The organism is Nocardioides sp., assembly GCF_964229035.1.
In the GTDB taxonomy this organism is placed as follows: domain Bacteria; phylum Actinomycetota; class Actinomycetes; order Propionibacteriales; family Nocardioidaceae; genus Nocardioides.
This window is the reverse complement of record NZ_CAXRAZ010000015.1, coordinates 1-55,129: the sequence shown is the minus strand read 5'-3', so window position 1 is coordinate 55,129 and position 55,129 is coordinate 1. Positions and strand designations below refer to the sequence as shown.

At 73.5% G+C, this 55,129-nt stretch carries 56 protein-coding genes, 2 tRNA genes and 2 pseudogenes (1 of these 60 cut by a window edge); 35 read left to right on the top strand and 25 right to left on the bottom strand.

Features of this window, described 5'->3' with window-relative positions; all coding sequences use genetic code 11:
* From ACERUN_RS05495 to ACERUN_RS05430, 14 genes are all read left to right on the top strand, one after another.
* On the top strand, positions 1–1,210 hold the 3' portion of the coding sequence (locus ACERUN_RS05495; RefSeq protein WP_370288806.1) for a cytochrome P450. It extends 71 nt beyond the left edge of the window; 1,210 of the gene's 1,281 nt are visible here — the last part of the coding sequence; its start codon lies off the left edge, out of view; its stop codon occupies positions 1,208–1,210.
* Positions 1,210–1,998, top strand: coding sequence for an SDR family oxidoreductase (locus ACERUN_RS05490; RefSeq protein ID WP_370288805.1), 789 nt, complete (start codon positions 1,210–1,212; stop codon positions 1,996–1,998). The genes ACERUN_RS05495 and ACERUN_RS05490 overlap by 1 nt, the downstream gene beginning before the upstream one ends.
* Positions 1,995–3,416: a cytochrome P450 gene (locus ACERUN_RS05485; protein WP_370288804.1), complete on the top strand. Its 1,422-nt coding sequence runs from the start codon at positions 1,995–1,997 to the stop codon at positions 3,414–3,416. The genes ACERUN_RS05490 and ACERUN_RS05485 overlap by 4 nt, the downstream gene beginning before the upstream one ends.
* On the top strand, positions 3,413–3,616 hold the full coding sequence (locus tag ACERUN_RS05480; protein ID WP_370288803.1) for a ferredoxin: 204 nt from the start codon (positions 3,413–3,415) through the stop codon (positions 3,614–3,616). The genes ACERUN_RS05485 and ACERUN_RS05480 overlap by 4 nt, the downstream gene beginning before the upstream one ends.
* Positions 3,617–3,629: 13 nt before the next feature.
* Entirely contained in the window at positions 3,630–4,313 is a 684-nt protein-coding gene (locus ACERUN_RS05475; RefSeq protein ID WP_370288802.1) for a hypothetical protein, read from the top strand.
* Entirely contained in the window at positions 4,310–5,770 is a 1,461-nt protein-coding gene (locus tag ACERUN_RS05470) for an aldehyde dehydrogenase (protein ID WP_370288801.1), read from the top strand. Before ACERUN_RS05475 ends, ACERUN_RS05470 begins: the two co-directional genes overlap by 4 nt.
* A 118-nt stretch (positions 5,771–5,888) precedes the next feature.
* The gene (locus ACERUN_RS05465; RefSeq protein WP_370288800.1) at positions 5,889–6,641 is read left to right on the top strand and encodes an SDR family oxidoreductase; all 753 of its coding nucleotides are present in this window, start codon (positions 5,889–5,891) and stop codon (positions 6,639–6,641) included.
* Between the two features lie 4 nt (positions 6,642–6,645).
* Positions 6,646–7,545 (top strand): NAD(P)-dependent oxidoreductase, encoded by a 900-nt coding sequence (locus tag ACERUN_RS05460; protein WP_370288799.1) that lies wholly within the window; start codon positions 6,646–6,648, stop codon positions 7,543–7,545.
* A gap of 1 nt (position 7,546) precedes the next feature.
* Entirely contained in the window at positions 7,547–7,963 is a 417-nt protein-coding gene (locus tag ACERUN_RS05455) for a carboxymuconolactone decarboxylase family protein (RefSeq protein WP_370288798.1), read from the top strand.
* A gap of 20 nt (positions 7,964–7,983) precedes the next feature.
* Positions 7,984–8,760, top strand: coding sequence for a 4'-phosphopantetheinyl transferase superfamily protein (locus ACERUN_RS05450; RefSeq protein WP_370288797.1), 777 nt, complete (start codon positions 7,984–7,986; stop codon positions 8,758–8,760).
* A 103-nt stretch (positions 8,761–8,863) separates the two neighbouring features.
* The gene (locus ACERUN_RS05445) at positions 8,864–9,187 is read left to right on the top strand and encodes a hypothetical protein (RefSeq protein ID WP_370288796.1); all 324 of its coding nucleotides are present in this window, start codon (positions 8,864–8,866) and stop codon (positions 9,185–9,187) included.
* A complete protein-coding gene (locus ACERUN_RS05440) occupies positions 9,184–9,489 on the top strand; it encodes a hypothetical protein (protein ID WP_370288795.1) in 306 nt (101 codons plus the stop codon). The genes ACERUN_RS05445 and ACERUN_RS05440 overlap by 4 nt, the downstream gene beginning before the upstream one ends.
* Positions 9,486–10,409, top strand: a complete 924-nt coding sequence (locus ACERUN_RS05435) for a patatin family protein (RefSeq protein WP_370288794.1) — start codon at positions 9,486–9,488, stop codon at positions 10,407–10,409. Before ACERUN_RS05440 ends, ACERUN_RS05435 begins: the two co-directional genes overlap by 4 nt.
* A gap of 154 nt (positions 10,410–10,563) precedes the next feature.
* Positions 10,564–11,193: a fasciclin domain-containing protein gene (locus ACERUN_RS05430; protein ID WP_370288793.1), complete on the top strand. Its 630-nt coding sequence runs from the start codon at positions 10,564–10,566 to the stop codon at positions 11,191–11,193.
* Positions 11,194–11,264: 71 nt separating this feature from the next.
* On the opposite strand, the gene ACERUN_RS05425 is transcribed toward ACERUN_RS05430, so the two are convergent.
* Positions 11,265–11,337 (bottom strand) — tRNA-Arg (locus ACERUN_RS05425).
* A 227-nt stretch (positions 11,338–11,564) separates the two neighbouring features.
* Here ACERUN_RS05425 and ACERUN_RS05420 point away from each other — a divergent pair.
* Both ACERUN_RS05420 and ACERUN_RS05415 read left to right on the top strand, forming a co-directional pair.
* Complete coding sequence (locus ACERUN_RS05420; RefSeq protein WP_370288792.1) at positions 11,565–12,923, top strand: LCP family protein; 1,359 nt, start codon at positions 11,565–11,567, stop codon at positions 12,921–12,923.
* Positions 12,924–12,932: 9 nt separating this feature from the next.
* Positions 12,933–13,130 carry a hypothetical protein gene (locus ACERUN_RS05415; RefSeq protein WP_370288791.1) on the top strand — a complete coding sequence of 66 codons (198 nt, stop codon included), beginning with the start codon at positions 12,933–12,935 and terminating at the stop codon, positions 13,128–13,130.
* A 41-nt stretch (positions 13,131–13,171) separates the two neighbouring features.
* On the opposite strand, the gene ACERUN_RS05410 is transcribed toward ACERUN_RS05415, so the two are convergent.
* The 3 genes from ACERUN_RS05410 to ACERUN_RS05400 all read right to left on the bottom strand — a co-directional run bounded on the left by ACERUN_RS05410 (position 13,172) and on the right by ACERUN_RS05400 (position 14,761).
* Positions 13,172–13,522: an MscL family protein gene (locus ACERUN_RS05410; protein WP_370288790.1), complete on the bottom strand. Its 351-nt coding sequence runs from the start codon at positions 13,520–13,522 to the stop codon at positions 13,172–13,174.
* 60 nt (positions 13,523–13,582) lie between these two features.
* Positions 13,583–14,266, bottom strand: a complete 684-nt coding sequence (locus ACERUN_RS05405) for an SAF domain-containing protein (protein WP_370288789.1) — start codon at positions 14,264–14,266, stop codon at positions 13,583–13,585.
* A gap of 114 nt (positions 14,267–14,380) precedes the next feature.
* Positions 14,381–14,761 (bottom strand): FmdB family zinc ribbon protein, encoded by a 381-nt coding sequence (locus ACERUN_RS05400; protein ID WP_370288788.1) that lies wholly within the window; start codon positions 14,759–14,761, stop codon positions 14,381–14,383.
* A gap of 146 nt (positions 14,762–14,907) precedes the next feature.
* Between ACERUN_RS05400 and ACERUN_RS05395 the strand changes: the two genes are divergently transcribed.
* Positions 14,908–17,631: a penicillin acylase family protein gene (locus tag ACERUN_RS05395; protein ID WP_370288787.1), complete on the top strand. Its 2,724-nt coding sequence runs from the start codon at positions 14,908–14,910 to the stop codon at positions 17,629–17,631.
* Positions 17,632–17,647: 16 nt separating this feature from the next.
* Here the strand turns inward: ACERUN_RS05395 and ACERUN_RS05390 are convergent, their stop codons facing one another.
* On the bottom strand, positions 17,648–18,259 hold the full coding sequence (locus ACERUN_RS05390; RefSeq protein WP_370288786.1) for a 5-formyltetrahydrofolate cyclo-ligase: 612 nt from the start codon (positions 18,257–18,259) through the stop codon (positions 17,648–17,650).
* Between the two features lie 23 nt (positions 18,260–18,282).
* Here ACERUN_RS05390 and ACERUN_RS05385 point away from each other — a divergent pair, with 23 nt between their 5' ends.
* From ACERUN_RS05385 to ACERUN_RS05350, 8 genes are all read left to right on the top strand, one after another.
* The gene (locus ACERUN_RS05385) at positions 18,283–19,704 is read left to right on the top strand and encodes a UTP--glucose-1-phosphate uridylyltransferase (protein ID WP_370288785.1); all 1,422 of its coding nucleotides are present in this window, start codon (positions 18,283–18,285) and stop codon (positions 19,702–19,704) included.
* Entirely contained in the window at positions 19,697–20,908 is a 1,212-nt protein-coding gene (gene glp / locus ACERUN_RS05380; protein ID WP_370288783.1) for a gephyrin-like molybdotransferase Glp, read from the top strand. Before ACERUN_RS05385 ends, glp begins: the two co-directional genes overlap by 8 nt.
* Positions 20,905–21,426: a cyclic pyranopterin monophosphate synthase MoaC gene (gene moaC, locus ACERUN_RS05375; RefSeq protein ID WP_370288781.1), complete on the top strand. Its 522-nt coding sequence runs from the start codon at positions 20,905–20,907 to the stop codon at positions 21,424–21,426. The genes glp and moaC overlap by 4 nt, the downstream gene beginning before the upstream one ends.
* A complete protein-coding gene (locus tag ACERUN_RS05370) occupies positions 21,423–21,947 on the top strand; it encodes a molybdenum cofactor biosynthesis protein B (protein ID WP_370288779.1) in 525 nt (174 codons plus the stop codon). Before moaC ends, ACERUN_RS05370 begins: the two co-directional genes overlap by 4 nt.
* Positions 21,947–22,639, top strand: coding sequence for a GNAT family N-acetyltransferase (locus tag ACERUN_RS05365; protein ID WP_370288778.1), 693 nt, complete (start codon positions 21,947–21,949; stop codon positions 22,637–22,639). The genes ACERUN_RS05370 and ACERUN_RS05365 overlap by 1 nt, the downstream gene beginning before the upstream one ends.
* A gap of 119 nt (positions 22,640–22,758) precedes the next feature.
* Positions 22,759–23,754 carry a hypothetical protein gene (locus ACERUN_RS05360; RefSeq protein WP_370288777.1) on the top strand — a complete coding sequence of 332 codons (996 nt, stop codon included), beginning with the start codon at positions 22,759–22,761 and terminating at the stop codon, positions 23,752–23,754.
* 25 nt (positions 23,755–23,779) lie between these two features.
* Positions 23,780–24,004: a hypothetical protein gene (locus ACERUN_RS05355; RefSeq protein WP_370288775.1), complete on the top strand. Its 225-nt coding sequence runs from the start codon at positions 23,780–23,782 to the stop codon at positions 24,002–24,004.
* Positions 24,005–24,084: 80 nt separating this feature from the next.
* Positions 24,085–24,157 (top strand) — tRNA-Ala (locus ACERUN_RS05350).
* Between the two features lie 247 nt (positions 24,158–24,404).
* On the opposite strand, the gene ACERUN_RS05345 is transcribed toward ACERUN_RS05350, so the two are convergent.
* Positions 24,405–24,665 carry a GlsB/YeaQ/YmgE family stress response membrane protein gene (locus ACERUN_RS05345; RefSeq protein ID WP_370288774.1) on the bottom strand — a complete coding sequence of 87 codons (261 nt, stop codon included), beginning with the start codon at positions 24,663–24,665 and terminating at the stop codon, positions 24,405–24,407.
* A gap of 85 nt (positions 24,666–24,750) precedes the next feature.
* On the opposite strand from ACERUN_RS05345, the gene ACERUN_RS05340 reads away from it, so the two are divergent.
* The 6 genes and pseudogenes from ACERUN_RS05340 (at position 24,751) to ACERUN_RS05315 (ending at position 32,757) form a co-directional block, all read left to right on the top strand.
* Positions 24,751–25,173: a VOC family protein gene (locus ACERUN_RS05340; RefSeq protein ID WP_370288773.1), complete on the top strand. Its 423-nt coding sequence runs from the start codon at positions 24,751–24,753 to the stop codon at positions 25,171–25,173.
* A gap of 58 nt (positions 25,174–25,231) precedes the next feature.
* Complete coding sequence (locus tag ACERUN_RS05335; RefSeq protein WP_370288771.1) at positions 25,232–26,560, top strand: SWIM zinc finger family protein; 1,329 nt, start codon at positions 25,232–25,234, stop codon at positions 26,558–26,560.
* Positions 26,557–28,086, top strand: coding sequence for a DUF5691 domain-containing protein (locus tag ACERUN_RS05330; protein ID WP_370288770.1), 1,530 nt, complete (start codon positions 26,557–26,559; stop codon positions 28,084–28,086). Before ACERUN_RS05335 ends, ACERUN_RS05330 begins: the two co-directional genes overlap by 4 nt.
* Positions 28,083–29,180 (top strand): annotated as a pseudogene (locus tag ACERUN_RS05325) (AAA family ATPase). The gene ACERUN_RS05330 and the pseudogene ACERUN_RS05325 overlap by 4 nt, the downstream one beginning before the upstream one ends.
* A 2-nt stretch (positions 29,181–29,182) precedes the next feature.
* Positions 29,183–31,531: a DUF5682 family protein gene (locus tag ACERUN_RS05320; RefSeq protein ID WP_370288769.1), complete on the top strand. Its 2,349-nt coding sequence runs from the start codon at positions 29,183–29,185 to the stop codon at positions 31,529–31,531.
* Positions 31,528–32,757, top strand: a complete 1,230-nt coding sequence (locus ACERUN_RS05315) for a VWA domain-containing protein (protein ID WP_370288767.1) — start codon at positions 31,528–31,530, stop codon at positions 32,755–32,757. The genes ACERUN_RS05320 and ACERUN_RS05315 overlap by 4 nt, the downstream gene beginning before the upstream one ends.
* Before the next feature lie 132 nt (positions 32,758–32,889).
* On the opposite strand, the gene ACERUN_RS05310 is transcribed toward ACERUN_RS05315, so the two are convergent.
* The 6 genes from ACERUN_RS05310 to ACERUN_RS05285 form a co-directional block, all read right to left on the bottom strand.
* Positions 32,890–34,140 carry an RNA polymerase sigma factor gene (locus ACERUN_RS05310; RefSeq protein ID WP_370288766.1) on the bottom strand — a complete coding sequence of 417 codons (1,251 nt, stop codon included), beginning with the start codon at positions 34,138–34,140 and terminating at the stop codon, positions 32,890–32,892.
* Complete coding sequence (locus tag ACERUN_RS05305) at positions 34,137–34,487, bottom strand: YciI family protein (RefSeq protein WP_370288765.1); 351 nt, start codon at positions 34,485–34,487, stop codon at positions 34,137–34,139. The genes ACERUN_RS05310 and ACERUN_RS05305 overlap by 4 nt, the downstream gene beginning before the upstream one ends.
* A 142-nt stretch (positions 34,488–34,629) precedes the next feature.
* On the bottom strand, positions 34,630–35,385 hold the full coding sequence (locus ACERUN_RS05300) for a DUF998 domain-containing protein (protein WP_370288764.1): 756 nt from the start codon (positions 35,383–35,385) through the stop codon (positions 34,630–34,632).
* Between the two features lie 47 nt (positions 35,386–35,432).
* A complete protein-coding gene (locus ACERUN_RS05295) occupies positions 35,433–36,203 on the bottom strand; it encodes a DUF998 domain-containing protein (RefSeq protein WP_370288763.1) in 771 nt (256 codons plus the stop codon).
* Positions 36,200–39,481, bottom strand: coding sequence for a bifunctional lysylphosphatidylglycerol synthetase/lysine--tRNA ligase LysX (gene lysX / locus ACERUN_RS05290; RefSeq protein ID WP_370288761.1), 3,282 nt, complete (start codon positions 39,479–39,481; stop codon positions 36,200–36,202). Before lysX ends, ACERUN_RS05295 begins: the two co-directional genes overlap by 4 nt.
* 64 nt (positions 39,482–39,545) lie before the next feature.
* On the bottom strand, positions 39,546–40,208 hold the full coding sequence (locus ACERUN_RS05285) for a DedA family protein (RefSeq protein ID WP_370288760.1): 663 nt from the start codon (positions 40,206–40,208) through the stop codon (positions 39,546–39,548).
* Positions 40,209–40,519: 311 nt separating this feature from the next.
* Between ACERUN_RS05285 and ACERUN_RS05280 the strand changes: the two genes are divergently transcribed.
* From ACERUN_RS05280 to ACERUN_RS05270, 3 genes are all read left to right on the top strand, one after another.
* A complete protein-coding gene (locus ACERUN_RS05280) occupies positions 40,520–41,353 on the top strand; it encodes an alpha/beta fold hydrolase (RefSeq protein WP_370288757.1) in 834 nt (277 codons plus the stop codon).
* A 76-nt stretch (positions 41,354–41,429) separates the two neighbouring features.
* Complete coding sequence (locus ACERUN_RS05275) at positions 41,430–41,879, top strand: YiiD C-terminal domain-containing protein (RefSeq protein ID WP_370288752.1); 450 nt, start codon at positions 41,430–41,432, stop codon at positions 41,877–41,879.
* An 89-nt stretch (positions 41,880–41,968) separates the two neighbouring features.
* A complete protein-coding gene (locus ACERUN_RS05270; RefSeq protein ID WP_370288750.1) occupies positions 41,969–43,537 on the top strand; it encodes a GAF domain-containing sensor histidine kinase in 1,569 nt (522 codons plus the stop codon).
* Between the two features lie 13 nt (positions 43,538–43,550).
* Here ACERUN_RS05270 and ACERUN_RS05265 read toward each other — a convergent pair whose 3' ends face one another.
* From ACERUN_RS05265 to ACERUN_RS05205, 13 genes are all read right to left on the bottom strand, one after another.
* Positions 43,551–43,901, bottom strand: a complete 351-nt coding sequence (locus ACERUN_RS05265) for a hypothetical protein (RefSeq protein ID WP_370288748.1) — start codon at positions 43,899–43,901, stop codon at positions 43,551–43,553.
* On the bottom strand, positions 43,901–45,982 hold the full coding sequence (gene flhA, locus ACERUN_RS05260) for a flagellar biosynthesis protein FlhA (RefSeq protein ID WP_370288746.1): 2,082 nt from the start codon (positions 45,980–45,982) through the stop codon (positions 43,901–43,903). The genes ACERUN_RS05265 and flhA overlap by 1 nt, the downstream gene beginning before the upstream one ends.
* 179 nt (positions 45,983–46,161) lie before the next feature.
* Entirely contained in the window at positions 46,162–47,313 is a 1,152-nt protein-coding gene (locus ACERUN_RS05255) for a flagellar biosynthesis protein FlhB (RefSeq protein WP_370288744.1), read from the bottom strand.
* 3 nt (positions 47,314–47,316) lie between these two features.
* A complete protein-coding gene (locus tag ACERUN_RS05250; RefSeq protein ID WP_370288741.1) occupies positions 47,317–48,081 on the bottom strand; it encodes a flagellar biosynthetic protein FliR in 765 nt (254 codons plus the stop codon).
* A 40-nt stretch (positions 48,082–48,121) separates the two neighbouring features.
* Complete coding sequence (fliQ, locus tag ACERUN_RS05245) at positions 48,122–48,391, bottom strand: flagellar biosynthesis protein FliQ (protein ID WP_370288739.1); 270 nt, start codon at positions 48,389–48,391, stop codon at positions 48,122–48,124.
* 54 nt (positions 48,392–48,445) lie between these two features.
* Entirely contained in the window at positions 48,446–49,279 is an 834-nt protein-coding gene (fliP, locus tag ACERUN_RS05240; RefSeq protein WP_370288735.1) for a flagellar type III secretion system pore protein FliP, read from the bottom strand.
* Positions 49,276–49,818 carry a flagellar biosynthetic protein FliO gene (locus ACERUN_RS05235; protein WP_370288734.1) on the bottom strand — a complete coding sequence of 181 codons (543 nt, stop codon included), beginning with the start codon at positions 49,816–49,818 and terminating at the stop codon, positions 49,276–49,278. Before ACERUN_RS05235 ends, fliP begins: the two co-directional genes overlap by 4 nt.
* Positions 49,819–49,821: 3 nt before the next feature.
* Positions 49,822–50,676 carry a flagellar motor switch protein FliN gene (gene fliN, locus ACERUN_RS05230; RefSeq protein WP_370288733.1) on the bottom strand — a complete coding sequence of 285 codons (855 nt, stop codon included), beginning with the start codon at positions 50,674–50,676 and terminating at the stop codon, positions 49,822–49,824.
* Positions 50,673–51,599 (bottom strand): flagellar motor switch protein FliM, encoded by a 927-nt coding sequence (locus ACERUN_RS05225; protein WP_370288731.1) that lies wholly within the window; start codon positions 51,597–51,599, stop codon positions 50,673–50,675. The genes fliN and ACERUN_RS05225 overlap by 4 nt, the downstream gene beginning before the upstream one ends.
* Before the next feature lie 193 nt (positions 51,600–51,792).
* Positions 51,793–52,230 carry a flagellar basal body-associated protein FliL gene (gene fliL / locus ACERUN_RS05220; RefSeq protein ID WP_370288729.1) on the bottom strand — a complete coding sequence of 146 codons (438 nt, stop codon included), beginning with the start codon at positions 52,228–52,230 and terminating at the stop codon, positions 51,793–51,795.
* Positions 52,227–53,270: a flagellar motor protein MotB gene (locus ACERUN_RS05215; RefSeq protein ID WP_370288728.1), complete on the bottom strand. Its 1,044-nt coding sequence runs from the start codon at positions 53,268–53,270 to the stop codon at positions 52,227–52,229. Before ACERUN_RS05215 ends, fliL begins: the two co-directional genes overlap by 4 nt.
* Complete coding sequence (locus tag ACERUN_RS05210; protein ID WP_370288727.1) at positions 53,270–54,040, bottom strand: motility protein A; 771 nt, start codon at positions 54,038–54,040, stop codon at positions 53,270–53,272. Before ACERUN_RS05210 ends, ACERUN_RS05215 begins: the two co-directional genes overlap by 1 nt.
* Positions 54,037–54,384, bottom strand: a complete 348-nt coding sequence (locus ACERUN_RS05205) for a flagellar FlbD family protein (protein ID WP_370288726.1) — start codon at positions 54,382–54,384, stop codon at positions 54,037–54,039. Before ACERUN_RS05205 ends, ACERUN_RS05210 begins: the two co-directional genes overlap by 4 nt.
* A gap of 286 nt (positions 54,385–54,670) precedes the next feature.
* Between ACERUN_RS05205 and ACERUN_RS05200 the strand changes: the two are divergent.
* Positions 54,671–55,129: pseudogene (locus ACERUN_RS05200) on the top strand (hypothetical protein); the annotation flags it as partial.

The window sequence follows — 55,129 nt, the reverse complement described above, 5'->3', positions numbered from 1 at the left end:
CGAGGACCCCTACCCCCTCTACCGGCGCCTGCGCGACGAGGCGCCCGTGCACCACGCGGCGGCCGACGACCTCTGGGTGATCTCGCGCCACGCCGACGTCTTCGCCGCGCTGCGCGACGACGAGACCTTCTCCAACCGCATGGGCGTCTCGCTCGACGCGCTGGCCTGGAGCGAGGACGCCCACACCGTGATGAGCTTCCTCGCCCTCGACGGTGCCGAGCAGGGGCGCGTGCGCAAGCTCGTCTCCGCGGCGTTCACCCCGCGGCGGGTGCGCGAGCTGACCCCGCAGGTGCAGGCCCTCACCGAGCGCTACCTCGACGACGTGCTCGCCCGGGTGCGCGAGCAGGGCGAGGCGGACTGGATCGCCGACCTCGCGGGGCTCCTGCCGATGGACGTGATCTCCGAGATGATGGGCGTGCCGGTGAGCGACCGCGCGGAGGTGCGACGCCTGGCCGACCTCGTCGTCCACCGCGAGGACGGCGTGCGCGACGTGCCGCTCGCCGGCATCGAGGCATCCCTGGCGCTGATGGACTACTACCTCGCGATGGTCACGGAGCGTCGCGCCCGCCCGGAGCGGTTCGCGGGCGACCTCACTTCCGCGCTCATCGCCGCCGAGCTGGACGGCGAGCGCCTCACCGACGGCGAGATCCAGGCCTTCCTCTTCCTCATGGTCGTGGCGGGCAACGAGACCACCACCAAGCTGCTCGGCAACGCGCTGTTCCACCTCTGCGCCCCGGCCCAGCGCACCCAGCGCGACGAGGTGTTCGCCGCCCCGCACGAGCCGGGGGCCCTGGTGGTGCCGTGGATCGAGGAGACCCTGCGCCACGACACCTCCAGCCAGATGCTCGCGCGCTACGTGGTGCGCGACGTCGAGGTCGCCGGCACGACCATTCCCGCCGGCGCGAAGGCGCTGGTGCTGCTCGGCTCGGCCAACCGCGACGAACGGGTCTTCACCGAACCCACCCGCTTCGACCTCCACCGCGACCGGGCCGAGCTCGCGCAGATCCTCAGCTTCGGCACCGGGCGCCACTTCTGCCTCGGCGCCAACCTCGCGCGGCTCGAGGCGCGGGTGGTGCTCGAGCACCTCGTGCGGCGCGTGGCCTCCGTCGAAGTGGACGCCGCCCGCGCCGTGCGCGTGCACTCCACCAGCGTGCGGGGCTTCGCCTCGCTACCTGTGCGGGTGATCGAGCGGGACGGGAGGGGAGCCTGATGCCCAAGCCCGTGCACCCCGCGCGCCGACCCGCCGTCGTGGCGGGCGCGTCGTCCGGCATCGGAGCCGAGACCGCCCGGGTGCTCGCCGCCGCCGGCCTGCCCGTGGCCCTCGGGGCACGGCGCGTGGAGCGGTGCGAGGAGATCGCCGCCGAGATCCGCGCCGCGGGCGGCGAGGCGGTGGCCCACCCCCTCGACGTGGCGTCGTCGGAGTCGGTGGAGTCCTTCGCCGAGAAGGTGGTCGCCGACCTCGGCGAGATCGAGGTCGTCGTCAGCAACGCGGCGCTGCTCGCCCCGGGCGCACTCCTCGACACCGACGTCGAGCGGCTGGCCCGCGAGGTCGACGTCAATCTGCTCGGCCCGCACCGGCTGGTGCGCGCCTTCGCGCCGGCGATGGTGCAGCGGCAGCGCGGCGACCTAGTCTTCGTCTCCTCCGACGTCGCGCTGCGCGCGCGGCCCTTCATGGGCGGTTACAGCGCCACGAAGTCCGGGCTCGAGGGGTTGGTCGCCTCCCTGCAGATGGAGCTCGAGGGCACGGGTGTGCGCGCCTCGATCGTGCGCCCCGGGCCCACGTGGAGCGAGATGGGCAGCGACTGGGACGCCGAGGCCGGCGCCCGCGTGCTCACCGAGTGGGTCAAGTGGGGCCATGCCCGCCACTCCCACTTCCTCAAGGCCACCGCCATCGCCGAGGCCATCGGCGTCGTCGTCACCGCGCCGCGCGGAGTGCACATCAGCCCGGTCGACGTGAACCCCGAAGCACCCCTGACCCGCCCCCAGGAGGAGTCATGACCATCGCCCCCGACCGGCTGGCCTCGGTGCCCGAGGTGTCGATGGCGCTCGACGACCACGACCCTGACGTGCCGGCGATCATCCGCGGCACCGGCCACCTGCCCGAGATGCGGGTCGACCCCGTCGGCCTGTTCCACCGGGTGCGCGAGGAGTGCGGCGACGTGGGCCGCTTCCGGCTCGCCGACAAGGACGTCGTGCTGGTCACCGGCGCCGAGGCCAACGAGGCGTTCTTCCGCGCCCCCGAGCAGGTGCTCGACCAGGCGGCCGCCTACCCCTTCATGACGCCAATCTTCGGCAGGGGCGTGGTCTTCGACGCCTCGCCGGAGGAGCGCCAGCAGATGCTCAAGAACCAGGCGCTGCGCGGCGAGATGATGCGCGGGCACGCGCAGACGATCGAGGCCGAGATCCGCCGCATGGTCGCCGACTGGGGCGAGGAGGGCGAGATCGACCTGCTCGACTTCTTCGCCGAGCTCACGATCTACACCACCTCCTCCTGCCTGATCGGCAAGCCGTTCCGCGACGCCCTCGACGGCTCGTTCGCCGAGATCTACCACCGTCTCGAGCACGGCACCGACGCCATCGCCTACGTCGACCCCTACGCCGACATCGAGAACTTCCGGGTGCGCGACGCCGCCCGCGAGGAGCTGGTGGCCAAGGTGCAGGCGATCATCGCCGCGCGGGTGGCGAGGGCCGAGGCGCTGGGCGGCGAGATCCCGCGCGAGGAGCGCGACCTGCTCGACGTCCTCATCGCCGTGGGCTACGACGCCGAGATGGTCACCGGCATCTTCATCTCGATGATGTTCGCCGGGCACCACACCAGCTCGGGCACCGCCTCGTGGGCGATGATCGAGCTGCTGCGCCATCCCGCGGTGATGGCCGACGTGGTCGCCGAGCTCGACGCCCTCTACGCCCCCGGCGAGGACGGCGAGGCGCCGGAGGTCTCCTTCCAGGCGCTGCGCTCGATCCCCGTGCTGGAGGCGGCGCTCAAGGAGACCCTGCGGCTGCACCCGCCGCTCATCGTGCTGATGCGCCTGGTGCAGGAGGACTTCGACCTCCTGGGCCGCACCATCCCCGCGGGCACCGTGCTGGCGGCCTCGCCGCGGGTGTCGAACCGCATCGAGGACGACTTCCCCGCCGCCGACACCTTCGACCCCGGCCGCTACGTCGACCCGCGCCAGGAGGACCTGCAGAACCGCTGGACCTGGATCCCGTTCGGCGCCGGCAAGCACCGCTGCGTCGGCAACGCCTTCGCGATGATGCAGATGAAGGCGATCTTCTCGGTGATCCTGCGCGACTACACCTTCGAGGCCAGCCAGCCGCTCGACTCCTACGCCGACGACGTCAGCAAAATGGTCATCCAGCTCGCCCAGCCCGCGCGGGTCCGCTACCGCCGCCGCACGCCCGGCGGTGTCGCATGAGCTACCGCGTGCACGCCGACACCGGCGTGTGCCAGGGGCACCAGCTGTGCCAGGGCGAGGCGCCCGACGTCTTCGGCTTCGACGCGGACGCCGACGTGGTCGTCGTCCTCGAGGCCGAGCCCGGTGAGGAGCGGCGGGCGGACGTCGTCCAGGCCGTGAAGTACTGCCCGGCGTTCGCGCTGGCGATCGAGGAAGTCTGAGGAAGGGACACCGATGAGCGAGCTGACCCGTGCCGAGATCGAGGAGTTCTGGGACTCCTGGCTCGACGTCAACCGTCGCGCCGAGGCCAGCGGCGACTGGCGCGTGATGGCCGACTGGTACGCCCAGGACGCCACCTACGGCTGGATGTACGCCCCCGACGAGCACTTCATGGCGGTGGGGCGCGACCAGATCCGCGACTGGGCGATCGGCATCGAGATGGACGGCCTCGACGGGTGGCACTACGACTACGTGTGCACGGTGATCGACGAGCAGAAGTCGATGATCGTGGGCTTCTGGAAGCAGCGCTCGGGCATCCTCAAGGACGACGCCGATCCGTCGGCCGGTGAGTTCGAGATCCTCGGACTCGGCGGCTCGTGGTTCGGCGTCGAGCGGCAGGTCGGCGGCGAGGACGACGGGCTGGTCAAGATCGCCTGGCAGCGCGACTGGTTCGACATGCCCTCGACCGCCCACACCTTCATGGAGATCATCAAGGCCGACAAGGCGCCCGACACCCTGCTGAAGCGGATGTCGGTGGCCGGCCACGGCGTGCCCGGGCACTACCACCACGACGAGCTGCCCTCGACCGTGTGGCCGCCGCCCGTGGAGCGCGGCGACTACCTGACCCAGGCGGCGCCCGCGACGCCCTCGACGCCGTCGACGCTGTCGACGCCGTCGACTCCCGGGGTGACGGCGTGAGCGGCCTGCCTCCCGCACCGCAGCAGCTGATCGACGGCAAGCTCGTCGCCGGCTCCGGCGGCGCGACCTTCCCGATCCTCAACCCGGCCAGCGGCGAGGAGATCGGGCAGGCGCCCGACGGCACCGCCGAGGACGTCGCCGCCGCCATCGCCGCGGCGAGACGCGCCTTCGACGACGGCGTCTGGGCGAACGACCGTGACCTGCGGCTGCGCTGCCTGCGCCAGCTGCACGCCGCGCTGCTGGAGAACGCCGACGCCTTCCGCGCGCTGACCACCGCCGAGGTCGGCATGCCCGGCTTCATGATGGGCGCCGCCGGTTTCGACGTGCCGGTCGACGGGCTGCGCTGGGTCACCGACCTGCTCGAGACCTACGAGTTCGAGACCGACCTCGGCCTCGCGCACCCGATGGGCATCGCCTCGCGCCGCACCGTGCGCCGCGAGCCGGTGGGCGTGGTCGCGGCGATCACGCCGTGGAACGTGCCCACGCAGATCAACCTGGCGAAGGTCGGGCCGGCGCTGGCGGCGGGCTGCACCGTCGTCCTCAAGCCGGCGCCGGACACCCCGTGGGTGGCCGCCGAGCTCGGGCGCCTCGTCGCCGAGCACACCGACATCCCGCCCGGCGTGTTCAACGTGGTGACGCCGCGCTCGAACGAGGTGGCTGCGCTCCTGAGCACCGACCCGCGCGTCGACATGGTGTCGTTCACCGGCTCCACCGACGTCGGGCGGGCGATCATGGCGGCTGCGGCGCCGACGCTGAAGAAGGTCTTCCTCGAGCTCGGCGGCAAGTCCGCCGCCATCGCCCTAGACGACGCCGACGTCGCCGCGGTCGCCGGCGCCACCGCCTTCGCCGCCTGCATCCACGCCGGCCAGGGCTGCGCCATCACCACCCGGCTCGTGGTGCCCCGCGACCGCTACGACGAGGCCGTGCAGGTGGCCGCCGCGACGATGGAGTCCATCGGCGCCAAGGACCCCGCCGACCCGGGCGCCATCTGCGGCCCGGTGATCTCGGCCGTGCAGCGCGACCGCGTCGCCGCCTACTTCGACGTGGCGCTGGCCGAGGGCGGCCGCTTCGCGACCGGGGGCTCCGTGATCGACCAGCCCGGCTTCTGGGTGCAGCCGACCGTGGTGGCCGGGCTCGACAACTCCTCGCGACTGGCCCAGGAGGAGATCTTCGGGCCGGTGCTCGTCGTCCTCGCCCACGACGGCGACGACGACGCCGTCCGTATCGCCAACGAATCGGCCTACGGGCTCTCGGGCTCGGTCGACTCCGCCTCGCTCGAGCGCGCGACCGCCGTGGCGAAGCGGATCCGCACCGGCACCCTCGCGGTCAACGGCGGCGTCTGGTTCAGCCCCGACGCCCCCTTCGGCGGCTACAAGCAGTCGGGCATCGGCCGCGAGATGGGTGTCGCGGGGTTCGAGGAGTACCTGGAGACGAAGACGCTGGCGTTTCCGGGGTGATGGGCCGGTTTCACCGGCCGGCCGGTGAAACCGGCACTTGCACGACGGAGTTCCGTCGTCCAAGTGGAAGATTCACCGGCCAGCCGGTGAATCGCGAGACGGATGGGACAGGAGTGACATGATCAGGTTCGACGGCAAGGTGGCCGTGGTGACGGGGGCGGCGCAGGGGATCGGGGAGGCGTACGCCAGGGCGCTCGCGGCCGAGGGCGCGAGCGTCGTCGTCGCCGACCTCAACGAGGACGCCGGCACCGCCGTGGCCGCCTCCATCACCGAGGACGGCGGCCGCGCGATCTTCGTGCCCTGCGACGTGTCGTCGGCCGAGTCGGCGCAGGACCTCGTGGCGCGCACGCTCGCGGAGTTCGGCGGCATCGACCACCTGGTCAACAACGCCGCGATCTACGGGTCGATGGAGTTCAACCTGCTCATCAGCGTCGACTGGGACTACTACCGCCGCTTCATGGCGGTGAACCTCGACGGCGCCCTGGTGATGACCCGCGCGGTGTACCCCGAGATCGCCAAGCGCGGGGGCGGGGCGATCGTGAACCAGTCGAGCACCGCCGCCTACCTCTACTCGGGCTTCTACGGCCTGGCGAAGGCGGGCATCAACAGCCTCACCCAGCAGCTCGCGCACGAGCTCGGCGGCCAGGGCATCCGCGTCAACGCGATCGCGCCCGGCCCCACCGCCACCGAGGCCACGCGCGTCCAGGCCGGCGACGCGGCGAAGGACATCGTGCGCACCTCGCTCGCGATCAAGCGCATGGGCAGCGTCGACGACATGGTCGGCGCGCTGCTGTTCCTCCTCTCCGACGACGCCTCCTGGGTGACCGGCCAGATCCTGGCGGTCGACGGCGGCCAGACCTTCCGGTTGTGAGCCGATGACCACCACCGTCGGGTTCGTCGGCCTCGGCAACATCGGCAAGCCCATGGCGCTGCGCCTCGCCGCGCAGCAGCAGGACGCCGACCTCGAGCTCTGGGTCCACGACGTCGCACCCGAGCCGCTCGCCGAGGCAGAACGGGCGGGCGCGCGCATCGCGGCCGGCGTCGCCGACCTGGCCGGGCGCTGCGACGTGCTGTGCCTCATGGTGCGCGACGACGACCAGGTGCGCGACGTGCTCGCCGCAGCGCTCGACTCCGCGCGCGAGGGGCTCGTGGTCGTCGTCCACTCGACGGTGGCGCCCGGCACCCCGGCCGAGCTCGCCGCCACCGCGGCGCCGCACGGCGTCCACCTGATCGATGCGCCGGTCTCGGGCGGGGCGATGGGCGCCGCCGACGGCTCGCTGGCCCTGATGGTCGGCGCGGACGACGCCGCGCTCGCCGTCGCCGCGCCCGTGCTGCACGCGCTGGGCAGCAAGGTCGTGCACGCCGGGCCGGTGGGGGCGGGCACCCGCTTCAAGCTGGCCCGCAACCTCATGCACTTCGTCGCCTTCACCGCCGCCACCGAGGCGCAGCGTCTCGCCGAGGCCGCCGGGCTCGACCTCCGGGCGCTCGGCGACGTGGTGCGCCACACCGACGCGATCACGGGCGGCCCGGGCGCGATCATGCATCGCGAGAGCACCGCCGAGCTCGCTCCCGACGACTTCTGGTTCGGGGTGTTCTCCAACGTGGCCTCCCTCGCCGCGAAGGACCTCGGCTTCGCGATCGACCTCGCCCGCGAGCTCGGCGTGGACGTGCCGTTGGCCGAGCTGGCCGCCGCGCGCCTCGCCGCCGGCCTCGGCCTCCCCGCCCCTGCTTCCGCGCCCGCGTCCGCCCCCGCTTCCACGACGACAGGAGCCTGACATGGCGAAGTTCGACGACCTCCCCGAGCAGCGCCGTCGCGGCCTGGAGAAGATGGAGCAGGTCTACGGCTTCGAGATGAGCGACGGCGACGGCGACTTCTTCCGCTACACCGTCGAGCACCTCTTCGGCGACATCTGGCAGCGCCCCGGCCTCAGCGACCGCGACCGCCGAATCTTCCTCATCGGCCTGCTCGTCGGGCAGCGCGCGGACGACGTCCTCGGCATCCAGGTGCCCGCTGCGCTGGCCAACGGCGAGCTGGACGACGCGGCGCTGCGCGAGCTCGTGATCCTCGCCTGCCACTACGACGGTTGGCCCAACGGCTCGCGCTTCAACGCCGTGGTCGAGGAGGCGATCGGGCGGGCCGCGCGGGCGCGGGCGAAGGCCGAGCGTGCGGAGGCCGACGCCGCCGGGGGCTGAGGCTTGTTAACCTCCCCGTGATGACGCGCGAGGTGTGGGAGGCCGTGCCCGACCCGTCCGCCAGGGCAGTGCAGCCGGCGGTCCTGGGGTCGCTGCTCGACGACCCCGCGCCGCGCGAGGGTCGCTTCGGCGTCTGGCGCATCGCCACCGACCACGTGGACGACGCCACGCTCGACGCCGCGCGGGCCTGGCTCGACGACGCCGAGCGCGCGCACGCGTCCTCCCTCGTGCGGGCCGAGCTGCGCCGGGCCTACGAGATCGCCCACGGCGCCGCGCGGCGCGTGGTCGGCGCAGCCCTCGGCCTCGCGCCCGAGCAGGTCGTGTGGGGGCGCCATGCCTGCCCGGGCTGCGGCGAGCCGCACGGGCGCCCGCGCGCCGAGGGCGCCGATCTGGAGTTCTCGCTCTCGCACACACCCGGCCAGGTGCTGGTGGCGGTCGCGGACCTGCCGGTCGGTGTCGACGTCGAGCAGCACCCCACCGATCCGGTCGCCATCGCCGGCGTGCTGCACCCCCGCGAGAGCTCCGAGATCGCCGCGGCCGCCGCCGGAACGCTCGACGGCGGGCGCGCCACCGTGCGCTTCACCCGCGCCTGGGCCCGCACCGAGGCCTACCTCAAGGGCATCGGGATCGGGCTGGGCCGCGACCCGCACCTCGACTACCTCGGCACGGATGCCGCCCCCGCCCGGTCGGTGGGCGGATGGTCCGTGCACGACGTCGTGGTGCCCGACGGATACGGGGCCGCGGTCGCCGTCGCCGGCCCGCACGCCGTGGGCCCGCACGCTGGCCGCCCGCGCTGATCACGTCGGGGCGCGGAGGTGGTTGTAGCCTCCGATCAGTGAGCACCCTGCACCCCCCGCGGCCGGCGTCGTGCCGGCGCGGCGCACACCTCGGGGTGGCGCGGTGATCGAGGCGATCGGCTACGTCGGCAGCGCCGGCGCCGCCACGATGTGGGTGCCGCAGGCCGTCCAGGCGGTGCGTCACCGTCGCGACCCCGCGGCGCTCGCCGCGCTGAGCCTGCTCTCCTACAGCGTGGCGATGGTCTTCAACGTGCTGCTGGCCACCTACGGCTCGCTCGAGCACGCCCGGCCGGTCATCCTCGCCGGGGTGGTCAATCTGCTGTGCTCCACGGTGATCGTCACGGTGCTCGTCACCGCGCGTCGCCGCACATCGGCCGCCCGCGACGAGCCGGGCGCCACCTCGACGAGTGCGGGGGAGCGGTCGTGACCCTCGTGCTCGGATGGCTCGTCGGCATCATCGACGTCGCCCAGTTCGTGCCGCAGACCCGCCGCGCGATGGCGCTGCGCCGCGTCGTGGGAGGGCTGGCGGGCCTCAGCGTCACCACGTGGACCATCGCCACCGTCCAGGCCACCGCGTGGGTCGTCTACGGCTTCGCCGAGCGGCTCTACGCGATCGCCGTCCCCAACGTCCTCATCGCTCCCGCGTGCGCGGCGATCCTGCTGGCCCGCCTGCGCCAGCGGCCCGTCGTCCGCGAGGAGCGCCCCGACCCCCTCGGAGGCCCCCTGTGACCACCCATCCGCACACGCCGGACGCCGCGCCGACCGCGCCGCTCACCTCCAACGTCACCGACGTCGCCCTCGTGCTCGAGGGCGGCGGGATGCGGGCCAGCTACACCTCGGGCCTAGTGAACGTGCTGCTCGAGAACGGCTTGCACCTCGACTGGGTCGGCGGCATCTCGGCCGGCTCCAGCCTGCTCTCGAACTACGTCTCGCGCGACGCGTGGCGCAACCGCCACTCCTTCACCGACTTCGTCACCGACCCCCGCTTCGGCGACTGGCGCACCTTCGCCCGCGGGCGCGGCATCTTCCACGCCGAGTACATCTACGAGCAGGCCGGTCGGCCCGGGGGCTCCCTGCCCTTCGACTGGGCCACCTTCGCGGCCAACCCCGCCCGCCTGCGCATCGGGGCCTTCGACGCCGCCAGCGGTGAGAGCGTGCACTGGGGTCGCGACGACGTGACGACGATGGACGACCTCATGCGCAAGGTCCGCGCCAGCTCGACCATGCCCGTGCTGATGCCGCCGGTCGTCATCGACGGCCGCACCTACGTGGACGGCGCCCTCGGCTCCGGCGCCGGCATCCCCCTCGACGCCGCCGAGGACGACGGGTTCTCGCGGTTCCTGGTCGTGCTCACCCAGCAGCGCGACTACGTGAAGCCCGAGGCGAGCGGCGACTGGTTCTTCCGCCGGTGGTTCCGCCGGTTCCCGGCCGTGGCCGAGGCGCTGGCCACCCGGCCGGCCCGCTACCGCGAGATGCGCGAGCGGATCTTCGACCTCGAGTCCGACGGGCGGGCCTACGTGTTCGCGCCGGAGGCGATGACGGTGGGCAACGGCGAGCGCTCGGTGCCCGTGCTGCGCGACAGCCACGCCCGCGGCGTGGCGCAGGCGTGGCGCGAGCTGCCGGCGATCCGCGACTTCCTGGGCGTCTGACCAACATCTGGCCGACATCTGATCGGTATCGCCGATCACGGGGGGTTCTACCCATCCGAGGTGGTTACCGCACCGAACGACTCACGTCAGTTCGGCAGCGCCGCCGGTTCTGGTGGCACTGCTCCACACCCCCCTTTACTCGGAGGACCATCAGATGAGCAAGCGTTCCCTTCGCGTCGGCGTTGCCGGCCTCCTGACCTCTGTCGTCGCCGGTACCGCGCTGGCCGCCGCGCCGGCCCAGGCCGCGCACGAGCCGGGCACCCGCAGCCTCGCGACGCTGCTCGCCAAGGACAAGGGCTTCGACCGCAACCGCCAGGACTTCGACATCCTCGAGGCCGCCGTCAAGGCCGTGCTGAAGGCCAAGCCGAACAGCCCCGTCGGCGTGCTCGCCAAGGGCAACACTCGCGTCACCGCGTTCCTCCCCACCGACGGTGCCTTCCGCTGGCTGGTGCGCGACCTCACCGGCCGCAGCTACAACGCCGAGAGCAGCGTCTTCAAGAAGCTCGCCTCGACCGTCGACATCGACACCATCGAGGCCGTGCTGCTCTACCACGTCATCGCCGGCAAGACGATCGACTCCAAGGGCGTCATCGCCCGCGACGACAAGGCCGTGCGCACCGCGCTGGGCCCGACCTTCATCGTCCGCGTGCAGAAGAACCGCATCGTCCTGAGCGACCGTGACGGCGACGCCCGCAACCCGATCATCCTCAAGACCGACATCAACAAGGGCAACAAGCAGATCGGTCACGCCATCGACCGCGTGCTGCGCCCCGTGAACCTCTGACGGTTCCCCTGTTTCACCAGCACCACCACGACGGCCCCGGGCTCCCGCCCGGGGCCGTCGTGCGTTCGCGGTGCCCCAGGCAAGAGTCGAACTTGCGACCTTTCGCTTAGGAGGCGGCTGCTCTATCCACTGAGCTACTGGGGCGTGGGGCCCATCTTGTCACCCGTCCGCCGAGGCGGGGCGATTGGGCGGCGTGCGCGGCGGTGGTGACAATGGCGGGGCAGGATGCGGTACGCGGGTCGCTCGCTCGGTTGCGACACGCCGTACCGTGGGCGAGGTCGCATCGGGGCGCGTCGTCCGGCCCCGGCTCTCGCGACCTGCCGCAGCCCACGCTCGATCCCGGCCCCGGCCGGCTCCCGACCAGGTGGACCATGACCCAGGACCCGATGTACCCCGACGGCGGCGACGACACGCGCCCCCAGGCCGGCGCGCGCCGGGTCACCACCTCCCGCGCCAGTCGTGGACGACGGGGCGCCGCACCCGCCGCGGCGGGCGGCGGTGGTGGCCGGGGTGGTCGCGGAGGTCGTCGCAAGGCGCCGCAGCCGGGCAAGGTCGTCTTCCGGGTGATCACCGCGAGCCTGCTCACCCTCGGACTGTTCACCGGCGTGGGCGTCTCGCTCGTCTACAACAACCTGGACGGCAACATCACGCGGGTCAGCGCCGGCAACCAGGTGAAGAACCGGCCGGCCAAGGAGGTCGTCGAGGGGCCGAAGGAGCCGCTCAACATCCTCGTCATGGGCACCGACACCCGTGCCGGCAAGGGCAACGGCATCGACGGCGAGGCGGGTGGCGGACTGTCCGACACCACGATCCTGTTCCACGTCTCCGCCGACCGGAAGTTCGCCTACGGCATCTCCATCCCGCGCGACACCGCGGTGATGCGACCCACCTGCTACCGCAAGGACGGCTCGGCGATCGCCGGATCGGGCGGCTTCGTGAAGTGGAACGACGCCTACGCCATCGGCGGTCCGTTCTGCACCCAGCAGCAGTTCGAGCAGCTCACGGGCGTACGCGTCGACAAGTACCTCGTCGTCGACTTCAACCAGTTCAAGGACATGGTCAACGCACTCGACGGCGTCGAGGTGTGCATCCCCGAGGACATCAACGACACCAAGCGCAACATCTTCCTCAAGGCCGGCACGCGGGAGATCAAGGGCAACGAGGCGCTCACCTACGTCCGCCTGCGCTACCGCGTCGGATCCGGCACCGACACCGACCGCACGCGGCGCCAGCAGGCCTTCATCGGGTCGATGATCAACAAGGCCCTCACCGCCGGCATGATCAGCCGCCCCGACCGCATGGTGCGCTTCCTCAGCGCCGCCACCTCCTCGCTCCAGACCGACTTCGACGGCCTGTCGTCGATCGCCGACGTCGCCTTCACCGCTCGCGGTATCGGTCCCGAGAACATCAAGTTCGTCACCACGCCCTGGGTCTACTCCGACAAGGTCTCCGGTGGCATCGAGTGGACCCCCGAGGTCAACAAGCTGTGGCGCCTGGTGCGCAAGGACCGGCCGTTGACGCCCGAGTTCCTCAGCCAGGCGATCAGCGCCGGTGACGCCCCCGACGGCTCGAGCACCGCCAGCGCCTCGCCGTCGCCCAGCCCCAGCCAGAGCCCGAGCGTCTCGCCGAGCCCCTCCGGCTCGCCCTCGCCGGGCACCAGCCCCACTCCGACGCCGGCTCCGGGCGGTCTCGACGCCAAGGGCCGCGAGAACGTCGGACTCTGTTCCTGAGGTCGAGTCGTGAGCACCGATGCAGAGCGCGACGACGCTCCCGAGCCCGCCTGGAAGCGCCGCAAGCGCCTCGCCGAGATCTTCGGCGACACCCTGCCCGAGACCACGCGCGACGAGCGCGAGCCGGGGTCGTCGTCCACGGGGGAGGGCGAGAGCGCCTCGGAGCGCTGGCTCAAGGCACAGGTGCCGCCCCACCACGGAGGGTGAGGCGGCACCGGGTGCAGCAGCGCCGTTGATCGGCGCGAGCGTCAGCGCTGCGCCAGCTGGTCGCGGATCTGGGTGAGCAGCTCGATCTCGGTGGGGCCCGAGGCCTCGGCGGGGAAGAACTTCGCCTTCGCGCGCGTGTAGGGCATCACGACGAGGAAGTAGACGATCGCTGCGAGGATCACGAAGGCGATGACGGCGTTGATGAAGGGCCCGACGGCTACGTCGGCGACCTCGACCTTGCCGACCTTCGGCTGGCCGAAGATCTTGCCGATGAAGCCGGTGAGGACGTCGGTGAACGTCTTGACCACCGTGCCGAACGATCCGGCGATGATCACGGCGACGGCGAGCTGGACGAGGTCGCCCTTGAGCAGGAAGGCCTTGAACCCGGACATTGGAACGCTCCTGTGGGTGGATGCGGATCGGCGCCGGACGGCGCCGCGACGTCCCTGAACCTACCGACCGGGCTCCTCGCGGCACCACGTGAAGGTCACGTAGGACGACGCCGCGGCCACGCCCAGCCGTCGAGCAGCCGGCACGTCGACCGCGAGCACGGCGAGGCGGCCGGGCAGCGCGCCGTCGCTTGCCTGGCCGACGCCCGGCACGGCGAGCACCACCGCGCAGCCGGCGACGAGCGCGGCGTCCTGGCTGGAGCGGGGGTCGCCGACGAGGACGTCGATGCGGTCGCCCGCCGCCAGCAGCGCCGCCTGCCCGGCATCGCTCAGGCGCACCGGCGCCGCCACCGCACCCGGCGGCAGCTCGCGCGCCGTGGCCGGGCCGGTGAGTCGCACGTCGGTGAGCACCTCGCCGCGGCGCAGGGGAGCGGCGAGCAGCCGCCCGCCGGGGTGCCGGCGCAGGGCACCGGTCGGGACGGCGTCCACGGGGAGGGCGCGGGAGGTCAGGTCGTCGGGGGCCAGCGGCCGCCCGGCGCCGAGGTCGCGCGCGGCCACGAGGACGACGGCCGTCGGCGCCGGAGCCGGCGCGACCGCCCGCACCCCTGCGAGCACCCCGACGACCACGAACAGCGCCGCCAGCGGGCGCCGTCGCCTCAGCACAGCGCGGCGCGCGCCGGTGAGCCCAGCACGCCATCGCTCGAGGGCTGATGCGGGTGCGGGCGATGCGGCGGGGTCGGGCGACATGCCCGCGACGCTAGGCCGGTTGCGCGAGCCGTGGATCCGCTCTCCACAGCCCCGGTCGCCGCGGGCCGACCGACGGACAGCGGGGCGGCCGGGCGGTCGGGGATCAGGCGGCGATCAGGAGGAGGACGAGGCCGAGGTCGAGCTGGACGAGCCTGCGCTGCTGGAGGCGGTGCTGGAGCTCGAGGAGCCTGTGGAGCCCGAGGAATCCGACGAACCCGAGCTGCTCGCGGCGCTCGACGAGCCCGAGCCGGAGCCCGAGCCCGAGCCGGAGTCGCTGCCGGCGCTCGAACCGGCGCTGGTGCTGCTCGAGCTCGACCCGGAACGGCTGTCGGTCTTGTAGAAGCCCGAGCCCTTGAAGACCACGCCGACGGAGTTGAACACCTTGCGCAGGCGCCCGGAGCACTCGGGGCACACGGTGAGGGCGTCGTCGCTGAAGCTCTGGAACTGCTCGAAGGCGTGGCTGCACTCGGTGCAGAGGTACTGGTAGGTGGGCATCGAAGGATCTCCGACGAAGGTTCGGGTGCCGGCGGGGTTGCTGGCACTCTCGGTACGCGAGTGCCAATGCTACGCCACGCCCCGTCGTCCGTGGCAGCGCCGGGGTCGCAGCGCGCCCGCTTGGCCGCGGGTGATGGAATGCAGCGGTGCGAGGGGGCGAGGGAGCAGGCGCGGTCGAGCGACCCGGCGACGGCGCGGAGCAGCCCACCGGCCCCACGCCCCGGGAGCGGATGGAGGCGCGCTGGCGGCGTCGGTTCCGCTGGGCGGCGGGGCTGGGCGTCGTCCTCGCGCTGGTGCTGGTCGCGGCCAGCATCACCGCGGTGATCGTGGCCCGCCACTCCTGGCCGGAGACCTCCGGGCGCCTCGCCATGCCGGGCCTTGAGAGCGAGGTGCGGGTCGTGCGGGACGACGCCGGCGTGCCGCAGATCTACGCCAGCTCGATGCGCGACCTGATGATGGCGCAGGGCTTCGTGCACGCCCAGGACCGCTTCTTCGAGATGGACGTGCGCCGCCATGCCACCGCCGGCCGCCTCGCCGAGATGTTCGGCGCCGACGCGCTGCCCACCGACCTCGTGGTGCGCACCCTGGGGTGGCGCCGGGTCGCCCAGCAGGAGCTGCTGCTGCTCAAGCCCGCCACCCGCTCGGCGCTCGACGCCTACGCGGCCGGCGTCAACGCCTACCTGGCCGGCCGCTCGGCCAGCGACATCTCGCTCGAGTACACGCTGCTCGGCCTCACCGGCCTGCGCTACGACCCCGAGGACTGGACGGCGGTCGACTCCCTCGCCTGGCTCAAGGCGATGGCGTGGGACCTGCGCGGCAACCTCGACGACGAGATCGACCGCGCGCTCACCGGCCTGGCGGTGGGCGAGGCGCGTGCCGACGAGCTCTACCCCGCCTACCCCTACGACGAGCACCCGCCGATCGTCGGGCGGGGCGGGCTGCGCGACGGCGTCTTCGACCAGGACGCCGGCCCCGCGTCGTCCACGGGCGGGCGGGGAGCCGCGGCGAGCGCCGCCAGCACCGCGACGCCCCGCGAGCGGCGAGGTGTCGTGCGCGCCCTCGCCTCCGCGCGTAGCGCCCTCGACGCGCTGCCGGCGCTGCTGGGCAAGGGCGACGGCATCGGCTCCAACGCCTGGGTCGTGAGCGGGGACCGCACGCGTTCGGGCAAGCCGATCCTCGCCAACGACCCGCACCTGGGCATCTCGCTGCCCGGGGTGTGGAGCCAGGTGGGCCTGCACTGCACCGAGGTCACCCCCGACTGCCCGATGGACGTGGCGGGCTTCGGCTTCTCCGGCGTGCCGGGCGTGGTGATCGGCCACAACCGCGACATCGCCTGGGGCTTCACCAACTTCGGCCCCGACGTCACCGACCTCTTCGTCGAGCGCGTCGCCGGCGACACCTGGCAGTACGACGGCCGCACCCTGCCGCTCACCCGACGCACCGAGACCGTGAAGGTCCGTGGCGGCGACCCCATCGAGCTCACCGTGCGCTCCACCAGCCACGGTCCGCTGCTCTCCGACCTCGCCGCCCTCGACGCCGAGTCCGAGCAGTTCGACCTCGGCTCCGACGGCCTCGTCGGCCAGGTCGAGCAGCTCGCCGGCGGCACGGACGACACCGCCGCCGGTTGGGACCACGCCGTCTCCCTCGCGTGGACGGCGCTCACCCCGCGCCCCACGGCCGACGCCCTGCTCGCCCTCGACGTCGCCACCGACTGGCGCTCCTTCCGCGCCGCGCTCGCCGACTTCGCCGTGCCGGGGCAGAACATCGTCTACGCCGACACGCGCGGGCACATCGGCTACCAGGCCACGGGCGTCGTGCCGGTGCGCCGCCCCGGCAACGACGGCCGGACGCCGAGCGCCGGCTGGCTGCCGCGCAACGACTGGACCGACCGCACCGTGCCCTACGACGCGCTGCCGCGGCTCTACGATCCCGCGTCGGGCGTGATCAGCACCGCCAACCAGGCCGTCATCGACCCCGAGCGCTACGCCCCGTTCCTCACCGACGACTGGGACTACGGCTACCGCTCTACCCGCATCGGCGACCTGCTGCGCGAGGGCGGCGACGAGCTCGACGTCGACGACATGGCCCGCATCCAGCTCGACGCCCGCAGCGCCATCGCCGACGACCTCGTGCCGCGCCTGCTCGCCATCGACCTCCCGCCCGGCTACTACTCGAACGGCCAGCGGCTGCTGCGCCGCTGGGACCGCCAGCAGCGCGCCGACAGCGCCGCGGCGGCCTACTTCAACGTGGTGTGGCGCCGCGTGCTGCGCGACACCTTCGGCGACGAGCTGCCCGCCGCGCTGCAGCCCGACGGCAGCGACCGCTGGTTCCGCGTCGTCAGCGCGCTGCTCAAGCGCCCCGACGCCCGCTGGTGGGACGACGTGCGCACCGACGGCGTCACCGAGACCCGCGACGACGTGCTGCGCACCGCCATGCTCGGCGCCCGCGACGAGCTCACCGCCCGCCAGTCGCCGCGCGCCGACGAGTGGACGTGGGGCGGTCTGCACCGTCTCGAGCTGCGCTCCTCGACGCTGGGGGAGTCCGGCATCGGGGTCGTCGAGAGCATCTTCAACCGCGGCGGCTGGGAGGTCGGCGGCGGCTCGTCGATCGTGGATGCGACGGGCTGGAACGCCCGCCAGGGCTACGAGGTCACCACGGCGCCGTCCATGCGGATGATCGTGCCGATGGACGACCTCGACGCCGCCCGCTGGATCAACCTCACCGGCGTCTCCGGCCACGCCTACCACCCGCACTACACCGACCAGACCGACGTCTGGGCGCGCGGCGACACGCTGCCCTGGCGCTTCGGACGACGCGCGGTCGAGGCCGCGGCCGACGACGTTCTCGTGCTGCAGCCGCCGCGCGGCTGACCCTGCCCCGACCCGCCTAGAGAACCCGGAGGTGCCGCACGCCGTCGGGCGTCGCGACCGCGCCCACCGGCCGGTCGTGCGGCTCGGCGGGCACGGCATCGAGCACCTCGTCGGCGTAGAGCAGCACGGCGGTGAGGGTGCCGCGCGGAACGCGGGCGAGCGCCCGGTCGTAGGAGCCGCCGCCGCGTCCCATCCGCACGCCGTCCTTGCCGACCGCCAACCCCGGCACGAGGACGACGTCGGCCCGCGCGATCGCCTCCACCCCGAGCAGCTCGCCCGTGGGCTCGAGCAGCCCGCGCCGCGCGGGCTGCAGGCTCGCCGGGCCGCCGTAGCGGGTCCAGTCGAGGTCGTTGTCGGGCAGCAGGCGCGGCAGCAGCACGTGTCGCCCGCTCGTGTGCAGCGCCTCGATCAGGCCGGTCGTGCCGGGCTCGCTGCCCACCGACACGTAGCAGGCCACGGTGGCCGCGCGCCGCACGGCGGGCTCGGCCAGCAGGTGGTCGGTGATCGCCGCCGCCGCCTCGGCCACCTCCACCAGTGGACGACGCCGGCGCGCGGTCAGCAGCTGGTCGCGCAGCGCGATCTTGGCCCCGGGCGGTGTCGCAGGGTGGAGCGGTTGGGCGTCGGACACCCGGCAAGCCTACGATCGCGGGTATGGGTAGCAGCGGCCGCAAGGGCGGCTCGGACGCAGGCCTCGAGAAGGCGCGCGCGAAGATGGTGGCGGCCGGGGTCGACCCCGTCGCGATCGAGAACTTCGCGCACTACTACCGCCTCCTCGAGCACGGTGAGACCGGGATGATCCCCGAGTCGAGCATCGAGCCGGTGGAGATGGAGTCGCTGGCTGACGTCGAGATCGACGAGCAGGTCGGCGCCGACGCGCTGGCCGCCACCGCGGTCATCAAGCTGAACGGCGGGCTCGGCACCTCGATGGGCATGGAGCGCGCGAAGTCGCTGCTGTGCGTGCGCCGCGGGCTGAACTTCCTCGACATCATCGCCCGCCAGGTGCTGGCCCTGCGCGAGCAGCACGGGGTGCGCCTGCCGCTCATCCTCATGAACTCCTTCCGCACCTCGGGCGACAGCCTCGACGCGCTCGGCCGTTACGCCGACCTTCCGGTCGAGGGGCTGCCGCTGGAGTTCCGCCAGAACATGGAGCCCAAGCTCCTGCTCCCTGACCTCACGCCCGTCACCTGGTCGCGCGACCCCGACCTCGAGTGGTGCCCGCCGGGCCACGGCGACATCTACACCGCCCTGCGCGGCTCGGGCCTGCTCGACCAGCTCATCGAACAGGGCTTCCGCTACGTCTTCGTCTCCAACTCCGACAACCTCGGCGCGGTGCCCACTCCGCGCACCGCCGGCTGGTTCGCCTCCTCGGGCGCCCCGTTCGCGATCGAGGCCGTGCGCCGCACGCCGTCGGACCGCAAGGGCGGCCACTTCGCCCGCCGCCTGGCCGACGGCAGGCTGGTGCTGCGCGAGACCGCGCAGACCGCGCCCGAGGACCAGGCCGCACTGGCCGACCTCGATCGCCACCGCTACTGCTCCACCAACAACATCTGGTTCGACCTCCACGCCATGCGCGCCACGTTGGAGGAGCGCCACGGCATCCTCGGCCTGCCGCTGATCCGCAACGAGAAGACCGTCGACCCCTCCGACCCTTCCTCGCCGAAGGTCGTGCAGATCGAGACCGCGATGGGCGCGGCCATCGAGGTCTTCGAGGGCGCCCGGCTCGTCGAGGTCGGCCGCGACCGCTTCATCCCGGTCAAGACCACCAACGACCTGCTCGTGCTGCGCTCCGACGTCTACGAGATCGGGGCCGACTTCTCGCTCACGCAGGTCGCCACCGACGTCCCCTTCGTCGACCTCGACTCCGCGCACTACAAGTTCGTCGGCGAGTTCGACAAGCGGTTCCCCGAGGGGGCGCCCTCCCTGGCGAAGGCCGACTCCTTCACCGTGGCGGGCGACTGGACCTTCGGCCAGGGAGTGCAGGTCGTCGGCACCGTCGAGCTCAGCGGCAAGGGCGCCCAGCGCGTGCCCTCCGGCGAGGTGCTCAGCGGAGACGCCGACCCCACTGATGGGTGATCCGCGCCCGGTCGAGGATCACCGCGACGCCGTGCGCGGCGCGGTCCGCCCGCTGACCCCCGTGCGCGTGCCGCTGCTCGAGGCGGTGGGCCGCCGCGTCGTCGAGGACGTCGTGGCGCCGCGCGACCTGCCCGCCTTCGACCACTCCGCCATGGACGGCTTCGCGGTCCGGGCCGCCGAGGTCGCCTCGGCCCGCGCCGATCGGCCGACCGAGCTGCCGGTGAGCGCGCTCGTGCCCGCCGGCACGCCGGGCGGCACGCTGACCCCCGGTGCGGCCGTGCGGATCATGACCGGAGCCCCGCTGCCCGAGGGCGCCGACGCCGTCGTGCCCTTCGAGCTCACCGACCGCGGCGCCGACGTCGTCGCGGTGCGTGCGGGCGTCGCCGCGGGCGAGCACGTTCGACGACGTGGCGAGGACGTCGAGGCGGGGGCGGTCGTCGTCCACGCGGGGGAGGTGCTGCGGCCCGCCCGGGTGGGTCTGCTCGCCGCCGTCGGCGTGCGCGAGGTGCTCGTGCGCCCGCTGCCCCGGGTGGCGCTCGTGGTCACCGGCGCCGAGCTGCTCGGCGACGCGGGAGAGGCGGGCGTGGTCGAGAGCAACTCCACCCTGCTCGCCGCCGCCGTAGGGTCGGGCTCGGCCGGCACCGTGGCTTCGGTGGAGGTCGTGGGCGACGAGCCCGCCGCCTTCCGCGCGGCGCTCGACCGTGCCGTCGCCGCGGCCGACCTGGTGGTCACCACCGGCGGCATCTCGGTGGGCGATCGCGACGTCGTGCGCGGCACCCTGCACGCCGAGCCCGACTTCTGGTTCGGGCCCGTGGCGATGAAGCCCGGACGCCCGCAGGGGCACGGCGTCGTCCGCACGCACGCCGGCCGGGAGGTGCCGGTGGTCACCCTGCCCGGCACACCGGTCGCCGCCTACTGCTCCTTCCTGCTCTTCGCGCGCCAGGCGCTGGCCGCGCTGGCCGGCGAGGCACCCGCGCGCAGCTCGCTGCGCTCGGCCAGCGACCTCGAGCTCGGCGCGCGCACGGTGCTGCTCCCCGGCGTCGTGGACGACGAGGGCGCGGTGGTGCCGCTGCCCGGTCACGTCGGCCACGCGCAGAGCCTGCTCGCGCAGGCGGAGGTGCTGATCGTGGTGCCGCCGGGGGAGGGGTCGCTGCCGGCCGGGGGCGACGTGGAAGTCTTGTGGTGCGAGGAGGCGACACGATGAGCGAGCAGCAGGGCGCAGGTGCGGGCGCACAGGCCGGCGGGCAGACCCGCCTGACCCACGTGGACGACGCGGGCGCGGCGCGCATGGTCGACGTCTCGGCCAAGGAGGTCACCCACCGGGTGGCCGTGGCCTCGGGGCGCGTGTTGGTGTCGGCGCGGGTGGTCGAGTTGCTGCGCGGCGAGGGCGTGCCGAAGGGCGACGCGCTCGCGGTGGCCCGCATCGCCGGCATCATGGGCGCCAAGCAGACCCCGCAGCTCATCCCGCTGTGCCACCCGCTCGCGATCTCCGGCGTCACCCTCGACCTCGAGGTCCTCGACTCCCCCGAGCCGGCCGTGGTGATCACCGCCCAGGTGCGCACCACCGACCGCACCGGCGTGGAGATGGAGGCGCTCACCGCCGTGTCGGTGGCCGCGCTGACGGTGGTCGACATGGTCAAGGCCGTCGACAAGGGCGCCGTGATCACCGACGTGCGCGTGGAGTCCAAGACCGGCGGCAAGTCCGGGGACTGGGCCCGATGAGCGCCGCCGATCTGCCCACGCCCGCCCTGTCCGCCGTGGTGGTGGTGGCCTCCAACCGCGCCGCCGCCGGCGTGTACGACGACACCACCGGCCCGCTCATCGTCGCCGCCCTGCGCGAGCTCGGCTTCGCGGTGGGCGATCCCGTCGTCCGCCCCGACGGCGAGCCGGTGGGCGAGGCGATCGCTGAGGCCATTGCGGCCGGGGCGCGCGTCGTCCTCACCACCGGAGGAACGGGCCTCACGCCCACCGACCGTACCCCCGAGGTCACCCGCCCGCTGCTCGACCGTGAGGTGCCGGGCATCGCCGAGGCGATCCGCGCCGCCGGCACCGCCAAGGGCGTGCCCACCGCCGCGCTCTCGCGGGGCCTGGCGGGCGTGGCGCGGCACACCCTCGTGGTGAACCTGCCGGGTTCGCGCGGCGGGGTGAAGGACGCCCTCGGCGTGCTCGAGCCCCTGCTGGTGCACGCCGCCGAGCAGATCGTGGGCAGCGACCACACGCCGGGTGGTCCGGGGCAGCAGTGATGGCGCAGGACGGTGCCCGCGAGGCCGCGGGCGGGAGCGGCGGCGAGCACCGCCCGCGCATGGTCGTGGGCGTGCCCGGTCGCGCGTGGCCCAACGAGCTCGTCTCCGGCACCGACCCCGTCGTGCGACTGCGGCCCATCCGCGCCCGCGACGGCGCCGCCTGGCGCACCGCGCGCCGTCGCAACGCGGCCTGGCTGGCCCGCTGGGACGCCACGGCCCCGCCGGGTGCCGACGCCCGACCGCTCACCTTCCGCGCGCTCGTCAAGCGGCTGCGCCGCTCCGCGCGCCGGGGCCACTCGTTCCCGTTCGTGGTCGAGGTCGACGGGCAGTTCGCCGGGCAGGTGAGCGTCAACAACATCGTGCGCGGCTCGGCGCAGTTCGCCTCGGTGGGCTACTGGATCGACCAGCGCTTCGCCGGCAAGGGCGTCATCCCGCGGGCGGTGGCGATGGTCGTCGACCACGCCTTCTTCGTCGCCAAGCTGCACCGCATCGAGATCTGCATCCGCCCGGAGAACTCCAACTCCCTGCGCGTGGTCGAGAAGCTCGGCCTCCACGAGGTCGGCTACGCCCCCCGCTTCCTGCACATCGACGGCGACTGGCGTGACCACCGCATCTTCGCCGTCACCCGCGAGGACGTCCCCCGCGGCCTGCTCGCCCGCCTCGAGGAGCGCCTCGAGTCCGGCGAGGCCTGACCGCCGAGGTGGCAGATCTGGTGCGTCGAGGTGGTGGGATTGCTCGCCCGAGGCGGCTAATCGGTGACACACCGCCGCGCCTGCGCCGTGAGCAGCGACTCCGCTCCTAACCTCGGCACGTGGACCTCAGCGCACTGATCTTCGTCGCACTCGCCGTGGCGTGGGTCGTGTACCTGGTGCCCAAGGTGCTCCGCTACCACGAGGACGACGCCGCCACCCGCAACGTCGACGGCTTCTCCGACCGCCTCCGCGTGCTCGCCCGCCGCGACGCGGTCTCGTCGAAGGAGTCCGCGCTCGTCGCCGAGGGACGCTCGAAGCAGGCCGAGCCGGAGCCGGTGAAGGACGACGCTGCCGTCGTCGAGGAGTCCGACCTCGTCGACCACGCGGAGCAGATCGAGCAGCCCGCGGAGCCCACCCCTGCTCCGCGTGCCGACCGCATCGACCGCGCCGTGCGCCCGTCGGGTCGCCCCGCCGAGCGCCCCGTGCTCACCCCCGAGGAGCGCCGTCGCCGGCGCCTGCGCCGCGCCGCCGCCCAGCGCGCGGCCGCACGCCGACGCCGGGTGCTCGCCGTCCTGGTGCTCGCAGTGGTCACCGTCGTGGCGCTCGCCTCCGCCGGCGTCCTCGCCTGGCCGTGGACGACGGCCCCCACCGCCCTCGTGGTGGCGTGGCTCGTGCTGTGCCGGGTGATGGTCCGCCGCGAGCGGGCCGTGCGGGTGCGCCGTCGCCGCACCACCCTCGCCGACACCGTGCTCGCCGACGAACTCGCCGAGGACGACGCCCCCGTGGCCCCCGTGGTTCCCGTCGCCGAGGAGCAGACCGACCTCGACGTCGCGCTCGCCGACGACCCCCGCACCGACGAGATCCCCGTGGTCTCCGCTGCCGCGGAGGTCGACAACGGCTGGACCCCCGTGCCCGTGCCGCTGCCCACCTACGTGGCCAAGGCCCCGGCCGGGCGCACCGTGCGCACCATCGACCTCGACTCCACCGGCGTGTGGAGCTCGGGTCGCAACGAGGCCGACTCGGCCCTGGCCCGCGAGGCCGAGGCCCAGCGCGCCGAGCAGCAGTCGTCGTCCGAGAAGGACGCTGACCAGCAGCGCCGCGCCTCCGGTTCCTGATCGCGTGGCCGGGTACCCGGCGTCCATGACCCAGCACCAGAGCCCCGACAGCCCCGACCACGCCGACCTGGTGGACGACGAGCAGCAGCGCGCCGCCTCCGGCAGCGCCGCCCAGGGTGTGTCGCCCGACGCCGACCACGCCGATCCCACGGGCGTGATCGAGGAGGCCCGCGAGCGATCCGCGGAGTCCGCCGATGACGAGCAGGACGAGCTGCGTCCTCCCGGCCACGCGGACGACGACCGCCTCTGAGGCACCGCAGCGGAGCCGGTGCGCGCCGCCAGCCCGATTCGGGACGCCGCGTCGGTTGGTGCTAGCGTTGGATCCGCTCTGGGGCTGTGGCGCAGTTGGTAGCGCGTCTCGTTCGCAATGAGAAGGCCAGGGGTTCGAATCCCCTCAGCTCCACCGGACACAGCAGGACCCGCCCTCCGGGGCGGGTCCTGCTGTATTGCGGGGACTGCCGTGCCGTCACCACGCACGATGACCGTCCAAGTAGCGCGACGCCTCAAGCACTGGGGTCCTACAGGACGGGCGCTGAGCAAGGTGGCGCTTGAGGGCCCAGGTCCGCGATGCACGAAAGGCCCCGACCGACCGGTCGGGGCCCATCATGCGTCTGCCCCCGCGCCTTTCGGCGCGGTGCGTCGACCGCTGCTCAGGCGTGGGCGCGGCTCTTGCCGGCGACGCCCTCGGCGACACCGATGAGCAGCACCGCGGCCACGACCGCGAGGACGAAGCCGATGATGTTGAGCTCCCAGATGCTGCCGGTGCCGAACGCCTGAGCGATCACGCCACCGATCAGCGAACCGACGAGGCCGAGGCCGAGGGTGGCCAGGATGCCGAGGTTCTGCCGTCCGGGCTTGATGAGGCGCGCGAGCGCGCCGATGATGAGGCCAGCTACGAGGAATCCGATCATGCCCGGGCTGTACCCCGATCCGGTGCGGCTATGTCGGTGCACTGCGGCCGTGGTCGGCGCCCACCCCCGTGCCAGTGTGGAACGCATGCCCATCGCAACCACCGCCGTCCACCACGTGCGCCTCACCGTTCGCGACCTCGCCACCTCGCGCCGCTTCTACGACGACGTGTTCGGGTGGGACGTCGCCTACGAGCTGCCGCCGGACGCCGACGAGGCGACGCGCGAGCAGCTGTCCTTCCTCTTCGGCGGCCTCATCTACGCCACGCCCTGGGGTCTCTTCGGCCTCCGCCCGGTGGCGCCCGGCGGCGACACCTTCTCGGAGGACCGCGTCGGTCTGGACCACGTGTCGCTCCTGCTCGCCGACCTGCCCGCCCTCGAGGACGCCGCCCGCCAGCTCGACGAGCTCGGCATCGCCCACGAGCCGATCAAGGACGCCGGCGGGCTCTCGATCCTCGAGTTCCGCGACCCCGACAACATCGCGCTCGAGCTGTCGGCCCCCACCGGCTGATCGACCCCTTCCACCGCGGCGCCCCCGATCCGTCGGGGGCGTCGTCCATGATGGGCCGGTGAGCTCGCGTTGGGACCTCGCGGCGGTCGAGAAGGCCGCCCCGGACGCTTCGTCGCTCGCGGCTGCCCGCAAGCTCGCGAAGCCCGGCCCGTGGTCCGAGACCGGCAGCACGGAGTCGCTCGTCTGGGGCAAGTGCCAGGGCTCGGGCAAGGTGCCCTACCAGGTGAGCATCGACCTCGCGGGCCCCGCCTACCGGTGCAGCTGCCCGAGCCGGAAGTTCCCCTGCAAGCACGCCCTCGCGCTGCTCCTGCTGTGGGTGCGGGGCGACGGCGCGGTGGCTGAGGCGGCCGAGGCGGCGGGCTTCGCGGGCGCGTGGGCGCAGCAGCGCAGTGAGCGGGCCGGCCGTGCGGAGGCAGCGGCGGAAGGGGCCGCAGCACCCCCGAAGCCGGCCGACCCGGAGGCGCAGGCCCGGCGTCGCGCCGAGCGCATGGCCACAATGAGCGCCGGCATCGACGACTTCGGTCTCTGGCTCACCGACCTCGTGCGAGCAGGCACGGTGGCCGCGCGTCGTCAGCCCTGGGCCTGGTGGGACGCCGCCGCCGCACGCCTCGTCGACGGTCAGCTGCCCGGGCTGGCCGAGCGGGTGCGCGAGATGGGCTCGCAGGTGAATGCTCGCGACGACTGGGCCGATCACCTGCTCGAGGAGGTCGGCCGGTGGTGGGCGGCGGTGCGCGCCTGGCAGCAGTGGCAGCACCTCGACGCCACCACGCGCGCCGACCTGCGGGCCTACCTCGGCTGGGCGCAGAGCACGGACGACGTCCGCGCCGGCGAGACCGTAGCCGACACCTGGCTCGTGCTCGGTGCCCACCGCAGCGACGACGGCCGGCTCCAGCAGCAGCGCACCTGGCTGCGCGGGCGGCGCACCGGCGAGACGGTGCAGCTGCTCGACTTCGCGGCTCAGGGCGGCCCGCTGCCGATGGCCCAGCTGGCGGGCAGCGCGCTCGAGGTGTCGCTCGCGCTCTATCCCGGCTCCCGCCCGCGGCGCGCCCTCATGATGGGCGACCCCGCAGCGGCCGACCTCGACGACCGCCCCGGCGGCAGCACCTTGGCCGCCGCCTTCGCCGCCTTCGCCGCCGCGCACGCCGACAACCCCTGGGTCGCGCGGGTGCCCGCCGTGCTCGAGGCCGCAGTGCTCCTGCCGGCCCGCGAGGGCGCGGCCGCCCAGGTCGTGGACGCCGACGGTGTCGCGCTGCCGCTGCTCGGCCCGGTGCCGTGGTCGGCCCTCGCCCTCACCGGCGCCGCGCCCACCCTCGTGGTGGGCGAGCTGGAGGCGGAGGGCTTTCGCCTGCTGAGCGTGCGGGTGGACGAGCGGATGGTGGCGGTGTGAGCGCGCCCGAGAGCGGGTCGCCGGCACCGCGCCCATCGAGCCCATCGAGCCCACCAGGCCCGGATCTCGCGGGGTGGTGGGGCAACCTCACCGCCGCAGCGCTGCTCGGCACGGCTCGTCGTCCGCCGCCGGAGGTGCCGGACGTGCTCGGCGGCGCGCGCTCGGGCGCCGGCGCGGAGGTCGCCCTGCTCGACGCCGCCGCCCTCGGGGCGGTCCTCCGCCGCGCGGGGGCCGCGCCCCGGCGCGCCGAGGAGGTCGACGCGGCCGCGGCCGACGCGCACCCGGCCGCGCCCGCCCGCGCGGTGCAGCTGCTCGAGCTGCTGCTGCACCAGACCCCCGTCGGGCCGGTGCTCTCGCCGCGTCTGGTCGAGCGGTGGCTGCTCACCTGCGTGCAGCACGGTCGCCGCGCGCCGCACCACCTGCTGCCCGAGCTGCTCGACCTCGCGGCCCGCGAGCCGTGGCTGCGCGAGGCAGTGCTCGCCGCCGGCGACCACCGCGCCGCGTGGCTCGTGCGCGTCAACCCGACGTGGGCGTCGTCCGCCGCTGCGGCAGCCTCGACCACGCGACCCGAGGGCGTGGACGCCGACGCGTGGGCGCGCGAGACCCGCGAGCGTCGCGCCGAGCAGCTGGAGACCCTGCGCTTGAGCGACCCCGCCGCCGCTCGTGCGCTGCTCGAGACGACCTGGCGCACCGACAGCGCCGCTGATCGGGTCGCGCTGCTCGCGCTGCTGCGCACCGGGCTCGGTGACGCCGACGAGGCCTTCCTCGATGCTGCGCTCGACGACCGCTCGGCCAAGGTGCGCGAGATCGCCGCGGAGCTGCTCAACGCCCTCCCGGGGTCGGCTCGGGCCCTGCGCCACGCCGAGCGCCTGCGTCCGCTCGTGCGCCGCACGGGGTTGGTCCGGCACAAGCTGGAGGTCGAGCTGCCGCCCGAGCCCGACGCGGCCGCCGTCCGCGACGGGCTGGTCCGGCCGAAGGGGGTCGGCTCGGTGCGCGCCTGGTGGCTGCAGCGTCTCGCTGCGGGCGCGCCCCTCGAGGTCTGGACCGACGCCAGCGGCACCGGTCCGGCCGGCACCTGGCGGATGATCGAGCAACCCGAGGTGCGCGCCGGCATCGTGGAGGCCACGCTCGCCCGCGGCGACCTCGCCTGGGCCGCCGCTGTCGCCGGCGACCTCTGGCACCCGCGCCTGCTGCGCCTGCTGCCCGCCGAGCAGGTCGACCAGGTCGCCACACGCCACCTGCGCGACGCCACCACCCTCGACCAGGTCGCGACGATCGTCACCTCCGCCCCGGCGCCCTGGGGGCCGGGCTTCGCCCGCGGCGTCGTCGAGCGGCTGCGGGGCGAGAAGGGCTCGCCCCTGCTGGTGAACCAGCTGGTGGTGCCGCTCGCCACCGGCCTCGACCCCGTCGCGCTGCCCGCGCTCGGGGCGTGGCGCGAGCGCCTCGAGGGCGGGCCGCGCGATTCCGTCGGACGGATCTGCCAGTATCTGGCTCTCGTCCCCGCCCTCTCGGAGGCCTTCGCATGACCGATGCACCCACCGCACCCGAGGGAGTGCTCCGCGCCCACGCCGAGAGCGAGTTCGCCCACGAGCTGGCCGCCCTGGCGCAGGTCGACGACCGCCCGCGCCCCCCGCAGTGGCGGCTCTCGCCGTGGGCGGTGGCCACCTACCTCCTCGGCGGCGAGGCCGGCGGGGTGGCGATCACGCCCAAGTACCTCGGCTCGCGGCGGCTCGTCGAGATCGCGGTCGCCTCGCTCGCCACCGACCGCGCCCTGCTCCTGCTCGGCGTGCCCGGCACCGCGAAGTCGTAGGTCAGCGAGCACCTCGCCGCCGCCATCAGCGGCGACTCCACGCTCGTCGTCCAGGGCACGGCGGGCACGCCCGAGGAGTCGCTGCGCTACGGCTGGAACTACGCCCGGCTGCTGGCCGAGGGGCCGAGTCGCGAGGCGCTCGTGCCCAGCCCGGTGATGCGGGCGATGGACGCCGGCTCGCTGGTGCGCATCGAGGAGCTCACCCGCATCCCCGCCGACGTGCAGGACGCCCTGATCTCGATCCTCTCCGAGAAGGCGCTGCCCATCCCCGAGCTCGACGACGAGGTCCAGGCGCGTCGCGGCTTCAACGTGATCGCCACGGCCAACAACCGCGACAAGGGCGTCAACGACCTCTCCTCCGCGCTGCGCCGCCGGTTCAACACCGTGGTGCTGCCGCTGCCCAACACCCTCGAGCAGGAGGTCGAGATCGTGCGCAGCCGGGTGGCCTCGCTCGGTCGCGCCCTCGACCTGCCGCCCGAGGTCGAGGCGCTCTCCGAGATCCAGCGCGTCGTTACCATCTTCCGCGAGCTGCGCTCGGGCACCACGCTCAACCAGCGCACCACCATCAAGCAGCCCAGCTCGACGCTGTCGACCGCCGAGGCGATCTCGGTGATGACCAACGGACTCGCCCTCGCCGCGCACTTCGGCGACGGGCGCATCCGCGCCGACGACGTCGCGGCCTCCCTCACCGGAGCCGTCGTGAAGGACCCCGTGCAGGACCGCATCGTGTGGCAGGAGTACCTCGAGACGGTGGTCAAGGACCGCCCCGAGTGGGCCGACCTCTACCGCTCCTGCCGCGAGCTCGGCTGACCGTGCCACCGCCCGACCGTCCCGCGACGCGCGTCGAGGTGCTCGGGGTGCGCCACCACGGTCCGGGCTCGGCCCGCTCCGTGGCCGCGGCGCTTGCCGAGCTGCAGCCCGACGTGGTCGTGATCGAGGGTCCGCCCGAGCTCGACGGCCTGCTCGACCTCGCCGGTCACCCCGACCTCGTGCCGCCCGTGGCCGCGCTCGCCTACGCCGTCGACGCCCCCCGCCGCGCGGCCTTCTACCCGCTGGCGGAGTTCTCGCCCGAGTGGGTGGCCCTGCGCTGGGCGCTGGCCCACGGGGTCGAGGTGCGCTTCGCCGACCTGCCCGCCGTCCACGCGCTGGCCGAGCCGCCCGACACCGCGCCCGACCCCGCGCCCGACCCCGCGCCCGACACCGCGCCCGACCCCGCGCCCGCGCCTGCCCCCGAGGTGGCAGCCGCCTCCGACCCCATCGGCCGACTGGCCGAGGCGGCAGGCTACGACGACGCCGAGCGCTGGTGGGAGGACGCCGTGGAGCACCGGGCGTCGTCCACGCTGGAGCGTTTCGCCGCGATCCGCGAGGCCATGGCGGCGGTGCGCGAGAGCGACGGCTGGGCCGATCGCGACGAGGAGAACCAGCGGCGGGAGGCCGCGATGCGTCGCGTGCTGCGGGCCTGCGTGAAGGAGGGGCGCGAGCGTGTGGCCGTGGTGTGCGGTGCCTACCACGCGCCCGCGCTCCACCCCGACGCCTTCCCACCCGCCGCCCACGACAACCGGCTGCTCGCGCGGCTGCCGAAGACCAAGGTGGCCGTCACCTGGGCCCCGTGGACGGCGGACCGTCTCGCCTTCGCGAGCGGCTACGGCGCCGGCGTCACCTCGCCGGGCTGGTACCAGCACCTCTTCGTCACCTGGCAGCGCGCCGCCATGGCGGGAGAGCCGATTCCCGCCGATCCGGGCGACCTCGTGGTCGCCGGGTGGCTCACGCGCGTGGCCCGCGCCCTGCGCGAGGAGGGCCTCGCCGCCGCACCGGCCACCGTGGTCGAGGCCGCACGGTTGGCCGAGGCGCTGGCCACCGTGCGCGGGCGACCGTCGGTGGGGCTGAGCGAGCTCAACGACGCCACCGAGGCGGTGCTGTGCGAGGGCTCCTCGCTGCCGCTCCAGCTCGTGCACCGTCGCCTGATCGTGGGCGAGCAGCTAGGTCGGGTCCCGGAGGAAACCCCGATGGTGCCGCTCGCGCGTGATCTCGAGCGCCAGCAGCGGGCGCTGCGCCTCAAGCCGAGCGCGTCGGCCACCACGGTGGTGCTCGACCTGCGCAAGGAGTCGCAGCGTGAGCGCTCGCTGCTGCTGCACCGGCTCCGCCTGCTGGGCATCCCCTGGGGCGAGGAGGGCGACGCGGGGCGCACCACCGGCACGTTCAAGGAGGCCTGGACCCTGCAGTGGGATCCGGAGTTCGCGGTCGCCCTCGTCGAGGCGGGCCTGCACGGCACCACGGTGGTCGGCGCCGCCGGTGCGCTCGTGGCCGAGCGGGCGCGCACCGCCACCGACCTCGCCGCGCTCGGCGCGCTGGTCGAGCAGTGCTTCGTGGCCGAGCTGCCCGAGGCACTCGACGCCGTCACCGAGGCGCTGAGTCGCCAGACCGCCCAGCAGCACGACGTCCTCGGCTTGCTCGAGGCGATCGAGCCGCTGGCGCGCACCCGCCGCTACGGCGACGTGCGTCAGGCCGACACCTCCGCGGTGGCCGCGGTGCTCGACACCGTGATCGTGCGGGCGGCCGTCGACCTGCGCCCCGGCTGCGCCAGCCTGGACGACGACGCCGCCGACCGCATGCGCCGCGCGATCGACGGCGCCCAGCGGGGCATCAGCCTGGTCGGCGAGGAGCCCGCGGTGTGGCGCGAGGCGCTGGTGGCGGTGGCGGCCGACGACGCCGTGCACGGCGCAGTGTCGGGCCGGGTCAACCGGATCCTGCTCGACCTCGGCGTGCTCGACGCCGAGGAGATCGCGCGGCGCCTGAGCCGGCGGCTCTCGGTGGGCGCGGCCGCGCTCGCCGGCGCCGCCTGGCTCGACGGCTTCCTCGACGGCGACGTCATCCTGCTGCTCCACGACCACGACCTCCTGCGCCTCGTCGACGACTGGGTGAGCACGGTCGACGACACCACTTTCGAGGACCTCCTGCCCCTGCTGCGGCGCACCTTCTCCCGCTTCCCGCCGCCCGAGCGCCGCCAGCTCGGCACCCGCCTGAGGCGACGCGATGGCGTCGGCCCCGCGCAGCGATCGTCCGCGGGCGCCGAGCTCGACCTCGAGCGGGCCCTGCCCGCGGTGCGGCGGGTGGCCGCGCTGCTGGGGGTCGCGGCACCGAGCCCGGGGGAGACACCGTGACCGACGAGCAGGAGCCCGAGCACCGGGCGGTGAGCCGCGACCGCCTGACCCGCTGGCGGCTGGTGCTCGGCGGCGACCAGGCCGACGGCATCGGCGGCCCGGCCGGCGGTCCCGACGGCGAGTCCGGCGGAGGCGTGCAGCTGTCTCCGGACGACGCCGCCCGCGACGAGGCGCTCAGCCAGCTCTACGACGGCCGGCGCAGCTCCGGCCTCGGGCGCAGCGCGCCGCGGGTGGCGCGCTGGCTGGGCGACATCCGCACCTACTTCCCCAGCTCGGTGGTGCAGGTGATGCAGGCCGACGCGATGCACCGTCTCGGGCTGCACCAGCTCCTGCTCGAGCCCGAGCTGATGGAGGCCGTGCAGCCCGACCTCGCGATGGCCACGACGCTCGTGGGCCTCAACGGCGTGATCCCCGAGCACAGCCGCGCCACCGCCCGCGCGGTCGTGCGCAAGGTCGTCGACGAGCTCGAGGAGCGCCTGCGCAGCCAGACCGTGCAGAGCGTCACCGGGGCGCTCAACCGCGCGGCGTCCACGCGTCGTCCACGACCCGCCGACATCGACTGGGGCCGCACGGTGGCGGCCAACCTGCGCCACTACCTGCCCGAGCACCGCACGGTCGTGCCCGAGCGGCTGATCGGCCACGCGCGGCGCAGCACGCGCGTCGAACGCGACATCATCCTGTGCATCGACCAGTCGGGCTCGATGGCCGAGTCGATCGTCTACTCCAGCGTCTTCGGTGCCGTGCTCGCCTCGCTGCGCTCAGTGGCCACACGTCTCGTCGTCTTCGACACCGAGGTGGTCGACCTCACCGACGACCTCAGCGATCCGGTCGACGTGCTCTTCGGGGTGCAGCTCGGCGGTGGCACCGACATCAACCGCGCCATCGCCTACTGCCAGGGTCACATCACGCGGCCCGCCGACACCGTGGTGGTGCTGATCAGCGACCTCTACGAGAACGGCATCGCCGACGAGATGCTGCGCCGCGCCGCCGAGATCGTCGGCTCCGGCGCCACGATGATCGCGCTGCTGGCGCTGAGCGACTCCGGCACGCCGTCCTACGACGCCGCCCACGCCGCCGCGCTGGCCGAGATCGGCGTGCCCGCTTTCGCCTGCACCCCCGACCTGTTCCCCGACCTCATGGCGGCCGCGATCGAGCGCCGCGACATCTCCGCCTGGGCGGCGGCCAACGACGTCCGCACGGCGCACCGGATCGACGACGAGGTCTGATGATGTCGTCGGCCGTGCCCCCGTGGTGAACCGTCAGGCCTGGAGGGCCCGCGTCCAGCGCGTCGTCGCCCCTCGAGTCGTTGCGCCAGCCGAGCCCGCGCATCCCAGCAGGGCCGAGGGCCCAGGCGCCCCTCAGAGATCGCCCAGCCGCGCCCGCACCGGCTCGCTCAGCGGCAGAGCGGCCGCCCGCGCGGCGGCGGCCTCGGCGTCGTCCACGCGGCCGAGGCGTCGCAGGAGCGCGGCGCGCGAGGCGTGGAGCAGGGCGTAGTCCTCCAGCCCGCCGATGGCCTCGATGAGCACGAGCCCGGCCTCGGCTCCGTCGCGCTCGGCCACCGCCACCGCCCGGTTCAGCGCCACCACGGGGGAGGGGTCGAGGGTGAGCAGCACGTCGTACCACGACACGATCGCCGACCAGTCCGTCTGCTCCCACGACGGCGCCAGCGCGTGGCAGGCCGCGATCGCTGCTTGGACGACGTACCGGTCGGCCCGCAGCGACGAGAGCCGCAAACCCGTGCCCACGAGCACCACGGCCTCCTCGATCGCGGCGCGGTCCCACCGCGAGCGGTCCTGCTCGGGCAGCAGCAGCGGGCCGTCGGGGCCGGTGCGGGCGGCGGCGCGCGAATGCTGCAGCAGCATGAGCGCCAGCAGCCCGCAGGCGGCGGCGTCGTCCGGCTGGAGGCGCACGAGCAGGCGCCCGAGGCGCACGGCCTGCTCGGCCAGCTCAGGCCGGTCGAGCTGCTCGCCCTCGGTGGCGCTGTAGCCCTCGTTGAACAGCAGGTACACGGTGGTGAGCACGGCGGCCCACCGCTCGGGCAGCTCGTGGTCGGCCGGCACCCGGTAGGGGATGCGGGCCTGCTTGATCTTCTGCCGCGCGCGCACGAGGCGCTTCGCCACGGCGTCGGGGGAGCTGAGCAGCGCGCGGGCGATCTCGGGCTCGGTAAGGCCGCACAGCGTGCGCAGGGCGAGCGCGACGCGACTGGCCGGGGCCAGCGTCGGGTGGCAGCACGTGAAGAGCAGTCGGAGCAGGTCGTCGCCGAGCGTGGCGTCGTCCCCGTCGTCCGGAGCGTCATCCTGGGCGTCGTCGGAGGTGTCGAACGCGGGGTCCATCGCCCGCACCTCCTCCCGCCGTCTGCGGCTGCGCTCGCGGCGCAGCAGGTCGATCGCCTGGCGTTGGGCCACCACGCGCAGCCACCCGGTCGGGTTGTCGGGCACGCCGTCGCGCGGCCAGGTCTGCAGCGCCCGCACGACGGCCTCCTGCACGGCGTCCTCGGCGAGCGCGAGGTCGCCCAGGCGCCGCACGAGCGTGGCCAGGACGTCGCGTCCCGACTCCCGCACGAGCGACGCCAGGGCGCCGTCGGTCGACGCCCGCGAGGGCTCGCTCACCCCGCCATGGGGATGACGGGGCGCACCTCGACCGCGCCGGTCCAGGCGGCGGGGATCCTCGCCGCCGCCGCGACGGCCTCGTCGAGGTCGGCGCACTCGAGCAGGAAGAAGCCGGTCAGGGCCTCCTTGGTCTCGGCGTAGGGCCCGTCGCTGGTGACGACGTCGCCGCCCTTGCCGCCCTGCACCCGCACGGTGGTGGCGGTGGCGGTGGGATAGAGCGCGGCGCCGCCGCGGATGATGGCGGCGGCGGCCTGGCCGAACTCGCCGTACTCGGCCATCACGTCAGCGTGCTCGGGGGTGGTCCAGTCGACGTCCTGGCTGTAAATGACGGCGGCGTAGAGGGGCATGACGGTCTCCTTCGGGTGGCCCGGGGTCGGCCCCGGGATCGGCGGGACGAGCCGGTGCGTCGTCCTCGTGATGGTGACGCACGCCGAGGACGCGGGAGGACACTCCCGGGAGAAAAACTTTCGAGAAGAGGTGCGCGGAGGCTCAGTGCCTCGCGCGGCGCGCCCGCACGAGCAGCAGCGCGGGCACCGCGGCGACCCACAACCCGATGAGGGTGATCTGGGTGCGCTGCACGACGCCGAGCGCGTCGGTGTCGCCCGCCACCAGGAAGAGCACCGTCTGGCCCATCTGCGCCACGCCGAGCACGGCGGCCAGCACGCCGACGCCGGCCAGGGCGCCGCGCACGCGCGCGGGCACCTGGGTGCGATGCATCGCGCGGAGGCCGAGCGCCAGCAGGGCCAGGAACGACAGGGTGTCGGCGAGGCTGGCGATGCCGTGCATGTCGGTGGCCCGGGCGAACCACGAGGCGGCACCGCCGGTGGACACCGACTCGCCGAAGGTCATCGCGGCACGCAGCGGCGCCGCGGACTCCCACACCACGGCGAGCCCCAGGGCGATCACCGCCGTCCACACGGCCCGATGGACCCGCGCCGACCACCACGCCGCCGCGCCCCCGGCCGCCAGCAGCACGCCGCCGAGCAGGTCGGCGGAGCGGAAGAGGTCGGCGAAGGGCTGCCCGGTGGCCGAGAGCTCGCTGATGAAGCTGGTGGACACGTCGGCCCGCACGGGCAGCACGAACTGCAGCACCCAGTTGGTGTAGGCCAGGCCGCCCACCACGAGGAGGACGACGGCGACGGCTCCGACCGCCGTCCGGCCACCCTCGCCCGCCGCCGTCACCGCGGACGCGGACGCCGGCGCGGGCACGGCCCCGGGGTCGGCGCGGTGGGTGCTAAGGCTCACCCGAGGAGCGTAGGCAGGCCGGGGAAGCAGCCCGGCGGCTCGGATGGTCAGTGCAGGGCGGTGGCTGTGCGTCGGTGCCGCACCAGCACCAGCGCCGGCACGATCGTCAGCCAGGCCGCGGCGAGCGTGACCTCCGTGCGCTGCACGAGGCCGAGGTCGAAGGCGTGGCCGACGATGAGGAACATCGCGGCCTGCGCGGACTGCGCGAAGCCGAGCGCGGCCGCACCGAGCCCGATGCCGGCGATCACGCGGCGCACACCCAGGCCGAGCCCGCTGCGGCGCAGCGCGCGACCTCCGGTGACCAGCAGCGCCAGGAACGACAGGCTGTCGACGAGGCTCGCGATGCCGTGCGGCTCGGACATCCGCGCCCACCAGGCGGCCGTGCCCGCCTGCGGCGCGGGGCCGACGTCGAAGGTGATGGAGGTGGCCAGCGGCAGCGCCGCCTCGACCACCACGGCGATGCCGAGCGCGATCAGCGGGATCCACACCGCTGCGTGCTCGCGCGCTCGCGCCCACGCGGCTGCACCGCCGAGGGCCATCAGCACGCCGCCCGCGATGTCGGCGGCACGAAAGACGCCGTGGAAGGGCTGGTCGGCGGCCGAGAGCTCGCTGATGAAGCTGTGGCGCAGGTCGGCACTCACCGGCAGCACCAGCTGCAGCATCCAGTCGGCGTAGAGCACCCCACCCACCGCGAGGACGACGACCGTGGCCACGTCGAGCGCCCCGCCGAGCCGGCGCCGCCAGGAACCGGTGGGCGCCGCGGGCGCCGACGGGTCGGCGGCACCGACCTGCCGGGTCGGGCGATCGAGCGAGGTCAACGTCGTCCTCCCCCTGTGCGCTCGGTGGGTCGGGTCATCGGGTAGGCGAGGGTGTCGCGGATGCTTCCGCCGGAGATGAGCATCAGCAGCCGATCGATGCCCACGCCGAGCCCGCCCGTGGGCGCCATGCCCAGCTCGAGCGCCTGCAGGAACTCCTCGTCGACCACCATAGCCTCGGGATCGCCGCCCGCGGCGAGCAGCGACTGCCGCTCGAGCCGCTCGCGCTGCTCCACGGGGTCGGTGAGCTCGGTGTAGGCGGTGGCGAGCTCCATGCCGAACACGACGAGGTCCCAGCGCTCGGCGAGTCGCGGGTCGTCGTCCCGAGCGCGGGTGAGGGGGCACACCGAGGTCGGGAAGTCGATGTAGAACGTCGGCTCCACCGTGTTCGGCTCGACGAGCTCCTCGTAGAGGTCGAGCACGATCTCGTCGCAGGTGCGGTCCTCGGTGCGCACGCCGTGCTTCTCGGCCAGGCGCGCCCACTCCTCGACCGGGGTGTCGACCTCGACGTCCACGCCGAGCGCCTCCCGCACGGCGTCGTGCACGCGCACCGTGCGCCACGCGCCGGCGATCGAGACGCGCTCGCCGGGCCCGTCCTCGCCCGGGCGCACGAGCACCGGCTCGCCGTGCACGGCCGTGGCGGCGCGCACGACGAGGTCCTGGCACAGCTCGCGCATCGTGAGGTAGTCGCCGTAGGCCTCGTAGGCCTCCAGTGCGGTGAACTCGGGGTTGTGGGTGCGGTCGGCACCCTCGTTGCGGAAGACCCGGCCGAGCTCGAAGACGCGATCGGCCCCGCCGACGCACAGGCGCTTGAGGTAGAGCTCGGGTGCGATGCGCAGCGAGAGCGGCAGGTCGTAGGCGTTGCTGTAGGTCGAGAACGGACGAGCGTTCGCGCCGCCGTGCACGGTGTGCAGCACGGGGGTCTCGACCTCGAGGTAGTCGCGGTCGTGGAGCGCCCCACGCACCGCGTGCAGCACGGCCGAGCGCTGGCGGAGCATCGCGCGGGCGTCGTCGTTGACGGCGAGGTCGAGGTGGCGCTGGCGCACGCGCTGCTCGGGGCTCAGCCGGCCGCGTCCGGGCAGCGGGTGCAGCGACTTGGCCTGCATGCGCCAGGTGTCGGCCAGCACCGACCGCTCGCCGCGTCGCGAGCAGCCGACCTCGCCCTCCACGAGTACGAGGTCGCCGAGGTCGCAGTGCTCACCGAAGTCGGCGAGGGCCTGTGCCCCCACCCGGTCGCGCTCGAGCAGGCACTGCACCTCGCCCGTCCAGTCGCGCAGTGTCGCGAACACGACGCCGCCGTGGTCGCGCACCGCCACGAGCCGGCCGGCCACCGCCACCGGCGCCGCCGGCGCGTCCGCCGCGAGCACCTCCGCCACGGCCTGCGGACGACGCGCCGCCCGCGGATAGGGGTCCACGCCGGCCGCGGCGAGCGCCTCGCGCCGCGCCAGTCGCACCTGCACCTGCTCGGGGCGGCGTCGTCCGCGCGCCCGGCGCTCGCGGCGCTCGGCCACCGCAGCGACGATCGCCTCCGCCCGCTCGGGCTCCAGCGCGGGGGAGGCCATCCGCCGCCGCGCCTGCAGCCACTTCGGCACGTCGAGGAAGCCCTCGGCGATGCCGCAGGCGACGCCGATGCGCACCAGCATCCGGGTGTCGTCGAAGCAGAGGAAGCGCGGCACCCAGGTGGGCTCGAACTTCGCGTTCGACCGGTAGAGCGACTCCAGCTGCCAGCGGCGCGAGACGAGCAGGAGGAACCGCCGCCAGAGTCGCAGCACCGGGCCGGCGCCGATGCGCTCGCCCTCCTCGAAGGAGGAGCGCAGCACCGCGAAGTTGAGCGAGATGCGGGTGATGCGGTGCTCGCCCGAGCGTGCCGCGAGCGTGCTCACGAGGTACTCGATGACGCCGTTCGGCGCCTCGGGGTTGCGTCGCATGAGGTCGAGCGACACCCCCGCCCGCCCCCACGGCACGAACGAGAGGACGGCGAGGATCTCGCCGTCCGCGCCGAGGGCCTCGACGAGCAGGCAGTCGCCGTCGGCGGGGTCGCCGAGGCGGCCCAGCGCCATCGAGAAGCCGCGCTCGGGCTCGTCGCCGCGCCAGCGCTCGGCGAGCTCGCCCACGACCGCCAGGTCGGCCGCCGGCACGTGACGGTGACGGCGGATGCGGGTGGTGACACCGAGCCGCTCGAGGCGGCGCACCGCGCGCCGCACCTGCGGCAGCCGGGCGCGGCGGCGGTTGAGCACGGCGGTGTCGATGATGGCCTCGTCGCCGAGCTCGAGCGCGGTCAGCCCGGCGGTCTCGTAGGCGTGCGCGCCCACCTCGCTGGCGCCCATCACCGCGTGCGACCAGCCGTGCGCGTCGGCGAACTCCTGCCAGCGGGTGATCGCGCTGTGCCAGGCGTCGGGGTCGCCGATCGGGTCGCCGCTGGCGAGGCACACGCCGACCTCGACGCGGAAGAGCACCGCGGCGCGGCCGTCGTCGGAGAACACCGCCGCCTTGTCGCGACGGGTGGCGAAGTAGCCGAGGGAGTCGGCGTGGCCGTACTCGCCGAGCAGCGCGCGGACGGCGTCCTCGTCGGTGCGGTGCAGGCGCGGTTCGAGCGCCTGGGACTGGAAGAGGGTGGCGAAGCCGCTGAGGAGCGCGATGGCACCCATGAGCCCGAGCAGGTCGTCGACCGGGTCGGCGGGACGGCCGTCGAAGGCGCGGTTGGCGACCACGCCGCCGGTGACGCGGTTGAGCGACCACAGCCACTGCTGGTCGCCGGCGAGCGAGCCCGGGAACAGCTGGATCAGCAGGTAGCCGATGCTCGCACCGGCGAACATCAGGATCACCACCACGGCGCCGGCCTTGAACAGCGAGCTCTCGCGCACCCTGGTGGTGAAGCCGCCGCGTGCGGCCACCGCCGCGACGAGCAGGACGACCGCCAGCGCGAGCGCCATGGTGCTGCGCGGACGCAGGGCGAGCTCGCCCGCGGCGTCCGCGACGTTGATGACGGCCACGATGACCAGCACCCACCACCCGGCCCGCTTGCGGGTGCTCAGGGCGGCGGCGAGGATCCCGAGGAAGGTGGCGTAGGAGAGGTTGGGCAGCGCCAGGATGACGTGGTCGCTCAGGAACTCCAGCGAGGGTCCGGTGACGGCGCGCAGCGGCCGCACGAGCGCCACCGCGGCGCACAGCGCGGCCCAGGAGCCCAGGAAGGTGGCGAACGCCGACGGTGCCGCGCGGAGGAAGCGTCGGCGCAGCTCGCTCAGCGGAGCCCGTGACGTAGCGGGGGTCGTGGTCGCCACCCGCGAAGCATAGGTTCGACCACCGCCGGTGTCAGATACCCGCTGCGCCTCGGAGGAGAGCCGCTCAGGCCGTCGGACGCCGGGTGCTGCGCAGGCGTCGGGCGAGGAAGACGCCGAGGGCGACGAGCACCGCGGCGATCACCGCGACCTGGAGGACCCCGGCGTAGGACTCCACGACGTGCCACCGCTCGCCGAGGTGGTAGCCCGCGAGCACGAAGATCGTGTTCCAGATCGCGCTGCCGGCGGTGGTGAGCAGCGCGAAGCGCCACACCGGCATGGCCTCGACCCCGGCGGGCACGGAGATGAAGCTGCGGAACAGCGGGATCATCCGGCCCCAGAACACCGCCTTGTCGCCGTGGCGCGCGAACCACGCCTCCGCCCGCTCGACGTCGGCCACCTTCACCAGGGGCATGCGGTCGGCCGCGCGCAGGAGGCGCTCGCGCCCGAGGCCGCGCCCGAGCCCGTAGAGGGCGAGCGCGCCGACGACCGAGCCGATCGTCGTCCACACGAGCACCTCGACCAGGCCCACGGTGCCGCGGCTGGCCGCGAAGCCTGCGAGGGGCAGCACGACCTCGCTCGGGATCGGTGGGAACAGGTTCTCCAGCGCGATGACGAGACCGGCGCCGGGACCGCCGAGCGACTCCATCAGCGAGATGGCCCAGCCGGCCACGCCACCGGGCGCGGCAGGGTCCTCGCCTGCCGCGAGGGTGATAGTGGCCCCGCTCATGCCCCGAACCCTAGGAGAGTCGGCCAAGCCCCTCCGGCGTCGTCTCGGATGACGCGCGGTAGCCCCACCGGACGCGAGGTCGGGTGGGGCACCGCCGGACCGGGACGGTGTGGGGCCGCACCGGTCTTCATCGGGTGGGAACCCGCGGCTGAGCGTAGGGCGAGCCAACCCCACGCGCGTGTGATTCAGGATTTTCGGATCGCAGGTCCAGCCGATCGGACAGTTTCCGGGAGAAGTGCTTGCCAACAGCTAGCGCCCTCCATACCCTCGGTATCCGCAACTCCGGGTTGCACTAAGTCGCACCAGCGTCGGTGCGCGGAATCGAGGTCACCATGCTCGCCCACGAACGCATCGGATCCGGCGAACCGCTCGTCCTGGTCCACGGCATCGGCCACCGGCGACAGGCCTGGTACCCGGTCGTCGACCGTCTCGCCGAGCAGCGCGAGGTGATCCTCATCGACCTGCCCGGCCACGGCGACTCGCCCGCGCTCGTCCCCGACGGCCGGCCCATCCGCGACCTGCTGCGCGAGAAGCTCGAGGACTTCTTCGCCACGCAGGGCCTCGACCGCCCGCACATCGCGGGCAACTCGCTCGGCGGCCGCATCGCCCTCGAGGCCGCGGCCGACGACCTCGTCAGCAGCGCCACCACGCTCGCCCCGGCCGGCTTCTGGCGCAACCAGGTGGACTTCGCCTACATCCGCGCCGTGTTCACCGTGCTCACCGGCGCTGCGAGCCTGGCGCGCCCCGTGGCACCCGCGGTGCTCGCGACCCCCGCGGGCCGCGCCGCCGCGTTCGGCCTCCTCATGACCCACGGCGGCCGGCTCACCCGCGAGGCCGCGCTGGGCGACCTCCGCGGACTCGTGCACGCCCGACCCGCGCTCGAGACGATCATCGACGGCGGTTTCCCGTTCGATCGGCCGATCGACCCCTCGATCCCGGTCACCGTGGCCTGGGGCTCGCGCGACCTCGTGCTCCTGCCCTACCAGGCCCGCCGTGCGCGCGCCGCGCTCCCGCAGGCCACCCACCTCACGCTGCCGGGCTGCGGCCACGTGCCGATGATCGACGACGTCGACCTCGTCGTCGACGTCCTCCTCCGCGGCTCGGACCACCCGCGCCAGGCCCGCGCCACCTACGACGTCGCCTGATTCATCGCCGGAGGTGTCGCCGGTCGGGTCCCCTGGGACGCAGACGGGAACGCTCCGGTTCCTCTAGGTTGACGCCATGAGCGCACCCGGCACCGACGACCTGACCGCCTTCATGCACACCATGATCCCGATCACCGCGGCGATGGGGGTCGAGGTGCTCGAGGCCTCGCGGACGACGGTCGCCACCCGGCTCCCGCTCGCGCCCAACGCCAACCACCTCGGCACCTCCTACGCGGGCTCGCTGTTCACCGCTGCCGAGCTGCTCGGCGGCCTGCTCGCCAGCACGGGCCTCGCCCTCGAGGGGGCGGTGCCGGTGGTGCGGAGCGTGACGATCGACTTCCGCCGTCCGGCGACCGGCGACGTGGTCGCCCGCGCGAGCCTCGAGGACGCCGAGATCGAGCGGATCCTCGCGACCGCGCGCGAGCACGGCAAGGCCGACTTCGAGCTCGTCGCCGAGATCACCGACGCCGAGGGGGTCGTGGTCGCCACCACGCGCGGCGACTACCAGCTGCGGCGGCTGCACTGAGCGACGCCTCATCCGAGCGTCCCGATGCGCTCCAGGTCACAGGGGTCTAGCCTGGGGGATGACATCAGACGCGGGGAGGGCGGTAGCTGATGGAGCTTGAGCTCCCACCTGAGGCGCGCGCGCTGCTCGACGCGGTCGTGGCCATCGGCTCCGACCTCGACCTGCGCGGCGTGCTGACCCGCATCGTTGAGTCCGCCTGCCGCCTCACCGCCGCCGAGTACGGCGTCCTCGCGATCGTCGACGACCAGGGGCGCTACGTCGACCTCGTGGCCACCGGACCCGTGCTCGCCCGCTTCGACGCCATCGGTCGCATGCCCGAGGGCCACGGGCTGCTCGGCATGGTGCCGCGCGACAAGCAGACCGTGCGCGTGGAGCACGTCGGGGAGTTCCCCGAGTTCACCGGGTCCTTCCCCGACCACCATCCCGACATCGACAGCTTCCTCGGCTCGCCGGTGATGGTGGGCAGCGTCGCCTTCGGCCACCTCTACCTCGGCAACAAGTCCGAGGACCGCGCCTTCACCGCCACCGACCAGGCCCTCGTCGAGGCGCTCGCCCGTGCAGCCGGCGTCATGATCGAGAACGCCCGCACCTACGAGCAGGCCGAGTGGCGCCGCCGTTGGGTGGCGGGCACCAGTCAGATCGGCAGCGACCTCAGCGGCACCGCCCAGGTGCAGCAGGCCGTCGAGGAGCTCCTCTTCTCCCTGCGCGAGCTGTGCGACGCGCGCCTGGTGGCGTTCGTGCGGGTCGACGGCGAGGCGCTCGAGGTGCGTCAGGTCGCCGGCGAGGACGACGCCGTGGGCGCCGTCCTGGCCGAGCGGGCCGCGGTCGTGCGCGAGGTCGCCGCCGGGGGCGAGTCCGACCGCATCGTCGACGGCCCCGGTCGGGTGACCCTCGTCGTCCCCGTGGCCACGCGGCTGGCGGCGGGCGGCGTCGTCCTCGTGGAGCAGGCCACCGAGACGCCGTCGCTGCGCGCGGTGATGCTCGACCTCGTCGGCGTCACCGCCGTGCAGCTGGGCCTCGTGCTCGACCGCGAGCAGGCGCTGCGCGATCGCGCCGAGCGCCTGGTGGCCCGCGACCGCGACCGCATCGCCCGCGACCTCCACGACCTCGTCATCCAGCGGCTGTTCGCCACCGGCATGCAGCTGCAGGCGGCCCGCAACCTCGGGGTCGACGACCTCCGCCCGCGCATCGACGGCGCCGTCGCCGACCTCGACGCCGCCATCGCCGAGCTGCGTTCCACCATCTTCGAGCTCAACAGCGGCGGTGCGCGGCCACTGCTCGACGAGGTGCGATCGCTGCTCGGCGAGTACGCCGAGGTGCTGGGCTTCCAGCCGGTGCTGCGCGTCTCGGGGCAGGTCGACACCGCGCTCGACGCCGACGGCTGCACCCAGCTGCTCTCGACCCTGCGCGAGGTGCTCTCCAACGTCGCCCGTCACGCCGGGGCGGGCAGCGTGGTGGTGGCGCTCAGCGCAGGCTCCACGTGGTTCCGCCTGCGGGTGGTGGACGACGGCCGCGGCTTCGACCCCGCGCAGGTGCGCGAGGGCAGCGGCACCCCTAACCTGCGCGCCCGCGCCGCCGGACTGGGCGGCCACCTCACCGTCACCTCCACCCCCGGCGAGGGCACCAGCATCGAGTGGGTCGTCCCGATCGTCAGCTGAGCGTGCTCGCGGCTCAGCCCACCGGGTCCGGCGGGTCGGCCACCAGGCGGCCGGTCGGCGCGTCGTCCTGCTGCGCGGCGCCGGGCTGGATCGCGCCGGCGGCGTCGCGCGGAGTCGGCTTGGCCACCGGGCCGGCGAGCAGCGGCCACAGTGCTCGCACCAGCATCGCCGTGGCCGCGCAGGCCAGGGCCACGAACAGGTAGCGCTGCAGCACCTCGTCGACGCTGAGCAGCCCCTGGCTGGCGCGGTAGATGGCGGGGGAGCACACGAGCGCGGCGATCAGCAGGACCTTGCCGTCGATGATGCCGGGGGTCGGTGCGGGCGCCGGGCGGCCGCTGCCGTCGGCGCTCTTGCGGCGGCCCATCACATCACCATCCCGGCCGGGGCCAGCGCGGCCGGAGCGCCCTGGGCACCCTGGGCGCCGACGACGCCGGCGGAGACCACGTGGCGGGCCGCGGCCAGCTCGGCGTAGCTGAGCACCGCGAGGCGCTCGACGGCCGGCGCCACGAGTCTGCGGACGGCGGCCCGCAGCTGCGGCGCGCACACGAGCACCGGTCGCACGCCGGTGTTCTCGCAGTTCTGCGCGGTCTGCGCGAGGCCGATGAGCACGTTCTGCGCGACGTCGGGGTCGAGCACGATCACCGCGCCGGCGTCGGTGGGGCGCAGGCCCTCGAGCATCCGCTGCTCGAGCACCGGCTCGAAGCTGATCGCGTGCAGGGTGCCGTCGACCACGTAGGGCGCGGCCAGCGACGGCTCGAGCGCCGCGCGGGCGGCCTCGACGAGACCGTCGAGGTCCTTGGAGACCGCCGCCCGCACCGAGAGCGCCTCGAAGATGCGCACGAGGTCGCGGATCGGCACCCGCTCCTCCAGCAGCGCCCGCAGCACCCGCTGCACCTCGCCGAGCGGCAGGGGTGCGGGCGTCAGCTCCTCGATGACCACGGGGTGGGTGCGCTTGACGACGTCGGTGAGCAGGCGGACGTCCTCGCGACCGAGCAGGCGCCCGGCGTGCTGGTGCACGATCTCGGAGAGGTGGGTGGTGACGACCGAGGCGCGGTCGACGACGGTCGCTCCGCCGATCTCGGCCTGGTGGCGCAGCTCCATCGGGATCCACTTGGCCTCGAGGCCGAACACCGGCTCCTGGGTCGGTGTGCCCGGCAGCGAGCCGAGGAAGTCGCCGATCGCCAGCACCGTGCCGCGCGGCGCCTCGCCGCGCGCGACCTCGGCGCCGAACAGCGTGATGGCGTAGGTGTGCGGCGGCAGCTCGAGGTTGTCGCGGGTGCGCACCGGCGGGATCACGATGCCGAGGTCGCCGGCGACCTTGCGTCGCAACGCCTTGACCCGGTCGAGCAGGTCGCCGCCGGTGCGGGTGTCGACGAGGTCGATGAGGTCGGCCGAGAGCTCGAGCCCGAGCGGATCGACGCGGATCTCGGCGACGAGCGCCTCGGGGGAGTCCGGCGACTCGACCAGCTCGTTGCCCGGCGCGGCCGCGGCCGCCTCCTCGGCGGCCTTGGACTCGTCGATGCGGCTGGCGCCGAGGAGCATCAGGCCGCCCGCGAGGAGGAACGGCAGCTTGGGCAGACCGGGGATGAGGCAGAGGGCGAGGGCGCCGAAGCCCGCGACCCGCAGCGGCATCTTGCGCGCGAGCATCTGGCCGACGATGTCGGAGCCCATGTCGGAGTCGGCCACCGAGCGGGTGACGATCAGGCCGGTGGCCACCGAGAGCAGCAGGGCCGGCACCTGGGAGACCAGGCCGTCGCCGATGGAGAGCAGCGAGTAGGTCTGGATCGCCTCGCCGAACGGCATGCCGTTCTGCGCGACGCCGATCGCGAAGCCGCCCAGCAGGTTGACGAGCGTGATGATGATGGCGGCGATCGCATCGCCCTTGACGAACTTCGAGGCGCCGTCCATCGCGCCGTGGAAGTCGGCCTCGGCGTGCACCTCGGCGCGCCGTCGACGTGCCTCCTCCTCGTCGATCAGGCCGGAGTTGAGGTCGGCGTCGATGGCCATCTGCTTGCCGGGCATGGCGTCGAGGGTGAAGCGCGCGCCCACCTCGGCCACGCGGCCGGCGCCGTTGGTGATGACGACGAACTGGATGACCAGCAGGATCGCGAAGACGATGAGGCCGACGATGAGCGAGCCGCCCACCACGAAGTGCCCGAAGGTGTCGATCACCTTGCCCGCGTAGCCGTCGACGAGCACCAGGCGCGTCGCGCTCACGTTGAGCGCGAGGCGGAACAGCGTCATCACGAGGATCACCGACGGGAAGGCCGCGAACTCCAGCGGCTTGTGGATGAACATCGCCACCATCAGCACCAGCAGCGCGCCGGTGATGTTGAGCGCGATCAGCAGGTCGAGGACCATCGCCGGCAGCGGCACCACCAGCATCACGACGATGAGGATGATGCCGAGCGGCACGCCCAGACGGGTGAGCGACTTCTTCTGCATGAGGTCGGTGCAGCCTCTCGCGGCGCGACCCCGTGAGGGGTCGTCGATGACGACGCCGTCCGTGGCGGGGTCGGCGCCGTCCTGGCACCGGTGGTCCTATCGGCCGGCCGCGCGTCGTCCCCAGCGAAATCGTCGAAAAAGAGGCCCGCGGACGACGATCCGGCTGGGGGCCTCGGCGATCAGCTGGCCGCGGCCTCGCTCGCGGCGGCGCGGCGCCGCCGGGCGGCATTGAGCACCTCGGGCAGCTCGTCGGTGCGACGCGGCGTGCGGTGCTCACCGCCGTACTGCCCGGCCCGGCGACGGCTGAGCACGAACGCCAGCACCTGGGCCACCGAGGCCCACAGCTCGCGCGGGATCTCCTGGCCCACCTGGCAGTGGCGGTAGAGCGAGCGGGCGAGCGGGATGTCCTGCACGAGCGGCACCCGCTCCTCGGCGGCGCGCTCGCGGATGCGGGCCGCGATCGCCCCGGCACCGCGCGCCACCACACGGGGGGCGCCCCGCTCAGGGTCGTAGCGCAGGGCCACCGCCACGTGCGTGGGGTTCACGAGGACGACGTCCGCGACCCCGACGTCGGCGATCATCCGGTTGCGGGCGGCCGCCAGCTGCCGGGCGCGGATGGCGCCCTTGAGCATCGGGTCGCCCTCGGTCTGCTTGTGCTCCTGCTTGATCTCCGCGTGGCTCATCCGGACCTGCTTGCCGATGCGCCGGCGCATCACGGCGTAGTCAGCCACCGCCATCACGAGCCCGGCGATGGCGACGGTGAGGAAGAGGTGGCGGATCTCACCGGTGGCCTGTTCGAGCACGAGCCGCACCGGCACCAGACCGCCGACGAGCGGCATCATTGCCTGGATCGAGCCCCAGGCCAGGAACGCGACCACGCTGCTCTTCGCGACGACCTTGATGCCCTCCCACGCCGCGTGCGGACCGAAGAGCCGCTTCGCGCCCTGGATCGGGTTCAGCTTCTTGGCGTCCGGTTTGGCGAGCTTCGGCGAGAGGTAGAAGCCGCCCTGGGCCAGCGCGGCGAGGACGCCGATCACCATCACCATCGAGCCGAGCACGATCATCGAGACGAAGGCGTGCTGGAGGCCGTCGCCGAGCATCGTCAGCGCCAGCGGCAGGGAGGCCTCCGAGATCGCCCGCAGGTGGGTGGCCATCATCGTGCGCAGCGTGGTCAGCTCGCGGTCGAGCAGCGGCCCCATCGCCAGCGTGACCACGAGCAGACCGAACCATCCGCCGAGGTCCGGCGTGCGCGGCACCTGCCCGTCCTTGCGGGCCTGCTTGAGGCGCTGCGGTGTGGGCTTCTCTGTCTTCTCCTCCGAGCCTCCGGACATCGCTCACGCACCCGCCATCGTGGCCATCGCCCGCGTGGCCATGTCGACGATGCGGTCGACCGCCGCCGGGAGCATCGGGAAGGACAGGCCGAGCAGCAGCAGCGTGAGGCCGATCTTGGCCGGGAACATCACGTTGAGCGCGTTGAGCTGCGGCGCGACCTTGGTGAGCAGTGCCAGCGCGAGGTCGGCCACGAACAGCACGGCGATCATCGGCAGCGCCATCTGCACCGCGACGGTGAAGAACATCGAGAACGCCGTGGCGAGCAGGCCGTCCCAGGTGGAGACCTCGGGGAAGCCGGTGAGCGGCAGGTAGCGGAACGTGCTGAGCAGGCCGCCGATCACGAGCAGGTGGCCGCCGGTGGCCATGAGCAGCACGGTGGCGAGCATCTGGTGGAAGCGTCCGAAGACGGTGTTCATGTTCTGGCCGAGCGGGTCCCACGCGGAGGCGAGGGCGAAGCCGCCGAAGATGTCGATGAGGGCACCAGCCGCGCCGATCGCGCTGAAGAGCAGCATCGTCACGTAGCCCATGCCGAGACCGATCGCCGCCTGCGCGCCGGTGGCGACGGCGAGCCCGATCGCATCGGTCGGCAGGTCCTGGGTGGCCAGCGTCGGTGCCATCACGAGCGCCAGGCCGAGGGAGAGGATGACCTTGGCCATCGCCGGGATGCCCCGGGAGGCGAACGGCGGCACCACGGCGAGCCAGGCGATGACGCGCACGGAGGCCAGCAGCAGCGCCGTCAGCGCCGCGCCGTCCACCGTGAGGTTCATCGAGGGGCCTTCCCTGGTCCGGGTCCGGGTGGAGTGCTGGTCAGGTGAGCAGGTCGGGCAGGATCACGAACAGCTCGTTGGTGAACTCCACGAGCGTGTGCAGCATCCAGTTGCCGCAGAACAGCAGCGCGACGCCGACGCCGACGAGCTTCGGCACGAACGAGAGCGTGAACTCCTGGATCTGCGTCATCGACTGGAACAGCGAGATCACGAAGCCGATGACGAGCGAGGTCACGAGGATCGGCGCCGAGAGCTTCAGCGCCACGACCATCGTCTTGAGGGCGACCTCGATGATCGCGGTGTCGGTCATGGATGGGTCCTTCGGTGGGCGGCGGGTCGAGGGCGCGAGGGCGGGTCGAGGGCGCTAGGTCGTGCCGTAGCTCGACACGAGCGACTTGATGATCAGGGCCCAGCCGTCGACCATCACGAAGAGCAGCAGCTTGAAGGGCAGCGACACCATCACCGGCGGCATCATCATCATGCCGAGGCTCATCAGCGCCCCGCTCACGACGATGTCGATGACGAGGAACGGGATGAAGATGATGAAGCCGATGATGAAGGCGTCCTTGAGCTCGCTGAGCACGAACGCCGGGATGAGCGTGGTGGTCGCGACGTCGTCGCGGTTCGCCGGCATCTCGCGCTTGGCGACGTTCGTGAGGAGCATGAGCTCCTCGTCGTCGGTGTTGTCGAGCATGAACGAGCGCAACGGCTGCAGGCCGTCCTCGAAGGCCACCGACGAGGTCTTGTCGCCCTTGAGGTAGGGCTGGATGCCCGCGTCGTTCACCTGCGAGAGCACCGGGCCCATGATGAAGAGGCTGAGGAACAGCGCGAGACCGGCGAGCACCTGGTTGTTCGGCGTCTGCTGCAGGCCGAGCGCGTTGCGGGTCAGGCCCAGCACCACGAGGATCTTGGTGAAGCTCGTGCAGGTGAGCACGATCGCCGGCAGCAGGCTCAGCAGCGTCAGGGCCAGGAACACCACGACGCTGTTGCTGGGCTTGTCGGTCAGGTCGCCGAGGTTGATCTGCACCGATCCCGAGCCCGCGCCCGGAGTGGTGCCGGGGCCGGTGGGGCCGCTCGGCCCGCCCGGGGCGGTCGGCGCGAGCGGGCTCGCGGAGGCGGCGCCGGAGGTGGCCAGGCCCGCGGCGAGGACGCCGATCGTCCCGAGCACGAGGACGACCAGCCGGCGCAGGGCGCTCACGACGCGCGCTCGTCGGGCAGCGGCGCGCTGGCCAGCACGGCCGCGAAGTCGGTGGTCCCGGCGTCCCCGGTCTTGTCGAGGACGACGGGCGCGGCGGTCGCCGGCTTGCGCGGACGACGGCTGATCGCCGCCGCGGCCTGACGCCAGGTCTGCGGTGAGAGCAGCGATCCGGCGAGCGCGCCCGGCAGCTGGGCGAGGTTCGCCGGAGCGGCGGCGGCCGCCGGGGCGTCGTCCTCGCCCGGGGTGAGGGCGGGCTGCTCGGGGGTGAGGGTGAGGCCGACCTCGTCGGGCTCGACCTCGGTGAGCAGCGTGACCTGCTGCTCGGTGGTGCCCAGCACGAGCACGCGCCCGCCCACCGACACCACGGCGACGCTCTGGCCGCGGCCGATCGCCTGGCGGTGCACGACCTGCACGGCGGCGCCGTTCGGCGCGGCGAAGCGACGGTTGACGGTGCGGGCGATGAGCAGCAGGAGCCCCACGACGACGGCCAGCGAACCGATCAGCCGCACGGCCAGGTCGGTGAAGCTCTGGTCACCCATGGCTCAGGCCGATGCGGCGGCGTCGATGATCTCAGTGACGCGCAGACCGAAGTCCTCGTCGACCACCACGACCTCGCCGCGCGCGACGAGGCGGCCGTTGACGAGCAGGTCGGCGGGGCTGCCGGCCGCGCGGTCGAGCTCGAGCACGGCGCCGGGGCTCAGCGCGAGCAGGTCGCGCACGGTCATCCGGGTGCGACCGAGCTCGACGGTGACCTCCATGTCGACCCCGTGCAGCAGCTCGAGGCCCCGCGGCACGGCGGCACCGGCCGCCGCACCGAAGGCCGGCACGAACGGGGCGGCGGGCAGCTCGGTCACGGTGGCGGCCTGCGGCTCGCCGGCGGCCTGCGGCATGCCCTCGGGGGCCGAGGGCGCGCGCTGCGCCTCGGGGCTCGCGGGGTCGATCGGCGGGCGGGCGCCGGCGGCGGTGGGGGCGGGCACGAGCAGCGCGGCGGCGATGCCGGTGCCGATCAGCGGCACGGTGTGGAACTCGGTGCCGACGACCGCTGTGATGTCGAAGCCGTCGGCACCGAGGTCGAGGGTCTCGGCGCTGCGGGCGTGCGCACCGAGGCGCAGCGCGGCCGCGTCGAGGGCGGGCTGCACCGCCGCCGCCACGTCGAGGACGCCGATCGGGCTCGCCGCGAGCGCGTCCACCAGCTCGGCGCCCACGAGGACGACGACCTGGCCGGGCACGCCGCCGTCCAGCTCGGCGGCGGCACCGCCGGCGAACGCGGCGGCGACGTGCGGCGATCCGGGCTGCACCGGGCCCAGGGTCAGCGGCGTGACCGAGGGGAGCACCTCCGCGACGGCCGTCGCGACGGCCTCGACCAGGGCGGTGATCTCGGCGGGGTCGGTGGTCATGCGTTCTCCTCGGGCGTGCTGACGATGAGCGCGGCCAGGTGCTGGCCGCGGGTGCCGGGGGTGGCGTGGGCGAAGGTGGTTCCGGCCACGGTGACGTCGAGCGGTGCGGACGCCGGGTGGTCCAGGCGCACGACGGCGCCGGGCTGCAGGCCGGCGAGCGTGACCGGGTCGAGCTTGACCGGGCGGAACTGCACCGACACGGCCACCGGGACCCGGTGGAACTGGTCCTGCAGCAGCGCCGCGGACTGGGCGCGCTGGATGCGCTCGCGGTCGGAGACCGCGCCGGCGCCGGTGGCGATCGCGAGGTGGGGGAGCAGGCCGCTGAACGGCAGGCACACGGTCATGTGGTGGGCCCGCTCGCCGATGCGCAGCTCGAGACCGACGACGACCATCACGTCGGCGGCCGAGGCGACCTGGGCGAACTGGGGGCTGTACTCGACGCCGGTGATCTGGGGGTCGAGGGCCACGATGCCGTCGAGGGAGTAGCGCATCTCGCCGAGCAGTCGCTCGACGAGGCCGCGGATCACGCCGTCCTCGATCTCGGTGAGGGGGCGGTCGGGCTGCTCGTCCGAGCCGGGCCCGCCGAGCATGTGGTCGATGCACGACATCGTCGCGAAGAGCGGAATCTCGAGGACGCCGATGCCGGGGATCGGCTCGGCCGAGAACAGCGTCATGTAGGTCGAGGCGCCGAGGCTGTCGACGTACTCGGCGTAGGTGCGCTGCTCGATGTCGGTGAGCGCGACCGTGCACACCGTGCGCAGGGCGCTGGTGAACACCGTCGTGGCCTGGCGCGCGAAGCCGTCGAAGCCCAGCTGCAGCGTGCGCTGGTGCTCGCGGCTCAGCTGGATCGGACGACGGAAGTCGTACGGCGTCGGCTCGGTCGGTCGCTGCCGACGTCGGGGCCGCTGCTGGGCGATGGTCACGAACGGTCCATCGTCGTCCGGCCGGATCACCTGAGCACTCACCCCGGCAGCGACCGGTCAGGGTCCCCTGGTCACGACGGACTACGGGTGGTCCCGGGACGTGTCCCGGGTCCCGCGCCCACCGGTCGGCGGCGGCCGGCGGTGGTGCGCGGACGAGGGAGGTGGGGGCGCCTGCGCGCCGCCGCTCTCCGGGCTACTGGGTGACGTACTCGGTGAAGTACACGTCCATCACGTCGCCGTGGTAGTCGTGGTCGACGTGCTTCTTCAGCTCCTTCTTGAGCTTCTCGCGCGCCTCCGGCGAGTTCACCTCGCCGATCGCCTTGCCGCTGAACACCTCGATCGCGGCGTCGAGGGCCTTGCTGCCATCGGCCTCGTGGGCGACGCTCGTGGTGAGCTGCAGGGCCAGGCCGAGGCGCAAGTAGTGGCCGGCGTTGAGGTTGACCTGGATGGGCTCGAGGACGACGACCTCGCCGGGCTCGGGCGGGGGCGGGGGGCCGGAGGGCTTGAGGAAGAACCAGTAGCCGGCGGCGGCGATGCCCAGCACGGCCACGACGATGATGATCAGCTTGCCCTTCCCCTTCTTCTCGGGGGCCGCCTCGGCGGCGGGCGGTGTGGCGACGGCGGCGCTCATGGCGTGGTCCTCCTGCTCTCAGCGGTGGGGTTGGGGGTGGTGTCGCCCGTGCGGGCGGGCGTGGCGGGTGTGGCGGCGCGCGCGGCGGTGGCCCGCTCTCCTGCGAAGACGGCCTGACGCTGCAGTTCGGCGTAGGCCTCGCCCAGCAGGGCGCGGGTCTCCGCCGGCTGCTGGCTCAGCACGATGATGTCGACGCGCTTGTTGATCTCCTGCGAGCCGGGCTTCTTGGGGTCGATGAGCGGCTTGGTGTGACCGAATCCGGTGGCGCGCAGGCGTCTCGCCGGGATCCTGTGCACCTCCTCCAGGCGGCGCAGCACGGTGGCGGCGCGCGCGAGGGAGAGCTCCCAGTCGGTCGGGTAGAAGGCGGGCTTCACCTTCTCCTGATTGGTGTGGCCGTCGATCTCGAGCGGCTCGGGCAGGCTCTTGAGCACGGGCGCGAGCGTGTCGACCACGCGCTGGCCCAGCGGCGTGAGGCTGGCGATGTCGGGGGCGAAGACGATGTGCTGCGACACCAGGCTCACGACCAGGCCGCGCTCGTCGACGGTGACGCGCACGTCCTCCCGCATGCCCTTCGCCTTCAGCGCGCGGTCGATCTTCAGCCACGCCTCCAGCAGGCGGTTGACCTCGGCCTCGGCGTCCCCCATCTGGCGGCCGCGGCGCAGGCGGTCGTTCTCCTGCACGATCTTGGTGATGGTCGCCTTCTGCTCGTCCGGCACCGTCGCCATCAGCTGCTGCATCGACTGGGCGTCCTCGCCGGGGTCGGCGGCGCCCTTGGAGTTGCTCATAGGGCTCTGGCCGTTGAGGATCGAGTTGTTCTGGCCGAAGCCGATCGCGAGGCTGTCCTTGAGCGCCTTGTACTTCTCCACGTCGACGGTCGACATCGCGAAGAGCACGATGAAGAGCACCATCAGCAGCGTCACCATGTCGGCGTAGGTGACGAGCCAGCGCTCGTCGGGGTGCTCCTCGCCGTGGTCATCGTCGTGATGCTTCTTCTTGCCACCTCCTCCGTGGCCGGCCTTGCCACCGCTCGCGCCCGACATCAGGCCGCCTCCTGCTCCGGGGCGGCATTGGCGAGCAGGGAGCGCAGCTTCTCCGCGACCAGGCGCGGGTTGGCGCCCGACTGGATGGCCGACACGCCCTCGATGGCCAGCTCCATGCGGGCGCACTCGAGCTCGCTGAGCCGCTTGAGGCGGTTGCCGATGGGCAGCCACATCACGTTGGCCGACATCACGCCCCAGAGGGTGGCGATGAACGCAGCGGCGATGAGGTGGCCGAGCTCCTCGGGGTTCGCCAGGTTCTCGAGCACGTGCACGAGACCCATGACGGTGCCGATGATGCCGATCGTCGGCGCGTAGCCGCCGGCGTCGGTGAAGAACTTCGCGCCCTGCTTGTCGTCGCGCTTCTTCGCCCGCACCTCGGACTCGAGGATCTCGCGGACGTCGTCGGGGTCGGTGCCGTCGATGGCCATCGTGACGCCCTTGATGAGGAACGGGTCGTCGATCTGCTTGAGGCTGTCCTCCAGGGCGAGGAGGCCCTCGCGTCGGGCCTTCTCCGCCAGCGTGACGACCTGGGGCACCAGGGTCTCGGCCGGCTCCACACCGCCGAGCAGGGCCCGCTTGATGTTGGCGACCGCAGCCTTGGCGTCGGCCATCGTGCCGCCGGCGACGGTGACCAGCAGTGTCGTGCCGAAAACCAGGAGCATCGGCGGCAGCAGGATGAGCGCCATCGGATTGCCGCCCTCGAGGATGTTCGAGGTGATGATGATGACGAAGCCGAGACCGATGCCGATCGCGGTTGCGAGGTCCTTCACGACTGTCCTCCACGGTGGCGCTCGGGAGCACTCGGATCGGGCTCGTGCTCGGGATCGACCGCCGGCACGGCGCTGAGGCGCGCGACGCGGGACTGCGTCCTCGTGCGCGCGGACGGCGAGGGGGCCACCCCCGGGAGGACGGCGGCCTCCGGCAGGGAGGCGCGGGCGACGATGGCCGCGCGGTAGCCCAGAACCTTCTCGTGGAACTCGTCCAGCGACTCCGACACCACGTACTTGGTGCCGTCGACGAGGGTGACCACGGTGTCGGGCGTGCAGTCGACGCGTTCGACGAGATCCGCGTTCAGCAGGAACACGGTCCCGGACAATCGGGTCAGCGAGATCACCGCAGCACCTCCATGTGCGTGGGTCGGATCATGTCGAGCAGGTCGACGTGTGGGGCGGGCGCTCGGTCGGGCGGTGGCCGAGCGGAGTGACCGGCCTTCCCTGGCCCGTCGAGATTCCGTATCGGCGCGAGTCCCCGTCCCCTGAGGGATCTGCGGGCCCCCGCACCCGGGACCCGGGTCGCGTCCGGTCCCGGTCGCGGGTGGTCGTCCTCGTGCCACGCGGGTTGTGCACAGGCTCGGCTCGGGTCGGACCCTTTGTGTCGGGGGTGGGTGCCACCATCTTGGTATGACTCTCGGGATTGGTAGCGGACCAGGTGAACCTCCTCCGGACGACGGGCCGGCGCCGCCTTTCGACGGTCTCGACACGGGGGCTGCGTTGGCGGTGATCCGTGGTGAGCAGGCCGCCCGGCAGGCCTCGGAGGTGCGGGAGTGGCAGGCGGTGGTGGTGTGGGCCGAGGCCAACCTGCACGACGCCCGCCCGGTTGATGCGGTGGGTGTGGAGGCCTCGCTCGACACCGGCATCAGACTGGCCGGCGAGGGGGCGCCGATGGTCTCGGAGTTCGCGGTCGTCGAGCTCGCTGCAGCGGTGGGGCGCGGGGTGGCCTCGGCGAAGAACCATGTCGGGCGGGTGCTGGAGTGCGCCTGGCGCCTGCCGCGTGTGTATGCGGCGGTGGTGGCGGGGCGGTTGGCACCCTGGCGGGCGGCGCGGATCGCGGACCACACGGCCGCGCTGAACGCTGAGGCG

What these genes read in the sequence shown, in the direction of transcription:
- ACERUN_RS05490 (WP_370288805.1), top strand. Translation starts at nt 1,210, where the DNA reads ATGCCCAAGCCCGTGCACCCCGCGCGCCGACCCGCCGTCGTGGCGGGC.
- ACERUN_RS05485 (WP_370288804.1), top strand. Translation starts at nt 1,995, where the DNA reads ATGACCATCGCCCCCGACCGGCTGGCCTCGGTGCCCGAGGTGTCGATG.
- ACERUN_RS05480 (WP_370288803.1), top strand. Translation starts at nt 3,413, where the DNA reads ATGAGCTACCGCGTGCACGCCGACACCGGCGTGTGCCAGGGGCACCAG.
- ACERUN_RS05475 (WP_370288802.1), top strand. Translation starts at nt 3,630, where the DNA reads ATGAGCGAGCTGACCCGTGCCGAGATCGAGGAGTTCTGGGACTCCTGG.
- ACERUN_RS05465 (WP_370288800.1), top strand. Translation starts at nt 5,889, where the DNA reads ATGATCAGGTTCGACGGCAAGGTGGCCGTGGTGACGGGGGCGGCGCAG.
- ACERUN_RS05460 (WP_370288799.1), top strand. Translation starts at nt 6,646, where the DNA reads ATGACCACCACCGTCGGGTTCGTCGGCCTCGGCAACATCGGCAAGCCC.
- ACERUN_RS05455 (WP_370288798.1), top strand. Translation starts at nt 7,547, where the DNA reads ATGGCGAAGTTCGACGACCTCCCCGAGCAGCGCCGTCGCGGCCTGGAG.
- ACERUN_RS05450 (WP_370288797.1), top strand. Translation starts at nt 7,984, where the DNA reads ATGACGCGCGAGGTGTGGGAGGCCGTGCCCGACCCGTCCGCCAGGGCA.
- ACERUN_RS05430 (WP_370288793.1), top strand. Translation starts at nt 10,564, where the DNA reads ATGAGCAAGCGTTCCCTTCGCGTCGGCGTTGCCGGCCTCCTGACCTCT.
- ACERUN_RS05420 (WP_370288792.1), top strand. Translation starts at nt 11,565, where the DNA reads ATGACCCAGGACCCGATGTACCCCGACGGCGGCGACGACACGCGCCCC.
- ACERUN_RS05410 (WP_370288790.1), bottom strand. Translation starts at nt 13,522, where the DNA reads ATGTCCGGGTTCAAGGCCTTCCTGCTCAAGGGCGACCTCGTCCAGCTC.
- ACERUN_RS05405 (WP_370288789.1), bottom strand. Translation starts at nt 14,266, where the DNA reads ATGTCGCCCGACCCCGCCGCATCGCCCGCACCCGCATCAGCCCTCGAG.
- ACERUN_RS05400 (WP_370288788.1), bottom strand. Translation starts at nt 14,761, where the DNA reads ATGCCCACCTACCAGTACCTCTGCACCGAGTGCAGCCACGCCTTCGAG.
- ACERUN_RS05385 (WP_370288785.1), top strand. Translation starts at nt 18,283, where the DNA reads ATGGGTAGCAGCGGCCGCAAGGGCGGCTCGGACGCAGGCCTCGAGAAG.
- glp (WP_370288783.1), top strand. Translation starts at nt 19,697, where the DNA reads ATGGGTGATCCGCGCCCGGTCGAGGATCACCGCGACGCCGTGCGCGGC.
- moaC (WP_370288781.1), top strand. Translation starts at nt 20,905, where the DNA reads ATGAGCGAGCAGCAGGGCGCAGGTGCGGGCGCACAGGCCGGCGGGCAG.
- ACERUN_RS05370 (WP_370288779.1), top strand. Translation starts at nt 21,423, where the DNA reads ATGAGCGCCGCCGATCTGCCCACGCCCGCCCTGTCCGCCGTGGTGGTG.
- ACERUN_RS05365 (WP_370288778.1), top strand. Translation starts at nt 21,947, where the DNA reads ATGGCGCAGGACGGTGCCCGCGAGGCCGCGGGCGGGAGCGGCGGCGAG.
- ACERUN_RS05355 (WP_370288775.1), top strand. Translation starts at nt 23,780, where the DNA reads ATGACCCAGCACCAGAGCCCCGACAGCCCCGACCACGCCGACCTGGTG.
- ACERUN_RS05345 (WP_370288774.1), bottom strand. Translation starts at nt 24,665, where the DNA reads ATGATCGGATTCCTCGTAGCTGGCCTCATCATCGGCGCGCTCGCGCGC.
- ACERUN_RS05340 (WP_370288773.1), top strand. Translation starts at nt 24,751, where the DNA reads ATGCCCATCGCAACCACCGCCGTCCACCACGTGCGCCTCACCGTTCGC.
- ACERUN_RS05305 (WP_370288765.1), bottom strand. Translation starts at nt 34,487, where the DNA reads ATGCCCCTCTACGCCGCCGTCATTTACAGCCAGGACGTCGACTGGACC.
- ACERUN_RS05285 (WP_370288760.1), bottom strand. Translation starts at nt 40,208, where the DNA reads ATGAGCGGGGCCACTATCACCCTCGCGGCAGGCGAGGACCCTGCCGCG.
- ACERUN_RS05275 (WP_370288752.1), top strand. Translation starts at nt 41,430, where the DNA reads ATGAGCGCACCCGGCACCGACGACCTGACCGCCTTCATGCACACCATG.
- ACERUN_RS05270 (WP_370288750.1), top strand. Translation starts at nt 41,969, where the DNA reads ATGGAGCTTGAGCTCCCACCTGAGGCGCGCGCGCTGCTCGACGCGGTC.
- ACERUN_RS05265 (WP_370288748.1), bottom strand. Translation starts at nt 43,901, where the DNA reads ATGGGCCGCCGCAAGAGCGCCGACGGCAGCGGCCGCCCGGCGCCCGCA.
- flhA (WP_370288746.1), bottom strand. Translation starts at nt 45,982, where the DNA reads ATGCAGAAGAAGTCGCTCACCCGTCTGGGCGTGCCGCTCGGCATCATC.
- ACERUN_RS05255 (WP_370288744.1), bottom strand. Translation starts at nt 47,313, where the DNA reads ATGTCCGGAGGCTCGGAGGAGAAGACAGAGAAGCCCACACCGCAGCGC.
- ACERUN_RS05250 (WP_370288741.1), bottom strand. Translation starts at nt 48,081, where the DNA reads ATGAACCTCACGGTGGACGGCGCGGCGCTGACGGCGCTGCTGCTGGCC.
- fliQ (WP_370288739.1), bottom strand. Translation starts at nt 48,391, where the DNA reads ATGACCGACACCGCGATCATCGAGGTCGCCCTCAAGACGATGGTCGTG.
- ACERUN_RS05235 (WP_370288734.1), bottom strand. Translation starts at nt 49,818, where the DNA reads ATGGGTGACCAGAGCTTCACCGACCTGGCCGTGCGGCTGATCGGTTCG.
- fliN (WP_370288733.1), bottom strand. Translation starts at nt 50,676, where the DNA reads ATGACCACCGACCCCGCCGAGATCACCGCCCTGGTCGAGGCCGTCGCG.
- fliL (WP_370288729.1), bottom strand. Translation starts at nt 52,230, where the DNA reads ATGAGCGCCGCCGTCGCCACACCGCCCGCCGCCGAGGCGGCCCCCGAG.
- ACERUN_RS05215 (WP_370288728.1), bottom strand. Translation starts at nt 53,270, where the DNA reads ATGTCGGGCGCGAGCGGTGGCAAGGCCGGCCACGGAGGAGGTGGCAAG.